Origin of the sequence: Streptomyces carminius (assembly GCF_002794255.1) — a bacterium.
GTDB classification, from domain to species: domain Bacteria; phylum Actinomycetota; class Actinomycetes; order Streptomycetales; family Streptomycetaceae; genus Streptomyces; species Streptomyces carminius.
In genome coordinates this window covers 224,490-280,262 of sequence record NZ_PGGW01000039.1, presented here as the reverse complement: position 1 = coordinate 280,262, position 55,773 = coordinate 224,490, and the positions used below count along the sequence as shown (strand labels likewise).

General features: G+C 74.0%; 52 protein-coding genes (2 of these 52 running past the window's edge). 23 read left to right on the top strand and 29 right to left on the bottom strand.

The features are described 5' to 3' along the window. Positions 1–2,090, bottom strand: partial view of a phosphoenolpyruvate carboxylase gene (ppc, locus tag CUT44_RS11755; protein WP_100201875.1) — the 5' portion only. It extends 766 nt beyond the left edge of the window; only the first 2,090 of its 2,856 coding nucleotides appear in the window; its start codon is at positions 2,088–2,090; the stop codon falls past the left edge of the window. A 213-nt stretch (positions 2,091–2,303) separates the two neighbouring features. Here ppc and CUT44_RS11750 point away from each other — a divergent pair, with 213 nt between their 5' ends. Together CUT44_RS11750 and CUT44_RS11745 are read left to right on the top strand one after the other, a co-directional pair. Further along, a complete protein-coding gene (locus CUT44_RS11750; protein ID WP_100201874.1) occupies positions 2,304–3,305 on the top strand; it encodes an acyl-CoA desaturase in 1,002 nt (333 codons plus the stop codon). Positions 3,306–3,312: 7 nt separating this feature from the next. Then, positions 3,313–3,987, top strand: coding sequence for a TetR/AcrR family transcriptional regulator (locus tag CUT44_RS11745; protein WP_100201873.1), 675 nt, complete (start codon positions 3,313–3,315; stop codon positions 3,985–3,987). Positions 3,988–4,139: 152 nt separating this feature from the next. Here the strand turns inward: CUT44_RS11745 and CUT44_RS11740 are convergent, their stop codons facing one another. Next, a complete protein-coding gene (locus CUT44_RS11740; protein WP_100201872.1) occupies positions 4,140–4,793 on the bottom strand; it encodes a TetR/AcrR family transcriptional regulator in 654 nt (217 codons plus the stop codon). 149 nt (positions 4,794–4,942) lie between these two features. Between CUT44_RS11740 and CUT44_RS11735 the strand changes: the two genes are divergently transcribed. Next, on the top strand, positions 4,943–5,701 hold the full coding sequence (locus tag CUT44_RS11735) for an SDR family NAD(P)-dependent oxidoreductase (protein WP_100201871.1): 759 nt from the start codon (positions 4,943–4,945) through the stop codon (positions 5,699–5,701). A 185-nt stretch (positions 5,702–5,886) separates the two neighbouring features. On the opposite strand, the gene CUT44_RS11730 is transcribed toward CUT44_RS11735, so the two are convergent. The 5 genes from CUT44_RS11730 to CUT44_RS11710 form a co-directional block, all read right to left on the bottom strand. Next, complete coding sequence (locus tag CUT44_RS11730) at positions 5,887–6,363, bottom strand: hypothetical protein (RefSeq protein WP_100201870.1); 477 nt, start codon at positions 6,361–6,363, stop codon at positions 5,887–5,889. Positions 6,364–6,395: 32 nt separating this feature from the next. Further along, positions 6,396–6,875, bottom strand: coding sequence for a MarR family winged helix-turn-helix transcriptional regulator (locus CUT44_RS11725; protein WP_233221349.1), 480 nt, complete (start codon positions 6,873–6,875; stop codon positions 6,396–6,398). Positions 6,876–7,483: 608 nt separating this feature from the next. Beyond that, positions 7,484–8,311: an SDR family NAD(P)-dependent oxidoreductase gene (locus CUT44_RS11720; protein WP_233221348.1), complete on the bottom strand. Its 828-nt coding sequence runs from the start codon at positions 8,309–8,311 to the stop codon at positions 7,484–7,486. After that, positions 8,308–9,276 (bottom strand): alpha/beta hydrolase, encoded by a 969-nt coding sequence (locus CUT44_RS11715; RefSeq protein WP_100201912.1) that lies wholly within the window; start codon positions 9,274–9,276, stop codon positions 8,308–8,310. The genes CUT44_RS11720 and CUT44_RS11715 overlap by 4 nt, the downstream gene beginning before the upstream one ends. 100 nt (positions 9,277–9,376) lie before the next feature. Then, positions 9,377–9,694 carry a putative quinol monooxygenase gene (locus CUT44_RS11710; protein WP_100201868.1) on the bottom strand — a complete coding sequence of 106 codons (318 nt, stop codon included), beginning with the start codon at positions 9,692–9,694 and terminating at the stop codon, positions 9,377–9,379. A 144-nt stretch (positions 9,695–9,838) separates the two neighbouring features. Here CUT44_RS11710 and CUT44_RS11705 point away from each other — a divergent pair, with 144 nt between their 5' ends. Continuing rightward, positions 9,839–10,744 (top strand): AraC family transcriptional regulator, encoded by a 906-nt coding sequence (locus CUT44_RS11705; protein ID WP_100201867.1) that lies wholly within the window; start codon positions 9,839–9,841, stop codon positions 10,742–10,744. Positions 10,745–10,760: 16 nt separating this feature from the next. Here CUT44_RS11705 and CUT44_RS11700 read toward each other — a convergent pair whose 3' ends face one another. Further along, entirely contained in the window at positions 10,761–11,669 is a 909-nt protein-coding gene (locus tag CUT44_RS11700) for a methyltransferase domain-containing protein (RefSeq protein ID WP_100201866.1), read from the bottom strand. A gap of 72 nt (positions 11,670–11,741) precedes the next feature. On the opposite strand from CUT44_RS11700, the gene CUT44_RS11695 reads away from it, so the two are divergent. After that, complete coding sequence (locus tag CUT44_RS11695) at positions 11,742–12,239, top strand: MarR family winged helix-turn-helix transcriptional regulator (protein ID WP_100201865.1); 498 nt, start codon at positions 11,742–11,744, stop codon at positions 12,237–12,239. Between the two features lie 49 nt (positions 12,240–12,288). Here CUT44_RS11695 and CUT44_RS11690 read toward each other — a convergent pair whose 3' ends face one another. From CUT44_RS11690 to galT, 4 genes are all read right to left on the bottom strand, one after another. Further along, positions 12,289–13,029: a response regulator transcription factor gene (locus tag CUT44_RS11690; protein ID WP_199185677.1), complete on the bottom strand. Its 741-nt coding sequence runs from the start codon at positions 13,027–13,029 to the stop codon at positions 12,289–12,291. A gap of 388 nt (positions 13,030–13,417) precedes the next feature. After that, a complete protein-coding gene (gene galK, locus CUT44_RS11685) occupies positions 13,418–14,647 on the bottom strand; it encodes a galactokinase (protein ID WP_100201863.1) in 1,230 nt (409 codons plus the stop codon). Then, positions 14,644–15,681, bottom strand: coding sequence for a UDP-glucose 4-epimerase GalE (gene galE / locus CUT44_RS11680; RefSeq protein WP_100201862.1), 1,038 nt, complete (start codon positions 15,679–15,681; stop codon positions 14,644–14,646). The genes galK and galE overlap by 4 nt, the downstream gene beginning before the upstream one ends. Next, positions 15,678–16,847, bottom strand: coding sequence for a galactose-1-phosphate uridylyltransferase (galT, locus tag CUT44_RS11675; RefSeq protein WP_100201861.1), 1,170 nt, complete (start codon positions 16,845–16,847; stop codon positions 15,678–15,680). The genes galE and galT overlap by 4 nt, the downstream gene beginning before the upstream one ends. A 115-nt stretch (positions 16,848–16,962) precedes the next feature. On the opposite strand from galT, the gene CUT44_RS11670 reads away from it, so the two are divergent. Continuing rightward, positions 16,963–18,630 (top strand): sodium:solute symporter family protein, encoded by a 1,668-nt coding sequence (locus CUT44_RS11670; RefSeq protein WP_100201860.1) that lies wholly within the window; start codon positions 16,963–16,965, stop codon positions 18,628–18,630. Positions 18,631–18,764: 134 nt separating this feature from the next. After that, positions 18,765–19,085, top strand: coding sequence for a hypothetical protein (locus CUT44_RS11665; protein ID WP_233221361.1), 321 nt, complete (start codon positions 18,765–18,767; stop codon positions 19,083–19,085). A gap of 42 nt (positions 19,086–19,127) precedes the next feature. Here the strand turns inward: CUT44_RS11665 and CUT44_RS11660 are convergent, their stop codons facing one another. From CUT44_RS11660 to CUT44_RS11640, 5 genes are all read right to left on the bottom strand, one after another. Then, positions 19,128–19,859: a response regulator transcription factor gene (locus CUT44_RS11660; RefSeq protein ID WP_233221347.1), complete on the bottom strand. Its 732-nt coding sequence runs from the start codon at positions 19,857–19,859 to the stop codon at positions 19,128–19,130. 199 nt (positions 19,860–20,058) lie between these two features. After that, positions 20,059–20,658, bottom strand: a complete 600-nt coding sequence (locus CUT44_RS11655) for a hypothetical protein (RefSeq protein WP_100201859.1) — start codon at positions 20,656–20,658, stop codon at positions 20,059–20,061. A gap of 458 nt (positions 20,659–21,116) precedes the next feature. Further along, on the bottom strand, positions 21,117–23,075 hold the full coding sequence (locus CUT44_RS11650) for an outer membrane protein assembly factor BamB family protein (protein WP_100201858.1): 1,959 nt from the start codon (positions 23,073–23,075) through the stop codon (positions 21,117–21,119). A gap of 314 nt (positions 23,076–23,389) precedes the next feature. Next, on the bottom strand, positions 23,390–25,255 hold the full coding sequence (locus tag CUT44_RS11645; RefSeq protein ID WP_100201857.1) for an ABC-F family ATP-binding cassette domain-containing protein: 1,866 nt from the start codon (positions 25,253–25,255) through the stop codon (positions 23,390–23,392). A gap of 220 nt (positions 25,256–25,475) precedes the next feature. Then, the gene (locus tag CUT44_RS11640) at positions 25,476–26,123 is read right to left on the bottom strand and encodes a hypothetical protein (protein WP_100201856.1); all 648 of its coding nucleotides are present in this window, start codon (positions 26,121–26,123) and stop codon (positions 25,476–25,478) included. Between the two features lie 295 nt (positions 26,124–26,418). Between CUT44_RS11640 and CUT44_RS11635 the strand changes: the two genes are divergently transcribed. Beyond that, a complete protein-coding gene (locus tag CUT44_RS11635; RefSeq protein ID WP_100201855.1) occupies positions 26,419–26,811 on the top strand; it encodes a thiol-disulfide oxidoreductase DCC family protein in 393 nt (130 codons plus the stop codon). 34 nt (positions 26,812–26,845) lie between these two features. Here CUT44_RS11635 and trxA read toward each other — a convergent pair whose 3' ends face one another. The 3 genes from trxA to CUT44_RS11620 all read right to left on the bottom strand — a co-directional run bounded on the left by trxA (position 26,846) and on the right by CUT44_RS11620 (position 29,613). Next, complete coding sequence (trxA, locus tag CUT44_RS11630) at positions 26,846–27,178, bottom strand: thioredoxin (protein WP_100201854.1); 333 nt, start codon at positions 27,176–27,178, stop codon at positions 26,846–26,848. Continuing rightward, complete coding sequence (locus tag CUT44_RS11625) at positions 27,169–27,681, bottom strand: MerR family transcriptional regulator (protein ID WP_100201853.1); 513 nt, start codon at positions 27,679–27,681, stop codon at positions 27,169–27,171. The genes trxA and CUT44_RS11625 overlap by 10 nt, the downstream gene beginning before the upstream one ends. 306 nt (positions 27,682–27,987) lie before the next feature. Next, on the bottom strand, positions 27,988–29,613 hold the full coding sequence (locus CUT44_RS11620; protein ID WP_100201852.1) for a penicillin-binding transpeptidase domain-containing protein: 1,626 nt from the start codon (positions 29,611–29,613) through the stop codon (positions 27,988–27,990). Between the two features lie 575 nt (positions 29,614–30,188). Here CUT44_RS11620 and CUT44_RS11615 point away from each other — a divergent pair. Both CUT44_RS11615 and CUT44_RS11610 read left to right on the top strand, forming a co-directional pair. Further along, positions 30,189–30,425 (top strand): hypothetical protein, encoded by a 237-nt coding sequence (locus CUT44_RS11615; protein WP_100201851.1) that lies wholly within the window; start codon positions 30,189–30,191, stop codon positions 30,423–30,425. Positions 30,426–30,802: 377 nt separating this feature from the next. Then, on the top strand, positions 30,803–31,162 hold the full coding sequence (locus CUT44_RS11610) for a hypothetical protein (RefSeq protein WP_199185676.1): 360 nt from the start codon (positions 30,803–30,805) through the stop codon (positions 31,160–31,162). A 198-nt stretch (positions 31,163–31,360) separates the two neighbouring features. Here CUT44_RS11610 and CUT44_RS11605 read toward each other — a convergent pair whose 3' ends face one another. Then, positions 31,361–33,106 (bottom strand): dolichyl-phosphate-mannose--protein mannosyltransferase, encoded by a 1,746-nt coding sequence (locus CUT44_RS11605; protein WP_100201850.1) that lies wholly within the window; start codon positions 33,104–33,106, stop codon positions 31,361–31,363. Between the two features lie 119 nt (positions 33,107–33,225). Here CUT44_RS11605 and rsmI point away from each other — a divergent pair, with 119 nt between their 5' ends. The 8 genes from rsmI (at position 33,226) to CUT44_RS11565 (ending at position 41,421) form a co-directional block, all read left to right on the top strand. Then, the gene (gene rsmI / locus CUT44_RS11600; RefSeq protein ID WP_100201849.1) at positions 33,226–34,083 is read left to right on the top strand and encodes a 16S rRNA (cytidine(1402)-2'-O)-methyltransferase; all 858 of its coding nucleotides are present in this window, start codon (positions 33,226–33,228) and stop codon (positions 34,081–34,083) included. 128 nt (positions 34,084–34,211) lie between these two features. Beyond that, a complete protein-coding gene (locus CUT44_RS11595) occupies positions 34,212–34,481 on the top strand; it encodes a hypothetical protein (RefSeq protein ID WP_100201848.1) in 270 nt (89 codons plus the stop codon). Positions 34,482–34,557: 76 nt separating this feature from the next. Further along, positions 34,558–35,433 carry a TatD family hydrolase gene (locus CUT44_RS11590; protein ID WP_100201847.1) on the top strand — a complete coding sequence of 292 codons (876 nt, stop codon included), beginning with the start codon at positions 34,558–34,560 and terminating at the stop codon, positions 35,431–35,433. Between the two features lie 99 nt (positions 35,434–35,532). Continuing rightward, positions 35,533–36,969: a resuscitation-promoting factor gene (locus CUT44_RS11585; protein WP_100201846.1), complete on the top strand. Its 1,437-nt coding sequence runs from the start codon at positions 35,533–35,535 to the stop codon at positions 36,967–36,969. Next, a complete protein-coding gene (gene rsmA / locus CUT44_RS11580) occupies positions 36,966–37,883 on the top strand; it encodes a 16S rRNA (adenine(1518)-N(6)/adenine(1519)-N(6))-dimethyltransferase RsmA (protein ID WP_100201845.1) in 918 nt (305 codons plus the stop codon). The genes CUT44_RS11585 and rsmA overlap by 4 nt, the downstream gene beginning before the upstream one ends. Beyond that, the gene (locus tag CUT44_RS11575; RefSeq protein ID WP_408646734.1) at positions 37,880–38,863 is read left to right on the top strand and encodes a 4-(cytidine 5'-diphospho)-2-C-methyl-D-erythritol kinase; all 984 of its coding nucleotides are present in this window, start codon (positions 37,880–37,882) and stop codon (positions 38,861–38,863) included. The genes rsmA and CUT44_RS11575 overlap by 4 nt, the downstream gene beginning before the upstream one ends. 118 nt (positions 38,864–38,981) lie before the next feature. After that, positions 38,982–40,463: an acyltransferase family protein gene (locus CUT44_RS11570; RefSeq protein ID WP_100201910.1), complete on the top strand. Its 1,482-nt coding sequence runs from the start codon at positions 38,982–38,984 to the stop codon at positions 40,461–40,463. Between the two features lie 124 nt (positions 40,464–40,587). After that, the gene (locus CUT44_RS11565) at positions 40,588–41,421 is read left to right on the top strand and encodes an SDR family NAD(P)-dependent oxidoreductase (protein ID WP_100201844.1); all 834 of its coding nucleotides are present in this window, start codon (positions 40,588–40,590) and stop codon (positions 41,419–41,421) included. Positions 41,422–41,727: 306 nt separating this feature from the next. On the opposite strand, the gene CUT44_RS11560 is transcribed toward CUT44_RS11565, so the two are convergent. The 5 genes from CUT44_RS11560 to CUT44_RS11540 all read right to left on the bottom strand — a co-directional run bounded on the left by CUT44_RS11560 (position 41,728) and on the right by CUT44_RS11540 (position 46,506). Beyond that, entirely contained in the window at positions 41,728–42,402 is a 675-nt protein-coding gene (locus CUT44_RS11560; protein ID WP_100201843.1) for a lytic polysaccharide monooxygenase auxiliary activity family 9 protein, read from the bottom strand. 171 nt (positions 42,403–42,573) lie between these two features. After that, the gene (locus tag CUT44_RS11555) at positions 42,574–43,761 is read right to left on the bottom strand and encodes a serine hydrolase domain-containing protein (protein ID WP_100201842.1); all 1,188 of its coding nucleotides are present in this window, start codon (positions 43,759–43,761) and stop codon (positions 42,574–42,576) included. 60 nt (positions 43,762–43,821) lie between these two features. Then, complete coding sequence (locus CUT44_RS11550) at positions 43,822–44,640, bottom strand: energy-coupling factor ABC transporter ATP-binding protein (RefSeq protein ID WP_100201841.1); 819 nt, start codon at positions 44,638–44,640, stop codon at positions 43,822–43,824. Beyond that, entirely contained in the window at positions 44,628–45,389 is a 762-nt protein-coding gene (gene cbiQ / locus CUT44_RS11545; protein ID WP_100201840.1) for a cobalt ECF transporter T component CbiQ, read from the bottom strand. Before cbiQ ends, CUT44_RS11550 begins: the two co-directional genes overlap by 13 nt. A 1-nt stretch (position 45,390) precedes the next feature. Then, positions 45,391–46,506: an energy-coupling factor ABC transporter permease gene (locus CUT44_RS11540; protein ID WP_100201839.1), complete on the bottom strand. Its 1,116-nt coding sequence runs from the start codon at positions 46,504–46,506 to the stop codon at positions 45,391–45,393. A gap of 318 nt (positions 46,507–46,824) precedes the next feature. Between CUT44_RS11540 and CUT44_RS11535 the strand changes: the two genes are divergently transcribed. From CUT44_RS11535 to CUT44_RS33075, 4 genes are all read left to right on the top strand, one after another. Next, positions 46,825–47,238 carry an SsgA family sporulation/cell division regulator gene (locus tag CUT44_RS11535; protein WP_100201838.1) on the top strand — a complete coding sequence of 138 codons (414 nt, stop codon included), beginning with the start codon at positions 46,825–46,827 and terminating at the stop codon, positions 47,236–47,238. A 678-nt stretch (positions 47,239–47,916) separates the two neighbouring features. Next, complete coding sequence (locus CUT44_RS11530; RefSeq protein ID WP_100201837.1) at positions 47,917–51,438, top strand: S41 family peptidase; 3,522 nt, start codon at positions 47,917–47,919, stop codon at positions 51,436–51,438. Between the two features lie 112 nt (positions 51,439–51,550). Continuing rightward, entirely contained in the window at positions 51,551–51,784 is a 234-nt protein-coding gene (locus tag CUT44_RS11525) for a hypothetical protein (protein ID WP_100201836.1), read from the top strand. Between the two features lie 74 nt (positions 51,785–51,858). Further along, positions 51,859–52,023: a hypothetical protein gene (locus CUT44_RS33075; RefSeq protein WP_158239598.1), complete on the top strand. Its 165-nt coding sequence runs from the start codon at positions 51,859–51,861 to the stop codon at positions 52,021–52,023. A gap of 30 nt (positions 52,024–52,053) precedes the next feature. Here the strand turns inward: CUT44_RS33075 and CUT44_RS11520 are convergent, their stop codons facing one another. Genes CUT44_RS11520 through CUT44_RS11510 form a run of 3 tightly spaced genes read right to left on the bottom strand, consistent with a single transcriptional unit; the run spans position 52,054 to position 55,511 of the window. Beyond that, positions 52,054–52,965 (bottom strand): SDR family oxidoreductase, encoded by a 912-nt coding sequence (locus CUT44_RS11520; RefSeq protein ID WP_100201835.1) that lies wholly within the window; start codon positions 52,963–52,965, stop codon positions 52,054–52,056. Beyond that, on the bottom strand, positions 52,966–53,964 hold the full coding sequence (locus CUT44_RS11515; protein ID WP_100201834.1) for an alpha/beta fold hydrolase: 999 nt from the start codon (positions 53,962–53,964) through the stop codon (positions 52,966–52,968). It abuts the gene before it with no gap. Beyond that, positions 53,961–55,511: a flavin-containing monooxygenase gene (locus CUT44_RS11510; protein ID WP_100201833.1), complete on the bottom strand. Its 1,551-nt coding sequence runs from the start codon at positions 55,509–55,511 to the stop codon at positions 53,961–53,963. Before CUT44_RS11510 ends, CUT44_RS11515 begins: the two co-directional genes overlap by 4 nt. A 201-nt stretch (positions 55,512–55,712) precedes the next feature. On the opposite strand from CUT44_RS11510, the gene CUT44_RS11505 reads away from it, so the two are divergent. After that, on the top strand, positions 55,713–55,773 hold the 5' end (the start) of the coding sequence (locus CUT44_RS11505) for a MerR family transcriptional regulator (RefSeq protein ID WP_100201832.1). 791 nt of this gene lie beyond the right edge of the window; the window shows 61 of its 852 coding nt (coding positions 1–61); its start codon is at positions 55,713–55,715; its stop codon lies off the right edge, out of view.

Genomic DNA, 55,773 nt, shown 5'->3' with positions numbered 1-55,773 from the left:
GTCTGCTCCAGGTTCTCCCGGGCCAGGGAGGGGACGAGGTACTTGTCGGAGATGACCTCGCCCTGCTCGGTGACCTTGATCTCGCCCTCCAGGGTGCCCCAGGGCTGGGCGAGGATCGCGTCGTGGGTGGGGCCGCCGCCGCGGCCGACGGTGCCGCCCCGGCCGTGGAACAGCCGCAGCCGCACCCCGTGCCGGTGGGCGACGTCGCGCAGCCGCCGCTGGGCCCGGTGGATCTCCCACTGGGAGGTGGTGATGCCGCCGAACTTGGAGGAGTCGGAGTAGCCGAGCATGACCTCCTGGACGTCGCCGCGCAGGGCGACCAGCTTCCGGTAGGAGGGGTCGGAAAGCATCTGGTCGAGCAGCTCGTCGGCGATGCGCAGCTCGTCGGTGGTCTCCAGCAGCGGCACGACGCCGATGCGCGCCCAGCCGGCGTGCAGGTCGACCAGTCCGGCCTCACGGGCCAGCACGGCGACGGCCAGGACGTCGTCGGCGCCCTGGCACATGGAGATGATGTAGGACTCGATGACCTCGGGCCCGAAGGTGTCCAGCGCCTTGCGGACGGTGGTGAAGACGCCGAAGGTCTTCTCCCCGGCCGCGTCCAGCGGGGCGGGCTGGGGGGCCAGCGGGCGGCGCGAGCGCAGCTCCTTGGCCAGCAGCCGCCGCCGGTAGTCGCGCGGCATGTCGGCGTACCGCCAGGACTCCTCGCCGAGCCGGTCGAAGAGCTGGCCGAGGGCGTGGTGGTGGGCGTCGGCGTGCTCGCGCACGTCCATGGTGGCGAGCTGGAGGCCGAAGGCGGCCAGGGTCCGCAGCACCCGCTCCAACTGGCCGTCGGCCACCAGTCCGGCGCGGTGCTCGCGCAGGGAGGTCTGGACGAGGGCGAGGTCCTCGATCAGCTCACCGGTGCCCAGGTAGTCGCGGCCGGGGACGTGCGGGGTGTCCTCGGCCAGCCGCCTGCGGGTGTTGAGCAGCTTCTGCCGGATGCAGGTGATCTTGAGCCGGTAGGGCTCCTCGGCGTTGAGGCGCTTGTAGCGGGGGCTGATCTCGGGGAGGAGGTCGAGGTCTCCGCGGAGGGAGGCCAGCAGTTCCCCGGTGGCGCCGCTGTTGCGGATGGAGTTGGACAGCGCGGCGCGCAGCTCGTCGATGTGCGCCAGGGCGTCGTTGATGCCGTGCTCGTGCTGGAGCAGCAGCACCTCCCAGGTCACGGCGGGGGTGACGTTGGGGTTGCCGTCGCGGTCGCCGCCGATCCAGGTGCCGAAGGTCAGCGGGCGGGTGCCGGGCGGGAGCGGGGCCCCGACCCTCTCCAGCTCGGCCTCCAGGTCCTCCAGGACGTCGCCGACGGCCCCGGTGTGCAGTTCGTCGAGGTAGTAGACGGCGTTGCGGGCCTCGTCGGCGGGCTCGGGACGGGCCACGCGCAGCTCGTCGGTCTGCCAGATGAGGTCGATGTTCTCGGCGAGCCGCAGGTCGGTGCGGCGCCGCTCGTCGGGGTCGGTGTTCTCCAGCAGCCCGGCGATCGTGCGGAGCTTGGTGAGCATCGACCGGCGGGCGGCCTCGGTGGGGTGGGCGGTGAAGACCGGCCGCACCCCCAGGTTGCGGACGGCCTCCCGCAAGTGGGCGGGGTCGGCCTCCTTGAGCATGTCGGCGGTGCGGGCGAAGTTCCCGCCCTCGGCCGCGCGCCGGGCGCGCAGTTCGCGGCCGCGGTGGACCTGCTCGGTGGTGTTGGCCAGGTGGAAGTAGGTGGAGAAGGCCCGTACCAGCTTGGTGGCCGTCTCCAGGTCGGTCCGGCTGAGCAGGGCCGCGGCGGCCTCGCCGTCGGTCCTGGTCAGGGCGCGTACGCGTTCGACGAGTTCCAGCAGTTCGGCGCTCTCCTGGCGGACCAGGGTCTCGCCGAGCAGGTCGCCCAGCCGGCGGATGTCGGCCCGCAGGGCACTGCTGGTGTCGGCACCGGCGCCGGTGCCGGTCTTGGGACTGTTATCGGGATTGCCGGATTCCGTCGGGTGCTCCGGGGTACCCGGAAGACCCGGTGTGGGTACCTCCCCGCCGGTTACAGGGTTCGTGCCACCGGGGGTCGAGGAGGTGTCGGCACTGCTCACAGGTGCGGCTCCTTGCGGCGATGCTTCTGGCAGGTCACGGACCGCGTTGTCCGACGACCACCAGGATAGGCCGCGCCGGTTTCCGTGGATCAGCCACGTCCACCATGCGGCCCCCTTGTCCCTGTGTTCAGGACTGCCATACTTACGATGCCGTAGGTTACGGCACCGTAAGTAAGAGACCCCCGTCCCCCGGATTCAATCGAGAGTTTCTTCATGAGCATTAGTCCGGACGTGCACAACGACACCACCGAAGTCCCCCCGTGGAACCGGCCGCAGGAGGAGTCCCCGCTCCCCTCCGCCACGCTCGGCGGCGACAGGCGCCGCTCCGTCGAGCAGATCACCCTGCTGCTCTTCATCGTCGTGCCCTTCCTCGCCCTGCTGGCCGCGATCCCCCTGGCCTGGGGCTGGGGGGTGAGCTGGCTGGACCTCGGGCTCCTGGTGGGCATGTACTTCCTGGGCTGCCACGGCATCACCATCGGCTTCCACCGCTACTTCACGCACGGCGCCTTCAAGGCGAAGAAGCCGCTGCGCGTCGCCCTGGCCGTCGCCGGCTCGCTGGCGGTGGAGGGCCCGCTGGTGCGGTGGGTCGCCGACCACCGCAAGCACCACAAGTACTCCGACGCCGAGGGCGACCCGCACTCCCCGTGGCGGTACGGCGAGACCGTCCCCGCCCTGCTCAAGGGCCTGTGGTGGGCCCACATGGGGTGGATGTTCGACGAGGAGCAGACACCTCAGCACAAGTACGCCCCGGATCTGATCAAGGACCCGGTGATCCGCCGCATCTCCCGCCAGTTCGTGCTGTGGACGGCCGTCTCGCTGCTCTTCCCCGCGGTGGTCGGCGGTCTGGTCACGATGTCCTGGCAGGGCGCGCTGACCGCGTTCTTCTGGGGCTCCCTGGTGCGGGTGGCGCTGCTGCACCACGTCACCTGGTCGATCAACTCCATCTGCCACGCGGTCGGCAGGCGCCCGTTCAAGTCACGGGACCGCTCCGGCAACGTGTGGTGGCTGGCCGTGCTGTCCTGCGGCGAGTCCTGGCACAACCTGCACCACGCCGACCCCACCTGCGCCCGGCACGGGGTGCTCAAGGGGCAGGTCGACTCCAGCGCGCGGCTGATCCGCTGGTTCGAGAAGGCGGGCTGGGCGTACGACGTGCGCTGGCCGTCGCAGAAGCGGATCGACGCCCGCCGGAGGCCGGAGGCCGCCGAGGCGGCATGATGGGGGTGTGGCGACCGACGACGGCAGTACCAAGGACAGGGCCAGGGCCCCGGACCCGACCCGGCGCAGGCGCCGCCGGATGACGGGGAAGGAGCGCCGCGAGCAACTGCTGGACATCGGTCGCGCGCTCTTCGCCGAACGCGGCTTCGAGGGCACCTCGGTGGAGGAGATCGCGGCCAAGGCCGGGGTCTCCAAGCCGGTGGTGTACGAGCACTTCGGCGGCAAGGAGGGGCTGTACGCGGTGGTGGTCGACCGGGAGATGAGCCGGCTGCTGGACATGGTGACCGGCGCGCTGACCGGCGGCCACCCGCGTGAGCTCCTGGAGCAGGCGGCGTTCGCGCTGCTGGACTACATCGAGCAGTACACCGACGGCTTCCGCATCCTGGTGCGGGACTCGCCCGTCGCCCAGTCCACGGGCACCTTCGCCTCCCTGATCAGCGACATCGCCACCCAGGTGGAGGACATCCTGGGCCTGGAGTTCAAGGCGCGCGGCTTCGACCCCAAGCTGGCGCCGCTGTACGCCCAGGCCCTGGTGGGCATGGTGGCGCTGACGGGCCAGTGGTGGCTGAACGCCCGCCGGCCGAACAAGTCCGAGGTGGCCGCCCACCTGGTGAACCTCGCCTGGCACGGCCTGGACGGGCTGGAACAGAAACCCCGGCTGATAGGGCACCGGCGGAGCTAGCCCGTCCCGTGCGGGCCTCCGGCCACCGGCCCGGACGCGCCGGTGGTCGGCGCACAGCGCGGCGTCCGCCCCAGGGCGGGCCGGGAACGATCGTTTACCGACAGGCGCCGCCGAGTGGGGGCGTCGCGGATGTTGAGCACTGCGCGCCGGTGTCAGCGTTCCGGCTTCGGGTCGGGCCGGCGGGCCGGGGTGTATCTGGCGAGCATGGTCTGGACGGCCTGTTCGACGGCGTCGTGGATGTCGGCGGCTGCGGGGTTCCAGTCGGTCAGCAGCATGCGGGGCCACAGGACGTAGTTGGCGATCATGCCGAGGAACTGGTTCGCGGCGCTCACGGCGTCCGGGACATCGGCGTTGCCCGCCTCGTGCTCGGCTTCCAGGTAGTGCTGGACGGAGGTGAAGTAGGGCAGTTTGCCGAGCTCGAACTGCATCCGTCCCAGTTCGGGGAAACGGGGCAGTTCGGCGATGACGATCCGGAACAGGGCCGCCATGCCGGGCCGGCCGACCAGGTCGGCATAGCGGTGGCCGATGGCCGTCAGTCCGGAGCGCAGGTCTCCGGTCCGCGGCCGCGCGGCGGCGTCGCCGGCGTCACGCTGCCAGGACTCGGTGACGATGGCCTCGAAGAGGGCCGCCTTGGTGGGGAATTGCTTGAACAGGGTGGACTTCGAGACCCCGGCCGCTTCGGCGATCCGCGCCAGTGAGGTGCCGTCGTAGCCGCGCTCCAGGAACAGTTCTGTGGCCGCGGTGGTGATCGCCTCGCGTTTCTGCTGAGCGAGTCTGCGGTGGTGTGCGGAGAGCTCTGCTGCCATGCGGACAGTATGCCGCAGACCCGAGGCGAGTCACTTGACTCGCCTTGATGGCCCCGCTTACGGTACGCGAGTAAGGCGAGTCGAGTGACTCGCATCCTATCTGTGGCGCCCGGGCGAGTTCCGGTAGCCGCGCGGTGGAGGAACAGCTCATGACGATCGACAAGACCGCTTTGGTGACCGGTGCGAACCGCGGCCTCGGACGCAGCGCGGCCATCGCTCTGGCCACACGCGGGGTGCGGGTCCTCGTCACCCACCGCGGTGACGCGGCCGGGGCCGAGGAGACGGTGGAACAGGTGCGGGCGGTGGGTGGGACCGCCGCTGTTCTCCGGCTCGACATCAGCGACGTCTCCTCTTTCGCGTCCTTCACCTCCGAACTGGGCGAGCAGCTGGAGCGCTGGGGTGCCTCGCGGCTCGACATCCTGGTCAACAACGCGGGAGTGGGGATCTTCGGACCGCTGGAGGACGTCACGATCGACGACTTCGACACGGTGCTGGGCACCAACGTCCGGGGCACGTTCTTCCTCATCCAGTCACTTGTGCCGCTGCTGGCCCAGGGCGGCCGCGTCATCAACGTCTCGACGTCGCTGACCCGCCACACCAGCCCCGCCACCTCGGTCTACTCCGCCTCGAAGGCCGCCGTCGAAGCCCTGAGCCGCACCCTCGCCGCAGAACTCGGCCCGCGCGGCATCCGGGTCAACTCCGTCGCCCCGGGGCCGACCGCCACCGATTTCAACGGTGGAGCGATGCGGGACGACGCCGAGATGCGCCGGGTTCTGGCCGGACAGACCGCGCTCGGCCGCGTCGGCGAACCCGAGGAGATCGGCGACGCCATCGCCACGCTGGCCTCCGAGGGCCTGCGCTGGGTCACCGCCCAGCGAGTCGAGGTCTCCGGCGGCGCCCTCCTCTGAGCGACCGGGCGACGGCCTGCGGAGACGCAGGCGGCGACGGCCCCGACCACTCCCGACCGGTCTCGTCCGGCTCCGGCACATCAGGGTCCCGAAGCGGGCACAGGACGCCGGCGGCTGGGGCGAGGCGGTGAAGCTGTAGCGGCCGAGCAGTTGACGTTGCCCCGGATCCGGTACGGCTGTGTGGACTACGGCTGCACTGCGACGGTCGCGGCCTGCCGTTTGCGTCGCCGGGCGGCCGCGGTGAGAAGCCTGCCGTCGCGTGCGCTGAGCCCCAGGAGCGTGATGTTGACGGCGCCGCCGAGGAATTCGACGGCCTGGACGACCGCGAACGTCGTGTCGAAGCGGCCGTCGTCGGCGAAGATCCGCAGGGTTATGGCGCACGGGACGAGGACCAGCAGCCCGATCGCCGCGGCGGCCGCCATACGCCGCTGTTTGCGGCGGATCAGGGGAGCACGGCGGCGCGGCGCGCCCAGGCTCCGACCGGTGGCGCCGGTGATCGCCATGCACGGCACCAGGACGAACAGCGCGAAGACCACCGCGGTCTTGACGGCCCGTACAGCGGCATCGTCGCCGAAGATCTCGACCACGGCCGACGCCGTGAAGAAGAGACTGATCAGCGCCAGGGCCAGAACCCCGGCAACAGCGTGCACTCGGGTCTTCATGGACTTTCCCTTCCCGGGTTCAGGTCTTGGGTTCAGGAGCGCCCGGCGGATGCCAGATTCTCGATGGACCGCGCGATCAAGCTCAGCAGTTGCGCGACCTCCGCCGCGTCCAGACCGCGGGTCGCAAGGCTGTTGACGTCGCGGGCGGCGGCGATCAGGGGCTCACGGAGTTCGCGGGCCCGGTCGCTCAGCAGCACCTTCGCCTGGCGTCTGTCGTGCGGATCGGGAACGCGGTGGATCAGTCCGTCGCGCTCCATCCTCTGCAGGGTGTTGGCCATGGTCGGCTGCTCGATCTGGACGCGCTCGCACAGCTCCCGCTGGGTGAACCCCTCCTGCTCGTACAGCGCGAGCAGCGGGGCGAACTGCCCGGGAACGACTCCGTACTCCTCGATGCGCAGCCGCAGGGCCCGCTCCAGAAGCCGCGCGAGGTGGTTGACCTGGTATCCCAGTGACTCCTCCCGTGGCAGCCGCCGGACCGGCGGGCCGGCGGGGTCTTCGGGCTTCATCGTCATGATCGACCTCCGGGTGGCTTCTGTGCCGTCGATTAATACATAGCTTGCTATGCATGTCAAACGGAACCGGGCCGGCGCACGGTGTGCGGATGTCATCGGAAGGGGGAGAATGGCTGTTCAGCGGGCTTCCGTCCCTGTCCGTCCGCATGCGGGTGGCGCATCAGGACGCCAGTCGGCATGGGCCGATCAACTTCAACGGAGCTGTCATCGCGCCCGGGCTCTTCCGGCCCCGGCGGACTCTCCGAACGCCGACGGCGAAGGATGCCGGAGAGCCCTGTACGGGAGAACCGCATACACAGTTCGATGCGACGGGGCTGGAAACGGGCAGCTCAACGGCATCGCACCAGCCCTCGACCCAACTGCAACCGGCCGGGGCGGTCGCCTCCGCTGAAGTGGCGTACGGGGGCTGAGACCGGCAGAGCCGCGTGTTCGAGTGTCGCGAGTTCCCCGCTCCAAGGGATGCGGCAGTCACGGAAAGTCACAGGAAGCCGAGCCGAGGCGGGGAGTACGCGACGGTTTGATACGCGACTCTGCCAGCACCGGGGCCGACGTCGGCCCGGCCCGGAGTCCGGGCCGGGCCGACGGGCCGCGGTCGGCGGGCGGCCACGTCAGAGGCCGTAGCCGCCCGACACCACGATGTTCTGGGCGGTGACCCAGCGGCTCTCGTCCGAGACGAGTACGGCGATCATCTCGCCGATGTCGCCGGGCTCGCCGACCCGGCCGAGCGCGGTCTTCGCGGCGAGGGCCGGAACGACCTCGGGGAACCGGGTGAAGGCGTCGTCGCCGATCCTGGTGCGGGTCGAACCCGGCGAGACGGCGTTGACGCGGATGCCCCGCGGGCTGAACTCCTTCGCCATGTAGCGGGTCAGCACGTCCAGACCGCCCTTCGCCGACGCGTAGGCGGAGTAGCCGGGCTCCACGCCCGTCGTCACCGCCGCCGAGCTGCTGCTGGTGTTGACGACGGCCCCGCCGTCCGCCATCAGCGGCAGCAGCCGCTGCGTCAGGAAGTACGGCCCCTTGAGCAGGACCCGCATGAGCCCGTCGAACGTCTCCTCGGTCGTGTCCTCGATCAGTGACGTCCGCGCGAAACCGGCGTTGTTGACCAGGTAGTCGAAGGTGTCGCGCTGCCAGGTGTCGCGCAGCGCGGCGGCCACCGCGTCCCGGAAGGCCGGGAAGGTGCCGGTCTCACCGAGGTCCAGGGGCAGCGCGACGGCCGTGCCGCCCGCCTTCCGGATGGCGGCGGCCGTCTCCCGCCCTCCTCGCGGGTTGCCTCCGTAGGTCAGGATGACGCCGGTGCCGCGCCTGGCGATCTCGATGGCGGCACTCTGTCCGATGCCGGAGCTGGCGCCCGTGACGACGGCGACCTTCATGGGGTTCCTCCTGGGAGTGGTCGGGTGGTCGGGTGTGCGGGTGTGCGGGTAGGTGGACGGCGTCATGCGGCGGAGTGCGGGCGCAGGATTCGGGCGAGCCAGTCGGTGCGGGTGCGGCGGGCCGTGGCCGAGATCCGCGCCTGCGGGTACAGCGCGTCGAACCCGTGGCAGCCGCCCGCCCAGACGTGCAGCTCGGCCTGGCCGCCGGCCGCCCAGAGGCGGGTGGCGTAGTCGGTGCCCTCGTCGCGGAAGACCTCGGCGGAGCCGGTGTCGAGGTAGGTCGTCGGCAGGCCCGAGAGGTCGTCCGCCAGCGCGGGTGAGACGTACGCGGGTATCTCGTCGCCGGCGAGGCCGCCGAGGACGGCCTGCCAGCCGAAGGCGTTCATCTCACCGGTCCACACGCCGGGTTCGCCGGAGTGCTGGCGGCTGGAGGTGCTGGTGTTGCGGTGGTCGAGCATGGGGCAGATCAGCAGCTGCGCGGCGATCTCCGGAGTGCCCAGGTCACGGGCCAGCAGGGTGAGACCGGCGGCGAGGCCGCCGCCCGCGCTGATGCCCGCGACGACGATCCGGGCGGGGTCGATGCCCAGTTCGGCGGCGTGCTCGACGGTCCAGAGCAGTCCCTGGTGACAGTCGTCGACGAGGGTGGTGCCGGTGGCCTCCGGTGCGAGCCGGTAGTCCACGGAGACCACGACCGCGCCGAACTCGTCGAGCCACTCCAGCGGGATGTCGAGCTGCGAGAAGCGGTCGCCCATGACCATCCCGCCGCCGTGCATCCAGTAGACGCAGGGGGCGGCCGTGGTGCGGCCGGGGTTCGCGGGGGCGAGGACCGACAGGGGGATCGGGGTGCCGTCCCCGGCGGGCACGGTGACCTCGCGCCGGTCGACCCGCCGGTGTGCGAGGAGGGTCTCGACGGGTGTCGAGGGGATCTGGCGCAGTTGCGCGAGCGTTTCCGGATCGAGCCGGGACATCAGGGGCATGTCGGCCAGCAGTGTGCGCAGTTCGGGGTCCAGGCCGGGGCTTTTCGTGGGCATGGTCACTGCCTTTCGCGGGGTGGTTCCGGACGGTGCCGGGAGGCCGGGGGAAGAGGGGCCGCCCGGCGGACGCCGGTGCGGCGGGGCCCGGGCCGGCGGGTCAGAAGGCGGCCTTGCCGCGGACCGGCACGTAGTCGGTGTACTCGGGCTCCCCGGCCAGCAGTTCCCCGGCCCGCGTCACGACGGCCCGGGCGGCCTCGCCCGCGAAGACCCGCCGGTGGTCCTCCTCGCTGGTCCAGCCCTCGGTGACGTGGACGGTGTCGGGGTCGGACGCGGAGCGGGAGACGAGGTAGACGACGCAGTGCTCGCTCGCGGCGGGGCCGCCCTCGGCCAGGGCGGTCAGCAGCAGGTCGACCAGCCGGCCGCCCGCTCCGGGCCGGGCGGTCAGGGTGACGTTGAATCCGTGGTGGGCGATCATCGGCGCCTGCTTTCGCGGTGATGGACTGGAGTGATTCCATCCAACCGCCCTGACCTGCGGAAACGTTAGACAGATACTCGCTTGCGCCTGCACGATCCTCCCGAATCCGGGAGCCGCGGCGCACAGCGGTGCTGCAATGGGCGCATGTGCCTCGAAGAGCTCCGCACCCTGCTGGCCCGGCATGCGCGGCCCGACTGGACCACCGCCGTCGACGGCGTCCTCATCTCGAAGGTCGACCGGTCGGATCCGCCGGCGTTCTCGATGTCCGGCACGGTGCTGGCAGTGATCGCCCAGGGCGCCAAACGGCTCGCCCTGGGCGACCGGGTGTACGAGTACGGGCCCGGGCAGTACCTGGTCGCGTCCGTGGACCTACCGGTCACCGGGGAGTTCACCCGGGCCGATCCCGAAAGGCCGGCACTGGGTTTCGGTCTCGTCCTGGAGCCGTCGGCCGTCGCCGAGCTGCTGCTGCGGGCCGGCCCCGGGGACACCCCCCGGGCCGGTGGGAACGCCCCGTCGGGGATCGCCGTCAGCGACGCCCCGGCCGCGCTGCTCGACGCGGTGGTCCGGCTGCTGCGGCTGCTCGACGAGCCCCGGGACCGGGCCGTGCTGGCCCCGCTGGTCAAGCGCGAGATCCTGTGGCGGCTGATCACCGGTGAGCAGGGTGCGGCGGTCCGTCAGTTCGGCCTCGCCGACAGCAGCCTCAGCCATGTCTCCCGGGCCGTGCGCTGGATCCGCGAGCACTACGCGCAGGCCTTCCGGGTCGAGGACGTGGCCCGCATGTCCGGTATGAGCGTCTCGGCCTTCTACCGCAACTTCCAGGCCGTCACCGCGATGAGTCCCGTCCAGTTCCAGAAGCAGATCCGGCTGCAGGAGGCCCGGCTGCTGCTCGCCACCCGCCCGGGCGATGTCACCGGGGTCGGTCGGCGCGTCGGCTACGACAACCCGTCGCAGTTCAGCCGGGAGTACCGCCGCCAGTTCGGGGTGCCGCCCAGCCGGGACGCCGCCCGGCTGCGGCACACCGTGCGCGCCTCCGCGGACGCCCTTCCCTGAGCCCTCCCGCGCGTGGTCAGCCGGGCCGGCGGGCGACGGCGAAGATCCGGCGGAACGGGAAGAGGGTGCCGTGCGGGCCCGGCGGGTACGCCTCGCGCAGCAGGTCGCGGTACTCGGTCAGGAAGGCGTCCCGGGCGGCGGGGTCGCCGTCGAGGGCGGTGAGCACCGGGCGCAGGGCCGTGCCCCTGGTCCACTCCAGTACCGGGTCCTCGCCGGTGAGGACGTGCACGTAGGTCGTCTCCCACACGTCCGTCTCGCAGCCGAGGCCGGCCAGCAGGGCGGCGTACTCGGCCGGCTCGGCCACGGGGACGCGGGTGCCGTCCTCCCCCAGCCGGTCGCGCCAGCGCGGGGAGGTGCGCAGTCCGGCGAGGAGGGTGTGGCTGGGGGCGGTGAAGTTGCCGGGGATCTGGAAGGCGAGGAAGCCGCCGGGGTTCAGGGCGGCGACCCAGCGGTGGAGGAGTTCGGCGTGCCGCTCGGCGACGGCCTTGCCTTCGGCACCTTCGGCAGGGAGAACCCGTCCCTTGCCTTCGGCAGGGAGAACCCAGTGCAGGGCGGCGTTGGAGATGATCAGGTCGTGCGGGTGCCCGGGGCGCCAGTCGGCGAGGTCGGCGTGGACGAAGTCCAGGTGCCCGCCGCCGGGGAGGGGACCGGCGTAGGCACGGGCCTCGGAGAGCATGGCCTCGGAGAGGTCGTAGCCGGTGATCGACGCGGCCGGCCAGCGCTCCGCGAGCAGCACCGTCGGGCCGCCGGGCCCGCAGCCCAGATCGGCGATGCGGGGCCGCGGCGAGGGCAGCTCGGGGACGCGGGCCAGCAGGTCGTACAGCGGGCGGAGCCGGGGGCCGGCGTGGTAGCGGTACTGTTCCGGGTCCCAGTCGTGAGCGCCGGTTCCGGGGGCGTGGTCGGCGGAGGCGTCCTTGCGGTCCATGGGGGAAGTCTCCCCCGAGCTTTATCTTGACGCCAAGAGACTTCATATCGACAGAACTACTACACTGGGCACATGCAGGACGAGGTCGACCGACTGGTGGCAGCATGGCGCCGCGAGCGCCCCGATCTCGACGTGGAACCCCTGGAGGTGCTCAGCCGGGTCAGCAGGCTGGCGCGCCATCTCGACCGGGCGCGCCGCGTCGCGTTCGCCGAGCACGGGCTGGAGCCCTGGGAGTTCGACGTGCTGACCGCACTGCGCCGCGCCGGCGCCCCGTACCAGCTCTCCCCCGGCCAGTTGCTGACCCAGACCCTGGTCACCTCCGGGACCATGACCAACCGCATCGACCGGCTGGCGAAGAAGGGCCTGGTGGAGCGGCTGCCCGACCCCAGCGACCGGCGCGGCGTCCTGGTCCGGCTGACGGACGCCGGACGCGACCGGGCGGACCGGGCACTGGCCGGGCTGCTGGCGCACGAGCGGGCCATCCTGGCCGAGCTGACGGCGGCCCAGCGCGGGGAGCTCGCCGGGCTGCTGCGCTGCCTGACCGCCCCGTTCGACAACGTCCCCGGCTGACGGCGCCCGAAGCCCGGATCACGCGCGGGCCGGGCCCCGGGTGCCGGGCTCAGGTCGGGGCGTGCTCCAGATCCACCGGGCCGACCCCCGCCCGCCGGGCCAGCGCGACCGCGGCCAGGGTGGAGTGCACCCCCAGCTTGCCCAGGACGTTCTGCATATGGGTGCGGACCGTGTGCGGGGACAGGTAGAGCCGTTCGGCGACGGCCTTGCGGCCCAGCCCGGCCACCATGCAGCGCAGCACCTCGTGCTCGCGCGGGGTCAGCGACTCGACCAGCCGCTCGCTCTCGGTGCGGTTGCGGCGGGCCGCGGTCAGCTCGCGCAGCACTCCGGTCAGCAGCGCGGGCGGCAGGTGCGTCTCGCCGCGCAGTACGCCCCGAACCACCTGGAGCAGCCGGGAGAGCGAGCTGTCCTTGGCGACCCAGCCCGACGCCCCCGCCTGGAGGGCGGCCGCCGCGCGGCACGGGTCGTCGCGCTCGGCGAGCACGACGGTGCGGGTCCCGGGGTGCGCGGTGCGGAGCCGGGAGACCAGGGGGATCCCGCCGATCGCGGCCGGCGCGTCCGGCTCCGCGGGGAGTGCCTCCGCCGGCGGGGAGGCCCCGCCCAGATCGGCGTCTATCAGCAGGACGTCGAAGCGACGGCCGTCGGCGGCCGCCCGCTCCACGGCGCGCAGCGCCGCCGGGCTGCTGCCCGCCGCGGCCACCTCCACGTCCTGCTCCACCGCGAGCGCGGCGGCGAGTGACTCGGCGAATATGCGGTGGTCGTCCACCACGAGCACCCGGATACGTTGCACGCACACACCCCCTGTCGCCCATACGTCCTCAAGGACTCGCCCGTGTCCGGGCAGGGCGCCCGGTGCGGAACCAACACCTCCGCACGGCCGCCGCCATGCTCTGCTGGTACCCCGCGCCGGACGCCGCATCCGGTCCGCCTCGCCCCCTGAAGCGGCATCGGCCCCCACCGACGCCGTCCCTCAGCGTACGGCCGGGGCGCGACGGGAGAAGGGGGTTGTGGAAAACCGGCCGCCGCCGCGGCTCCGGCCGGTCCCACGGGCGCCACTGGTGTTCATCCGGACATCCGATGCGATCGTTTCCGCCCCGCCGTGATCACCGCACCGTCCGCCGCCCCGTCCGCCGCACCGTCCGGGACGGGCCCCGCGGGGCCGGCGGACCGCGGGGTCATCACCCGTCCAGCCGGCGGGCCCCCGCCGAGGGCACCGCCCCGAACAGCCGCGGGGCCCGGTGACCGGCCGCGGCGAAGGCGTCGGTGACGGCCCGTCCGATCTCCTCCGCCCCGGCCGCCTCCACCAGGACGACCGCCGAGCCGCCGAAGCCGCCGCCGGTCATCCGGGCGCCCAGCGCGCCCGCCGCGTTCGCCGTCTCCACCACCAGGTCCAGTTCCGGACAGGAGACGGCGTAGTCGTCGCGCAGCGAGGCGTGTCCGGCCGTCAGCACCGGGCCGACGGCCCGGATCGCGCCCGTGTCCAGCAGGGCGGCGGCCTCCCGCACCCGTTCGTCCTCGGTGACCACATGGCGCACCAGGGGCCGCAGGGCCGGATCGGGCAGGGCGGCCAGCGCCGCCGCCAGCTCGCCGGGCGGCACGTCGCGCAGCGCCCGCACCCCCAGGGCCCGCGCGGCCGTCTCGCAGCCCGCCCGGCGGCGGGCGTACTCGCCGTCGGCCAGCGCGTGCTTGACCCGGGTGTCCACCACCAGCAGCCGCAGCCCCGCCGCCGGGAGGTCGAACGGGACCTGCCGGTGCGACAGGTCCCGGGTGTCCAGGTGGAGGACGTGGCCGGCGGTGCAGCAGGCCGACGCCATCTGGTCCATGATCCCGCAGGGGACGCCGACGTAGTCGTTCTCGGCCCGCCGGCACAGCGCGGCGATCCGCTCGGCGGGCAGGCCCAGGCCGTACAGGTCGTTCAGCGCCAGGGCCGTGGCGACCTCCAGGGCGGCCGAGGAGGACAGGCCCGCGCCGGTGGGCACGTCGCTGGTGACGTACAGGTCCGCACCGGCACCGCCGTCCCCGCCGGCCCCGCCGCCCTCTCCGGTGCCGGGCAGCAGGCCCGCCTCGCGCAGCGCCCACACCACACCGGCCGGGTACGCGGCCCAGCCGCCGGTGCCGGGGGCGAGCTCGCCCGGCGCCAGCCGCACCGTCCCGCCGGAGGTGTCGGCCGAGTGCAGGCGCAGCACGCCGTCGTCACGGCGGGCCGCCGCGACGACGGTGGTGTGCGGCAGGGCGAACGGCATCACGGAGCCGTCGTTGTAGTCGGTGTGCTCACCGATCAGGTTGGCCCGGCCCGGTGCGGCCCACACCCCCTCCGGGTCGCCGCCGTGGACCGCGCGGAAGCCGTCGGCCGCGCGCCGCACGGCCGCCGGGTACCGGTCCGGGTCCGTCTCCGGTCCGCCGCTCATCCGGCGCTCCCCCCGTCCGCCGTGTCCCGCGCCGTGTGCCCCGCCGTGTCCCCCGCCGGATCCAGGACCCTGCCCCGGGCGAAGGCCCAGGCGTCGGCGACGATGTCCCGCAGTTCGGTGCGGGACGGCCGCCAGCCCAGCAGTTCCCGGGCCCGGTCCGCCGCGGCCACCAGGACCGCCGGGTCGCCGGCGCGGCGCGGCGCCGGCGTCTCGGGGACGGGGTGGCCGGTGACCTCGCGGACGGTGCGGATCACCTCGCGGACGGAGAAGCCGCTGCCGTTGCCGAGGTTGCACACCAGATGCTCGCCGGGCCGGGCCGCGTCCAGGGCCAGCAGGTGGGCCTCGGCCAGATCGGCGACGTGGATGTAGTCGCGCACGCAGGTGCCGTCGGGCGTGGGGTAGTCGTCGCCGTAGACCGAGACGCTCCCCCGCTCGCCCAGGGCCACCTGGAGCACCAGCGGGATGAGGTGCGACTCGGGGTCGTGCCGCTCGCCCAGCACGCCGCGCCCGCCGCGGTGCGCGCCCGCCACGTTGAAGTAGCGCAGCGAGACGGCGGCCAGGCCGTGGGCCGCGCACTCGCCCGCGATCATGTGGTCGACGGCCAGCTTGGCGGCACCGTAGGGGTTCGTCGGGGCGGTGGGGGAGTCCTCGCGGATCGGCACCTGTGCGGGCTCGCCGTAGACGGCGGCCGTGGAGGAGAACACCAGGGTGCGCACGTGTGCGGCGCGCATCGCGTCCAGCAGCGCCAGGGTGCCGCCGACGTTGTTGTGCCAGTACTTCTCGGGGTGGACGACGGACTCGCCGACCTGGGAGCTGGCCGCGAAGTGCAGCACCGCGTCGTAGGAGCGGTCGAGCCACCTGTCCGCGTCCTGGATCCGGCCCTCGACGAACTCCGCGCCCTCGGGCACCCCTTCCCGGAAGCCGGTGGACAGGTCGTCCAGGACGGTCACCCGGTGTCCCGCCTCCAGCAGGTGCGCCGCCACGACGCTCCCGACGTATCCCGCGCCGCCCGTCACCAGGTATGTGCCGCTCACCGGCTCGCCACCTCTCGCAGTCGTTCGGCCGCCCGCTCCGGCGGCACGTCGTTGACGAAAACCCCCATGCCGGACTCCGAGCCCGCCAGGTACTTCAGCTTTCCGGACGTGCGGCGGATGGTGAAAAGCTCCAGGTGCAGCGCGAAGTCCGCCCGGTCGGCCCAGTCCGAAGGCCCCTCCGGGGCGGTGTCCGAAGGTCCCTGCGGGACGGTGTCCGAAGGCCCCTGCCCGTCGGGGGCGGTGGGTGCCTGGTGCCAGCCGGAGATGTACGGGGTGGGCGGCTCGTCCGGCCCGAAGACCCGGTCGAAGCGCCGCAGCAGCTCCAGGTAGACGCCGGGGAACTCGGCGCGGGCGGCGTCGTCCAGCTCCGTCAGGTCCGGCACCCGCCGCACGGGGTACAGGTGCACCTCGTACGGCCAGCGCGCGGCGTGCGGCACGAAGGCCGTCCAGTGCGCGGTCTCCAGCACCGTGCGCCGCCCGTCGGAGCGCTCGGCGGCGACGACGTCGTCGAAGAGGTTGCCGCCGGTGCGCTCCCGGTGGGCGGCGGCCGAGCGCAGCGTCCGCCCGGTGTGCGGGGTGGTGAAGGGATAGGCGTAGATCTGGCCGTGCGGATGGCCGAGGGTGACGCCGATCTCCCGGCCGCGGTTCTCGAAGCAGTACACCTGCCGGACGCCGGGCAGCGCGGACAGTTCGGCGGTGCGGTCCGTCCAGGCGGCCAGGACCAGGGCGGCGCGCTCCTCGTCCAGGTCGGCGAAGGAGGCGTCGTGGTCGGCGGTGAAGCACACCACCTCGCACCGCCCGGCGCCCGGGGCGCGCACCAGGAGGCCGCCGGGGTCGGCCGCCCGCCCGGGGCCCGGCGGGCCCGCCAGGGAGGGGAAGCGGTTCTCGAAGACGGCCACCTCGTAGTCGTCCGCCGGAATCTCCGTCAGACGGCCGTTCCTGGACGGGCAGAGTGGGCACTCATCCTGTGGCGGGTGGTACGTACGTGACTGGCGGTGCGCGGTGACGGCCACCCACTCGTCGAGCAGCGGGTCGTGGCGGATCTCCGAGGAGGTGGCGACGGCCTCGATGGGACGCCGGTCCACCGCCTCGCGCCCGGTGGCTCCGTGGGAGTCGTAGTACACGAGCTCACGGCCGTCGGCGAGGCGGATCGAGGTCTTCTTCACACCGGGACTCCTATACTGCGACCCGAACACAATCAAACACAAAGAACCATGACTGAACATCAACGTCAAGGGGCCGTCCCTCACCGGCCCCGTCACGCCATGGAGGCGAGCGCCCATGCCACAGTTGGCTCAGGATCTCCGGCTCCCGACGAACGCCCTGGACTACGCGATCCTCGGCGTTTACTTCCTCGTCGTCCTGGGAGTCGGGTTCGCGGCCCGGCGCAGTATCAAGACAAGTCTTGACTTCTTCCTCTCCGGCCGCTCGCTGCCCGCCTGGGTCACCGGTCTGGCCTTCATCGCGGCCAACCTCGGTGCCCTGGAGATCCTGGGCATGGCCGCCAACGGCGCCCAGTACGGCATGTACACCGTGCACTGGTACTGGGTGGGCGCCATTCCGGCGATGGTCTTCCTCGGCCTGGTGATGATGCCCTTCTACTACGGGTCACGGGTGCGTTCGGTCCCGGAGTTCCTGCTGCACCGCTTCGGGCCGTCCTCGCACCTGCTGAGCGGCATCCTCTTCTCGGCCGCCTCCGTGCTGATCGCGGGCGTCAACCTCTACGCGCTGGCCATCGTGCTGGAGGCGCTGCTGGGCTGGCCGCAGTGGGTGTCGATCGTCGTCGCGGGCGTGTTCGTGCTGCTCTACATCACCCTGGGCGGCCTGTCCTCGGCCATCTACAACGAGGTCGTGCAGTTCTTCGTGATCCTGGCCGGCCTGATCCCGCTGACCGTCCTCGCCCTGACCCGGGTGGGCGGCTGGAGCGGACTGCGCGACTCCCTCACCGCCTCCCAGGGCGACAACTTCGTCTCCGCCTGGGGCGGCACCGGCATCGGCTCGGACAACCCGCTCGGCGCCAACTGGCTCACCATCGTCCTCGGTCTCGGCTTCGCCCTCAGCTTCGGCTACTGGACGACCAACTTCGCCGAGGTGCAGCGCGCCCTGTCGGCCAAGAACCTCTCCGCCGCCCAGCGGACCCCGCTGATCGCCGCCTTCCCCAAGATCTTCATCCCCGCGCTCGTCGTCATCCCCGGCCTGGTCGCGCTGGTGGTGGCCCCCGACATCGGCCAGGGCAACGGCCTGGAGTACAACGACGCGATCCCGATGCTCATGCGGGACCTGCTGCCCAACGGCGTGCTGGGCATCGCGGTGACCGGTCTGCTCGCCGCCTTCATGGCCGGTATGGCCGCCAACGTCTCGGCCTTCAACACGGTGTTCACCAACGACATCTGGCGGGCCTACCTGAAGAAGGACCGCCCGGACGAGCACTACGTGCTCGTCGCCCGGATCGTCACCGCGATCGGGGTGGTCCTCGGCATGGGGACGGCGTTCATCGCGGCGACGTTCAGCAACATCATGAACTACCTCCAGACGCTGTTCTCCTTCTTCAACGTGCCGCTGTTCACCGTCTTCATCATCGGCATGTTCTGGAAGCGCATGACGGCCGCCGCCGGTTTCTGGGGCCTGCTGTCGGGCACGGTCGCGGCGATGATCAACTACTTCTGGTTCTACCAGGGCGGGCTCGTCGACATCCCCACCGACCAGGGCGCCAACTTCGTCTCCGCCATCATCGCCTTCGTGGTGGGCGCCGTCGTCTCCGTCACGGTCAGCCTGTTCACCGCGCCCAAACCCGTGGAACGACTGGCCGGCCTGGTGTACGGCACCCGGGCCCCCGGCCTGGCCGAGCCCCCGGCCGCCGGCGACGAGGCCTGGTACCGCAGGCCCGCGCTGCTGGGCTGGGGTGCGATCATCCTGGCCGCCCTGTGCTACGTCCCCTTCTCTTTCTGAGTCTCCTTCTGAGCGCCCCGAGTGCTCCGCGCACCGCACAGCGAAGGATGTGATCTTCCGTGACGAACGGCAGGAACGACCCGACCCCGAACGGCCCCGGCGGCGCCGCCGACTGGCAGCAGGAGGACCTGCGGATGGAGGAACGCTCGGCCAGCGCGGCCCGGCTCTTCGACATCCGCCGGGTCATCGGCGTCCTCTTCTTGATCTACGGGGTCATGGTCACCCTCGCCGGGGTCTTCGTCTCCGACGCGGATCTGGCTAAGGCCCAGAACATCAACATCAACCTGTGGACCGGACTGGCCATGCTCGCGCTGGGACTGTTCTTCCTGCTGTGGCTGCGGCTGAGCCCCGCCGTTCCGCCGCCCACCGCGCGGGAGGCCGGCGGGGGCGGCGGGGCCGGCGGGGACACAGCGGGACCGGCCGCCGAGGGGAACCGGCCGCCCGCCGGGGAGTGACCGGACGGACGGTACGGACGGGGGCGGGCCGGGCGGCGACGCTCAGCCCGCCCCCGTTCCCGTGTCCGCTCCCGGCTCCCGCCCGGCACCCGGGACGGTGCCGGAGCCGGGTACGGTCACCCGGTCCAGCAGTCCGGTCCGGGCCGCGAGCGCCGCCGCCTCCAGCCGTGAGCCGACCCCGAGTTTCATCAGCACCCGCTGCACATGGGTACGGGCCGTGCTGGGCGCGATGCCCATGCCCCGGGCGATCAGCCGGGTGTCCTCGCCCTCGGCCACCCGCACCAGCACCTCGATCTCCCGCGGGGTGAGCATCTGGAGCAGCCGGACCCCTTCGTCGTCCGGCTCTGCCCTGGGGTTGAGCAGTTCCGCGAAGGCGTCCTGCAGCAGTTGCGGCGCCGCGGCCGTCTCCCCGGCACGGGCCCGGACCATGCCGCGCTCGACGCCCTCGATCCGCTCGTCGTGCCGTATGTAGCCGGACGCCCCCGCCGCGAACGCCGCCGCGATGCCCCGCGGGCTGGGCACCGGGCCCAGCACCACGACCGCGGTCTGCGGGCGCTCGCGCTTGATCCGCGCCACCGGGTCGAACGCCCCCGGCTCAGCGGGGGACGCCGTCCCCCACAGGCACACCTCCGGTGCCCTGCTGATCACCAGCTCGGCCGCCCCCGCGGCCGGCGCGGCGGCGGCGAGCACCCGGTGCCCGCGCAACTTCAGCGCCGAGGCGAGCGCCTCGGCGTGCAGACGGTGGTCGTCGACCACCATGAGCCGCACGGTCATCCACACCCCTGTCGTCCTGTGCCTGTGCCCCGGTCCAGCCCGTTCCGCCCGGCCGCGCCATGCCCACGGAAGCTACACGCTCGCCCCGCGCCGCGCGCCCCTTCCGGCGAGAACCGCGTGAGCGGGACCGCGCGCCCGTACGGGGCGTGCGGGTCCGCTCACGTCGCGGGGCCGGGCCGGGTCCCGGCCGCCGGCCGGGTCAGCCGTAGGCCAGCAGACCGCCCCGGCCGGGGTGCTCGCCGGTGAAGAAGTCACCCGCCACCAGGAAGAGCCTGCCGTCGTGCCAGTAGGGGCGGCTCTGGCTCGACTGCATCGCGAACTCCGCCTTCCAGTCACCGTCCGGCAGTTCCGCGTACCGGGTGGCCCTGCCGGTCCCCGGGTCGATGGAGGTGAGGCGTCCCGCCTCGTCGGGGGTCGGCAGCTCGTAGCCCAGCAGCCTGCCGTCCCACAGGGCCAGCGGGGTGGTCTGGCCCGTGCGGGTGGGCTCGGAGAGCCACTTCGTCCGGCCGGTGGCGAGGTCGTACGCGACGACCGAGTCGAACAGCGCGCGGACGAGCCTCCCGTCGGCGAACCAGGTGCCGTAGGCGTAACCGCCCTGGTCGGCGAGGTCCGAGGTGTCCGGCGCGGCCTTCTTCCAGAGCGTCTCGAACCGGCCGTCGTGCTCCTTCTCCGGGTTCTCCGGGTTCTCCGGGTTCGCCGCGTTCGCCGCGTTCCGGCCGTCCGCTCCGGCCGCCGTGCCGCCGTCGTCCCCGCCCAGGAACCACGCCCCGGCGCCGACGGCGAGCAGGAGCGCGACCACCGAGGCGACGACGGCCGGCGTCCTCTTCCGTCCGCCCCCGCCCCTGCTCCCGCTCCCGTCCGGTGGCGGCGTGCCGCCGGGCGCGGGGTGCGCGGGGTGCGCGGGGTGCTGGTCGGCATTCCCGTACGCGGGCGGCGGCCCGTACGGGCCGGGCCACCGCGGGGGGCCGTACGCCGGCGGCCGCGGCGGTTCCTGCGGCGGCCCGAATCCTCCCGCCGGCGGCCGGCCGGGCGGTGGAGGCGGCTGTGACATGGGTTCCCTCTTCGGCCGCGGACCGGGATGGCCGACCCGGCCCACGGCGTCCCGGTGTCTTGATGTCTGCAACAACGGTGTCGGGGCGTCGCTCTTTCTACCACCGCGCTCCCCCGGCGCCGCCGCCGGTGCCGCCCGGCACCCGGACAGCCGGGCGGGCCCCGTGCTCCCCCGGGGAGCGCGGGGCCCGCCCGCCGTACGAGGCGTCAGTTGTACGCCAGGATGCTCCCCTTGTTGAGGCTCGCGTCCTTGTAGAAGCGGTGCACCACCAGGAAGAAGCGGCCGTCGTGCCAGTACGGGCGGCCGTTGCCGATGCTGTTCATGCCGCGCTCCAGGTCCCGGGAGGCCGCCGGCATCCGCACGTACGGAGTCGCCTTCCCCGTCCCGGGGTCGATGGAGGTGATCAGTCCCGCCCTCTCGTACGACGGCTGCTCGTAGCCGAGCAGCTTGCCGTCCTCCATGGCCAGCGGGGCGACCTGGGTCTCCTCCGTCGGCTTGGAGAGCCACTTCGACTTGCCGGTGGCCAGGTCGAACGCGGCGATCTCGCTGACGCTGCCGGTCTCGCCCTGGTGCCGGTAGGTCTGCAGGTAGACCGAGTTGTTCGCCTTGTCCACGACGACGTTGTGGCAGTCGGCCAGCGCGATGCCCCCACAGGCGAACCAGTAGCGCTCCTTGGGGAGGCTGATCTTCGCCTGGAGCTTTCCGGAGCTGCTGAGGATCATGAGGTCGGTGAGGTCGTACTCACCACCGGCCTGGACGCCGATCACCACGGGGTCCACGGAGAAGATCCGCTTGATGTCGACCCCCGCGGGGGCCTTCCACTCCCAGCCCTTGGCCCCGTCGGGCTTGACGGACTGGAGCGCCTGGGTCTCACCGAACCCGCACTCGATCTGCGCGACGAGCTGGCTGCCGCCGACGTAGCCGCGGTCCTGGCACCTCTCGCCCTGCTTCGTCGACCACAGGTTCTTTCCGCTGGTCAGGTCGTAGCCGACCGCGTTGCCGATCCACGCCACGGCGACCGTGTTGCCGCTGATCGCCATCTCGGTGTAGCTGTACTCGCTCGCGCCGCGGTCCTTGGTGGGGAAGTCCTCGCGCCACAGCTCCTTGCCCGCGGCGAGGTCGATCGCCATGATCTTCTCGCACTTGCGGCCCCACTGCACCGCGGTCCTGTTGTCCGACACCTGCTGGGCGGCCGTGCACCTGGACCCGCGGGCCATGTCGATGGACCAGGCCTCCTCACCGCTGTCCATGTTGTAGGCGGTGACGGAGTCGGTCGACGCCTTGACGATGTTGTCGCCGACGAACCAGGTGCCGGGGACGTCGTGGATGGTGTCCTCGGCCTTCGACATGTCCGGCGCGTCGATCTGCCAGGCCATCCCGACCTGGTCCTTGTGCTCGCGCTTCGTCCCGCCCTTCTTCCCGGGCTCGCCCGTGCCGCCCTCGCTGGTGCCCTCACTGGCGCCCCTGGTGTCACCGCCCTTGGCCTGGGGCTCGTCGTCGCCCTTGGCGGCGAGGAACCAGATCCCGGCACCGGCTATCAGCAGGACCGCGACCACCGAGGCGACGACGGCCAGGATCTTGCCGCTGCCGCCGCCCGCGCCGGGCGGCGGCGTCCCGCCCGCGGGCATGGGGTACGTCGGCTGCTGGGAGGGGTGCTGCGGCGGGTACTGCCCGTACGGCGCCCCGTACGCGGGCGGCTGGCCGTAGGGCTGGGCGGGCTGCTGGGGGTAGCCGTAGGACGGCGGCTGGCCGTACGGCGGCTGCGGCGTCCCGCCGTACGGCGGGACGGGCGGCGGCTGCTGGGGGTAGCCGTACGACGGCGGGGGCTGCGGCGCCTGCGGCGTCTGCGGTTCCTGCGGCGCGCCGAAGCCGCCCGACGGCGGCTGGAACTGCGGCGGGCCGGGCGGCGGGGGCGGGGCGGGCCGGCCGGGCTGGCCGGGCTGTGCCGGGGACTTGGCCAGCCGGTCCCCGGACGCGTCCGGGGCCGGGGCCGGAGCGTCCGGCGACTGCTGTCCGGACGGCTCCGGCCGTTCCGGCGACTGTGCCTGCTGCTCCGGCGGGTTCTGGGACGGACTCCCGGGCTCCCGCGGCGGCCCGTCCGGCTGCCGGGGCGCGTCGGAGCCGTCGGACGGCGGCTGGCTGGGTGGCGGAGGCGGCTGCGACATGGTTTTCCTCTTCACGCGCGGACCGGCTGCCCAGCCCCTCAGCCCCCCGTTGGGCAGAGCGAATCGGACACTGGCCCGCCACTTCTCGACGTTTTTCCGACGTTTTCCGAAGCTTTCCGACGTCTCTTGACGTATGGGCACCGACAGTGGAGCGAAGCTCTTTCTACCACCGGACACATCCGGAAAGGTCGTCGGTTCCCTTCCGGTCCATCAGGTGAGACCCGCCCGCGATCCCGCCGTTACCCGGGACTCCGGCGGCCCCGGTCCTCCGCCGGCGCCGCCCTGGACGCCGAGCCGCGGAATCCGCGCCGCCGTCAGTCCTCCTCGGCCAGTTCCAGCCAGCGCGTCTCCAACTCGTCCCGCTCCCCGGTCAGTTCCCGCAGCTCGGTGTCCAGGGCGGCGACCTTCTCGAAGTCGGTGGCGTGCGCGGCCATTTCGGCGTGGAGCGCGGTCTGCCGCTCCTCGATCCGCTCCAGCCTGCGCTCGATGCGCTGCAGTTCCTTCCGGGCGGCCCGGGAGAGCGCCGCGGGCTTGGCGGCGGCAGGGGCGGCGGAATCGGCGGAGCCGGTGGAAGGGGAAACGGCGGGAGCGGCCCGGCCCGGTGCCGGGGCGGCCGGGGCGGTGCGTGCGGGAGGGCCCGTCTGCCGCTGCCGTTCACGGCGCTCCAGGTACTCGTCGATGCCGCGCGGCAGCATCCGCAGCGTGCCGTCGCCGAGGAGCGCGTACACCCGGTCCGTGGTCCGCTCGACGAAGTAGCGGTCGTGGGAGATGACGACCAGTGAGCCGGGCCAGCCGTCGAGCAGGTCCTCGAGCTGGGTCAGGGTCTCGATGTCCAGGTCGTTGGTCGGCTCGTCCAGGAACAGCACGTTCGGCTCGTCCATCAGCAGCCGCAGGATCTGCAGCCGCCGCCGCTCGCCGCCGGAGAGGTCGCCGACCGGCGTCCACTGCTTCTCCTTGCCGAAGCCGAAGCGCTCGCACAGCTGCGAGGCGGTCATCTCCCGGCCCCCGCCCAGATCGACGCGGGCCCGGACCCGCTCCACGGCCTCCAGCACACGGCAGGCGGGATCGAGTTCGGCGACCTCCTGCGACAGGTACGCCAGCTTCACCGTCCGGCCCACCCGGATCCGGCCGCCGGCCGGCTGCTCCTCGCCGCCGCTGTACGCCGCGTCCGCCAGGGCGCGCAGCAGGGAGGTCTTGCCCGCGCCGTTGACACCGACCAGGGCCGTCCGGTCGCCCGGGCCGAGCTGCCAGGTGAGGTGCTTGAGCAGCACCTTGGGCCCGGCCTGGACGGTGACGTCCTCCAGGTCGAAGACGGTCTTCCCGAGCCGCGAGTTCGCGAACCGCATCAGCTCCGCGGCATCCCGCGGCGGCGGCACGTCGGCGATCAGCTCGTTGGCCGCCTCGACGCGGAAGCGGGGCTTGCTGGTGCGGGCCGGGGCGCCGCGCCGCAGCCAGGCCAGCTCCTTGCGGACCAGGTTCCGCCGCTTGGCCTCCTCGGTGGCGGCGATGCGCTCGCGCTCGGCGCGGGCGAAGACGTAGTCGCTGTAGCCGCCCTCGTACTCGTGCACGGCGGCGCGCTGCACGTCCCACATCCGGGTGCAGACCTGGTCCAGGAACCAGCGGTCGTGGGTGACGCACACCAGCGCCGAGCGGCGGGCGCGCAGATGTCCGGCCAGCCAGGAGATGCCCTCGACGTCGAGGTGGTTGGTGGGCTCGTCCAGGACGATCAGGTCCTGCTCGGCGATGAGCAGCTTCGCCAGCGCGATACGCCGCCGCTCGCCGCCGGAGAGCGGGCCGATGACGGTGTCCAGGCCCTGCGGGAAGCCGGGCAGGTCCAGCCCGCCGAACAGCCCGGTGAGGATGTCCCGGATGCGGGCGTGCCCGGCCCACTCGTGGTCGGCCAGGTCGCCGATGACCTCGTGCCGGACGGTGGCGGCCGGGTCGAGCGAGTCGTGCTGGGTGAGCACGCCCAGCCGCAGCCCGCCGACGTGGGTGACCCGTCCGGTGTCGGCCGGTTCCAGCCGGGACAGGATGCGGACGAGGGTGGTCTTGCCGTCGCCGTTGCGCCCGACGACGCCGATCCGGTCTCCCTCGCCGACTCCCAGGGAGATGCCGTCGAGCAGCGTACGGGTGCCGTACACCTTGCCGACGGCTTCCAGATTGACGAGGTTCGTGGCCATGGGGCTCCCGCTGCCCGGCCCGTGCCGGGCCGGTCTGTCTTGGTGGGCTGGTTCCTCCTCAGCCTAGTGCCGCGGCCGGCGGGGTCCGTCCGCCGGCCGGGCCCCGCCCGGCGGCGGGGCCGTGGCCGCGGGGCGGACGGAAGCGCTCACGGCGGGTCCGCTCGCGCCTCCGGCCGACGGCGGGGAGCCCTCCCGGCCCCTGCGGCTCAGTACGCCCGGCTCAGTACGCCTGCTGCGGGGCGGGCGCCGAGCGCGGAGTGGGCCGGTTGAGGCCGAACAGCGAGCCGGTGGCGCCGACGAGCTCGGCGGCGGAGTCCGTCGCGGTGTCGTCCGGAATGCCCATCCGGCGCAGCGCCCCGGAGAACAGGTCCTCCAGCAGCGCCAGGCGCCAGCTCAGCTCCGCGGGGCCCACCTGCTGACCGCCGCGCGGGCGGCCGGCCAGGACCGTCAGCACGTCCTGGGCGTTGCTCTGCAGGTCGGCGAGCGACTGCCAGCCGTTGGGGATGCGGGCGGGCGGTCCGGACGAGTCGGCACCAGGTACGCCGAGCGTCTGCGGCAGCTGGGTCGGGATCGCCGAGTACCAGTCGACCAGCGCACCGCTCAGGTCGGCACGCAGCCCGTCGAGGAAACTCAGCAGCACGGCCGCGCCGACGGGCGCCCCGACGGGCTCGACGGGCGGCGGGCCCTCCTCCCGGCGGGCGGAGGAGCGGCTGGTCTGCTGCGGTCCCATGAAGGACCGGATCACGACCGACACCTCCTCCTGCTGCGGCGGGCCGGAGCGCTGGGCGGGCACCAGGAGCGCCCTTATGGGCGCGATGCCGTGTGCGGCCTGCTCGGCCGCTGCCTGGCACGCGTAGTCAGTGGGCACGGGACGGTCCCCCCTCCTTCCGAACGCCGCCTTCTCTTGCGGCTTCGGTCTTACGTTTCGGGGCCGTACCGTATCGCTCTGCGACGGCTTCTGGGAGGTCCTGGTCACCGACAGTTCACGGACTGTGGCCTCAAGCGGTCGGCCCCTTTCCCGAATCGTCCCCTGGAGAGCGCTTTCTGGGAAGGGCCTGGACGGATAAGGATCGTTTCCGGCCATTCCGGGGCTCGCGGGCGCCGTAGCCTGGTTTGCCGGGACCGCTTCCGCGGCCCCGCCGTCCCGGTACCGGAGGTGCCCCGTGGGGACTCGTGAACTCCCGTCCACCGTGCTGGCGTTCGACGGGGACTGCGGCTTCTGCCAGAAATCCGTCGCCCTCCTCGTCGCCCGGGCCGCGCCCACCGTTCCCGCCGCGCCCTGGCAGTCGCTGCCCGAGCGGATCACCCGGCCCCATCTGGCGCGGCTGGAACGCGAGGTACTGCTCCTCGACGGCGGACGGGCGGCGGCGGGCGGCGCCGGGGCGGTCGCCGCGTACCTGCGGTCCTCGCCGAAGCGGCGGTACCGCGCGGCGGGGAGGTTCCTCGCCCTCCCCGGCATCCGCGGCTGCGCCCGGCTCGGCTACCGCTGGGTGGCCGCCAACCGGTACCGCATGCCCGGCTCGACGCCCGCCTGCGCGGTGCCGCCCCGCCCCTGACGGCCGCGGCGGCACCGCGTGCCGGGCGGTGCCGTCACAGCACCTCGGCGAGTTCCTGGCGCAGCCGCCGCTTCGTACGCGCCCCGACCAGGGACCGCACCGGCTCACCGGCGCGGAGGACCAGCAGGGTGGGTACGGACAGCACTCCGTACGCCACCGCGGTCTCCGGATTCGCGTCCACGTCCAGTTGGACCACCTTCAGCCGACCGGCCTCCTCACGGGCCACCTCGGCCAGCACCGGGGCGATCATCCGGCAGGATCCGCACCACCGGGCGGTGAACTGCACCAGCACCGGTCCCTCGGCCGCCAGCACCTCCCCGGCGAACGTCGCATCGGTGACCGCCGTCAGCTCCTGTGTCAGCGCCATGTTCCCGTTCTCCTCTCCCGGGCCGCGTCCGGCGGCCCGTCCGTCGCGGGTCCGTGCGGTCCGGGAGGCTCACACGGCGACAGCAAACACCGCGGCTCCGGTGCGGAAGCTCCCCCCACCGGTCCGTCCACCGGTCCGTCCGCCCTTCCCGCCACCGTCTCGGCGCGGGACAGCTGGGCGGCGATCTCCCGCCGTACGGTCCGCAGCCGGTCGATGCAGTCATCCAGCTCGGCCAGCTTGCGGCGGTACACCTCCAGGGACGCGGGGCACGCGTCCCCCGCCGGATGTCCGGCCCGCAGGCACTCCACGAACGGGCGGGTCTCCTCCAGTTCGAAGCCGAAGTCCTGCAGTGTGCGGATCTGCCGCAGCAGCCGCAGATCCTCCTCGCCGTAGTCGCGGTAGCCGTTGGCCGTACGGTGTGCCCGCAGCAGCCCCAGCGACTCGTAGTACCGCAGGGCGCGGGTGGTGGTACCCGCGCGTCTCGCCAGCTCCCCGATCCGCATGCCCCGACGCTAGACCCTGACGCCGACGTCAACGCCAGTCCCGGAACGCGGCGTCACGCTGCGGGGCAGGGCTCCTCGCGGCCGATCACCCCGGCCGTACGGGTGCCGGGGGCGGAAGGCCCGGGCCTCGGTGTCCACCGGGCCCGGAACCGCGGGGCGGCGGAGAAGCACGGACGCGCGGCGGAGACGGCAGCGGTGGCGGGCCGTTCCGCGCGGGTGACGCCCACCGGACGGGAACGGCCCGCGCGAGGCGGTTTCGCGCGGGCCGTTCGGGCGGGGCAGGCGGCCGGAACGGGACCGGGCCGGTCAGTTCAGGGAGTTGAGGACCTGGCGGACGACCGGGCCGGCGTTCGTGCCGCCGTGGCCGGCGGCCGGGATGACCGCCGCCGCGGCCATGTCGTTGCGGTAGGCGGTGAACCAGGCGTTGGGCTTCTCCTGGCCGTCCACCTCCGCCGAGCCCGTCTTGGCTCCGATGTCGCCGTTCGTGCCGGCCATCGCCTCGGCGGCCGTGCCGCTGGTGGCCGTCAGCCGCATCAGGGAGCGCAGCTCCTGGGAGACCGCCGGGGGAAGGGTGCGCGGGGCCTTGGTCAGGGTGCGGCCGTCCACCTCGGGGGAGACGATGTGGGGCTGCTTGAAGACGCCGTTCTTCACCGTCGCCGACACCGAGGCCATGATCAGCGGATTCGCCCGGACACCGCCCTGGCCGATCAGGGAGGCGGCCATCTGGGCGTCGGACTGGACGGGCACCGCGCCGTCGAAGGTGGTCGTGCCGACCTCCCAGGTCAGCCCGATGCCGAAGACCTCGCGGGCCTGCTTGGTGAGGTCGTCGTCGGCAAGCTTCCCCGCCTGGCTGATGAAGGCGGTGTTGCAGGAGGCGGAGAAGGACTGGGCGAAGGTGCCGCCCTTGATCTCGAACTTGTCGAGGTTGTGGAACGGCCAGCCGCCGTGGTTGAACTCCTTCGGGCAGGGGTGCTGCCTGTCGCTGGCCGCCAGGCCCTTCTCCAGGAGCATCGACGCGGTCACCACCTTCATCGTGGAACCGGGGGCGAGCGAGCCCTGGAAGGCGGTGTTGAAGCCGTCGGCCGGGGTGTTGGCGACCGCCAGGATCTCGCCGGTGCTGGCCTTCAGCGCGACGACCGACGCCTTGGGTCTGTCCGCGATGGCCTGGACGGCGGCCTTCTGCACCCGCACGTCCAGGGTGGTGCGCAGCTCGCCCGGGGTGCCCTCGCTCAGCTTCTTGAGGGTCTTGACGTCCTTGCCGTCGGCGCCGACGATCCGGGTCGCGATCCCGGGCTTCCCGTCGGTCTTGTCGCCGAACCGCTTGCGCAGGTCGGCCAGGGTCGCGGCCAGCTCGGGGTGGGCCTCGGCGGTCAGCTCGGTGCCGTTGCGGTCCACCGTCCTGACGGGCGGGGCGTCGGCCTCGCCCGTCTCGAGGGTCTGGCCCGCCTGGAGCTCGGGGTGCAGGACGTACGGCTCCCAGTCGACGACCGCCTCACCGGTCCCGGTGTCCCGCATGACGGCCAGATCCGACTCGTAGACCCACTCGGCGCGCTCCTTGCCGTGCTCCACCTCGGCGGTCACGGTGAAGGGGACGGTGGTGCCCGAGGCGGGCTCGGGGGCGAAGGTCACCCCGGTCACCCCGGCGTTCTCGCGGAAGCCGTCGAGCGCCTCGGCGGCGGAGGCCTCGTCGTCCGTGAGCGCGGCGGCCTCCTCGGTCTTCCCGGCCTGCCAGGCGTCGAGGAACTTCTGCGCCGTCTCCCGGATCTCCTCGGCGGACGGCGGGCCGGTCTCCTTCCCCCCGCCGGCCGGACCGTTGGCGATCACCGCGTCCAGGCCGCCGTCGCCGACCAGGGCGTACGCCCCGACTCCGGCGGCTCCGACCAGCGCGGTGACGACCGCGCCGATCACTACTGCCTTCCGACCGTCACGCATGAATGTCCGAAACCTCCGCCCCTGCCCCGGCCGGTCCCGCCGGGGGCCTGTGAGGAAACCCTAGAGCACTCGTGTGACACGGGTCCGGTCGAGGGGTGATCCCCGGCCGTCGCGACACAAGGGATTCGTTCGGGTGAAAAACAGCCGGTTCCGGCGCCCCCGCGTCCCGTCGGGCACCCCGGGCGGCATCCGGGGACCGGCCGTCCGGTGCCGTCCGGTGCCGTCCGGCGCCGGACGGCCGGCGGATCCCTCCCCCGGCGGCCCGCACGGAAGAATGCGCCCCGGTAATCCATTCCGCCGGTCGGCGGATATTTCCTTCACTCTTTCGAAGACGAAACCCGGACTCCCGTCCTGTCGTTGTCACGGGCGAGGCAGGAACCGATTCCCCGGTCCGGCCCATACGGCGCGGGCCCGCGCGACTGCCGGCCGCCCGGGTCCGTGACACGTACAGCGCAGCGGAACGGGATATCAGCACACGGCAGGCTCTACCGTGTACCGGGCGAACGAGTTCCGGTATTACGCGGAACAAGCCCGTGAAAAGGCTTCGAACATTCGTACATCGGAGGTATGCACCCATGAACCTGAAGCGGACCGCGGCCGTCTCGCTCTCCACCGCCGCACTGCTGGCCGCCGGCGCCGGCGTCTCCCACGCCGACGGACCCAAGTTCCAGAACAACTCCCAGGTCCTGTCCTGCCTGACCCTGGAGGTCCTGGACGTTCCGATCCTGTCCAGCGCCAACAACAACATCGACTGCTCGCGGAACTACGAGAAGGAGGTCAGGGTCGAGAGCGTCGAGTCGCAGCAGGACTGACGCCACCGCCGGCACACGTCGGCCCCCGGCTTCACGAAGGCCGTCTCCAGGTTCACCGGAGGCGGCCTTCCGCCGTTTCCCGCACGGCCGCCGAATACCGGAGCGACAGCACCACCTAATTGGAGTAGTAACAACCCGGGCCCCCGGCTCGTTCACTGGTTGGCGAAGTCGGCGACGAACTTTCCGCAAGACACGCAAGCGGCGAAAAACACGCTTCTGTGGATTCGGTCGGTTAATGTCGCCGATGTGGGGGTCACTCCCGCCTTCCGGTGAACCGGCCGCATGGTGACTGTACTCCGGAAACCGACTCCTCGGCCGCTCGGCGGTGGCCGGGGATCATCGGAAACTTCCTTCTCTCGTCAAGGAGACAAGACCGTATGAAGCTGCAGAAGTCGCTCGTCGTTTCGCTCACCGCCGCCATGGCCGTCGCGGGTGGAGCCGCCGTTGCCCAGGCCCAGAACGGCGCGAAGTTCGAGAACAACAGCCAGGTTCTGAGCTGCGACGTGATCGAGGTCATCGACCTCCCGATCCTCTCGGCCGCCAACAACAACATCGACTGCTCCGAGAACTACGAGGAGGAGACGCACATCAAGAAGGTGCACAAGGTCGAGAAGGAGGCGAAGATCATCGTCGCCCCCGAGCAGGAGCAGGCCCAGGGCCAGGGCCAGGGCCAGGAGACCGGAGCCGCGGCGGGTGCCGAGGCCGAGGCCGAGAACAAGAACAAGAACGTCGACTGACGCTTCACGTCGGTTTCCGTTCTGACCCTCTCATGACGCCGCCCGCCGGTTCTTCCGGCGGGCGGCGCCTGTGTGTGTCCCGCGTGCCCCTCGCGGGACACGGCGCGTCCGGGGAAGGGCCCGGGGAAGTCCGAGGGAGCCCGCGGGGAGCCCGAGGGAAGCCCCGGGGAGGGGGAAACGGGGAGCGCGGAAGGCCCGTCAGACCCAGGTGTCCAGCCACATCCGGCCCTGCCAGGCGTCCTTGGGGAGCTGCTGGCCGGTGTAGACCGGATAGAAGTAGACGAAGTTCCACACGATCGCCAGCACCAGCACCCCGGCGCCCGCCGCGCCGACCGCCCGCCGCCGTTCCGTGCTGCCGGGCGGCCCCAGCATCGCGCCGATCATCATGGTCAGCGCCAGGCACAGGAACGGCACGAAGACGACCGCGTAGAAGTAGAAGATCGTCCGCTCCTGGTACAGGAACCACGGCAGGTACCCGGCCGCCACCCCGCACAGGATCGCGCCCGCGCGCCAGTCGCGGCGCAGCGCCCAGCGGTACAGGCAGTACAGCAGCGCGAAGCAGGCCGCCCACCACAGCAGCGGGGTGCCCAGGGCGAGCACTTCGCGGGCGCAGCCGCCCTCCGCCGTGCAGCCGCTCTCCCCCCGTTCGGCGGACTCGTAGAAGTACGAGACCGGGCGCGCGTTCACCAGCCAGCTCCAGGGATGGGACTGGTAGGGGTGCTCCGAGGTCAGGTTGACGTGGAAGCGGTAGACCTCGGCCTCGTAGTGCCACAGGCTGCGCAGCCACTCCGGCACCCAGGTCATGTCGAACCGGGGCAGCGGCCCCAGCTCCGGCGACAGCCCCTCGCGGCCCTCCGCCCAGGTCCGGAAGTAGCCGTCCCGGCCGGCCAGCCAGCCGGCCCAGGACGCGACGTAGACGGCGACGGCCACCGGCACCAGGGCGAGGAAGGCGGGCCCGGCGTCCCGCCGCAGCACCGAGCGGTACGGGCGGCGCGCCCCGGCGGTGCGCCGGGAGCCGACGTCCCACAGGACGACCAGGAGCCCGAAGGCGACCAGCACGTACGCGCCGCTCCACTTGGTGGCGCAGGCCAGCCCCAGGCAGACCCCGGCCGCGAGCCGCCAGGGCCGCCACCCCAGGTTCAGCCGCCCGCCCACCCCCGCGTCGGGCCGCCCGTCCGGCGGGAGGGCCGCGGCGAGCCGGGCGCGGGCGGCGTCCCGGTCGATCAGCAGACAGCCGAAGGCCGCCAGCACGAAGAACATCAGCACCAGGTCGAGCAGCGCGGCACGGCTCATCACCAGGTGCAGCCCGTCCACCGCCAGCAGGACGCCGGCCAGGCAGCCCAGGGCGGTGGAGCGGAAGAGGCGGCGGCCGATGCGGCAGACCATCAGCACCGACAGGGTGCCGAGCACCGCGACCATGAACCGCCAGCCGAACGGGTTCAGGCCGAACATCATCTCGCCCAGGGCGATGACCCACTTGCCCGCCGGGGGGTGCACCACGTACGAGGCGGTCTCGCCGAGGGGGGCGGCGGCGGGGTTGTCCAGGATCGTGTCGTTGGCGCTGTCCGCCCAGGTGCCCTCGTAGCCGAGCCGGTACAGCGCCCAGGCGTCCTTGGCGTAGTAGGTCTCGTCGAACATCACCTCGTGCGGGGAGCCGAGGTTCCAGAACCTCAGCAGCCCGGCGAACAGCGCGACCAGCAGCGGCCCGCCCCAGCCCGCCAGGCGCCCCAGCCGCCGCGCGTCCCGGCCGTCCAGCCCGAACAGGCCCCACACCGGGCTCCGGCCGGGCTCCGGGTACGGCGGCACGAGGCGATCCCGGACGCCGGCCCGCGCGGGCGGCGCGTACCCGTAGCGCCGCAGCCGTTCGCGCCACGCGGGGGGCTGCTCCCGCGCGGGTTCCCCGTGCCGGGTCTGAGTCGCGGTGTCACTGCTCACGCGGGCCATCGTAGGGAACGGCCCGCGGTCGCCCCGCCCCGTCCCGGCGCCACCGGGCGGACGAGGCCGGGACGAGGCCGGGACGGCGCCGGGGCGGCGCCGGGGCGGACGCCTGGGAGGATGGCCGGGTGAGCGGAACACTCGTACTGGCAGGAACCCCCATCGGCGACATCGGCGACGCGCCGCCGCGGCTGGCCGCCGAACTGGCCGGGGCGGACATCGTGGCCGCCGAGGACACCCGGCGGCTGCGGCGGCTGACCCGGGCGCTGGAGGTCGAGGTCACCGGGCGGGTGGTGTCGTACTTCGAGGGCAACGAGGCGGCGCGCACACCGGAGCTGGCCGAGGCGCTCGCCGGCGGCGCCCGGGTGCTGCTGGTGACGGACGCGGGCATGCCCTCGGTCTCCGACCCCGGCTACCGGCTGGTGGCCGCCGCCGTCGAGCGCGGCGTACGGGTCACGGCCGTGCCCGGGCCGTCCGCCGTACCGACCGCGCTGGCGCTGTCGGGGCTGCCGGTGGACCGCTTCTGCTTCGAGGGCTTCCTGCCGCGCAAGGCCGGCGAGCGGCAGGCGCGGCTGCGCGAGACGGCCGGGGAGCGCCGCACCCTGGTGTACTTCGAGGCCCCGCACCGGCTGGCCGCCGCGCTGGAGGCCATGGCGGAGGCCTACGGCGCCGAACGCCGGGCCGCGGTGTGCCGGGAGCTGACCAAGACGTACGAGGAGGTGCGGCGCGGCCCGCTGGGCGAGCTGGCCGAGTGGGCGGGCCAGGGCGTGCGGGGGGAGATCACCGTCGTCGTCGAGGGCGCGCCCGCCGCGGTCCCGGGCGGGCTGGACGCCACGGAGCTGGTGCGACGGGTCGCGGTGCGCGAGAGCGCCGGGGAGCGCCGCAAGGAGGCCATCGCGGCGGTGGCGCGCGAGGCGGGGGTGCCCAAGCGGGAGGTGTTCGACGCGGTGGTCGCCGCGAAGAGCGCCGGACCGGGAACCGGCTGAGGCGCTCCGGAGGGGTCCCGGCGGGAGGCGGCCCGGCGGGTGCGGCCGGGAATCACATAAAGGATCGGTCACACACGTGCATTTCGGGCACCCGAGGAGTCCACTGGGAGAAAGCGGAGGAGGTTCCCATGGACCCCAGGCACACGACCGTTCACGAGGAGTACTCGTTCGCCTGCATGCACTGCGGGCACGGCTGGGAGCAGGCGTACGCGATCCGGCACCACACCGACCTCGACGGACGCCCCTTCGTCACCTACCACGATCCGGCGAGCGGCACGCGGGTGCCGTCACCCCTGACCCGCCCGGCCTGCCCGGCCTGCGAGACGCACGTGGTGCGGATCATGGGAGCGGGACGGGTGGCCGCGGTGGAGCAGGCGCTGCCGCGCGAGCGGCCCTGACCGACGGCCGGACGGGCCGGCGCGGGCCTGCGGGCGCGCGACGGGCGGGACGGCCGGGCCGCCTAGGATCGACCACATGGAGCAGTCCCCCAAGACGGCGGAGACGGCCGGGGCGCGGAAGAGCGCGAAGCCCGTCCGGCCCGCGCCGCCGCCCGCGCCCCTGGCCGTACCGGTCGCCGACTCGCACACCCACCTCGACATGCAGGACACCACCGTCGGGGAGGCGGTCGCGGCCGCCGCCGCGGTCGGCGTGACCACTCTGCTCCAGGTCGGCTGCGACCTGGAGCGCTCCCGCTGGTCCGCGCGTACCGCCGCCGAGCACGAGAACGTGTGGGCCGCGGTCGCCCTGCACCCGAACGAGGCGCCGCGCATCGAGGCCGCCGGGGGGCGCACGGCCCTGGACGAGGCGCTGGCGGAGATCGCCGCGCTGGCCGCCCGGCCGGAGGTGCTGGCCGTCGGCGAGACGGGCCTGGACCACTACCGCACCGGCGAGGAGGGGCGCGCGGCCCAGCGGTACTCCTTCCGCCGCCACATCGAACTGGCCAAGCGGCTGGACAAGGCGCTGGTGATCCACGACCGCGACGCCCACGAGGACGTGCTGCGCGTCCTGGCCGAGGAGGGCGCCCCCGAGCGGACCGTCTTCCACTGCTTCTCCGGCGACGCGGAGCTGGCCGGGGTGTGCGCCGAGCGGGGGTGGTTCATGTCGTTCGCCGGGAACGTCACCTTCAAGAACGCCCAGCCGCTGCGCGACGCGCTGGCCGTCGCGCCGCCCGAACTCCTGCTGGTGGAGACCGACGCGCCCTTCCTGACCCCGGCCCCGTACCGCGGACGCCCCAACGCCCCGTATCTGATCCCGTACACGCTGCGCGCCATGGCCGGGGTGAAGGGGCTGGACGAGGAGAAGCTGGCCGAGCACATCGCGGCCAACACCGCACGCGCCTTCGGGTACTGAGGGATCCGAGGAAGAAGTTACCCAGGGTATCCATACAACTTGGGAGAGTGACGGAGGCTCCGCTAGGGTCCGGCCACCCGGACCGCTTGGAGTCGCGTCGTGAGCCATCCGCAGGAGACCCGGCAGTACGCGTACGGGTACGAGCCCGCGTACCCCGCCGCCCCTCCGTACCAGCCGTGGGACCAGCCGTGGGACCAGCCGTGGGACCAGCAGTGGGAGACACGGGAGTGGGAAGCGGCCGATCCCCGTCCCCCCTCGTACGGGGAGTACGGACCCGGGTACGAGTACGTCCCGCCCCCGTACGTCCCCCCGCCCGCGGCGCCGTACGTCCCGCCCCCCTGTGTCCCCCCGCCCGCCGGGGGCCGGGCCGGGGGACGTACGGGGCGGCGGGCCGCGCACGCCCGGCGGCCGGCCGGCCGGCGCCCCGCGACGCTGCGCGCCCTGCTGCCCCGGGCGCTGGTCCTCGCCTTCCTGACCGGCGGCACCACCGCCTTCCTCGCCCACGACAAGGCCGTGGAGCTGACCGTGGAGGGCGAGCGGCGCACCCTGCACACCTTCGCCGGTGACGTCGCCGGGCTGCTGGCGGACGAGGGCGTGGAGCTCGGCGAGCACGACGCCGTCTCCCCCGCCCCCGGCGCGGCGCTCGCCCACGGCGACCGGGTCACCGTCCGCCGGGCCCGTCCCCTCGCGCTCACCGTGGACGGCCGCGAGCGGCGGGTGTGGACCACCGCCCCCACCGTGGCCCGGGCGCTGCGGCGGCTCGGGGTGCGTCCCGAGGGCGCGTACCTGTCGGTGCCCGGCGACCGGCCCATCGGCCGCGGCGGCCTGGCGCTGCGGGTGCGGACCGAGCGGACCGTGACCTTCCTGGCCGACGGGCGCGAGCACACCGTCCGCACCAACGCCGCGACCGTGCGCGAGGCGATGGCCGAGGCGGGCGTCGGCCTGCGCCGGGCCTGCGAGGACGGCGTGCGCTGCGCGGACCGGGTGTCCGCGCCACTGGACTCCTTCCCGCGCGAGGGCCAGACGGTCACCGTCCGGCGCGTCACCGACACCACGGAGGTCCACGAGGAACCGGTCCCGTACCGCACCGTGCGGCGCCCGGACGCGGCCCTGCCGCGGGGCACCGAGGTGGTGGCGCGGCCGGGCCGCGCGGGGCTGCGGCGGATCACCCACGAGGTGCGCACGGTGGACGGCGTACGGCAGCGGCCCCGGCGGACGGCCGCGGCGCTGGTGCGCGAGCCCCAGCCGCGGGTGATCCGGGTGGGCACCGCCGAGCCGCGTACGGAGCGCGGCGCCGACGGCCTGGACTGGGCGGCCCTGGCCCGCTGCGAGTCCGGCGGGCGGCCGGACGCGGTGGACCCCACCGGGACGTACGGCGGGCTGTACCAGTTCGACACCCGCACCTGGCGGCGGCTGGGCGGCACCGGCCGGCCGCAGGACGCCCCGCCGGCCGAGCAGACCCGCCGGGCGAAGAAGCTGTACGTGCACCGGGGCGCGGCACCCTGGCCGGTGTGCGGCCGTAAACTGCAGCGGTGAGCTCAGCGGCCCCCTCCCCCTCCGGCCCGTCCGGTCCGTCCGGTCCGTCCGGTCCTCCCGGCACCGACGCCCTTCTGGGCCCCGCCGACGTCCGCGAGCTGGCCGCCGCGCTGGGGGTGCGTCCCACCAAGCAGCGCGGCCAGAACTTCGTCATCGACGCCAACACCGTCCGCCGGATCGTGCGGACCGCGCGGGTGCGCCCCACGGACGTGGTGGTGGAGATCGGGCCCGGGCTGGGGTCGCTGACGCTGGCGCTGCTGGCGGAGGCGGCCTGGGTGACGGCGGTGGAGATCGACGACGTGCTGGCGGGCGCGCTGCCCGCGACCGTCGCCGCCCGGCTGCCGGCGCGCGCCGACCGCTTCGCGCTGGTCCACCGCGACGCGCTGCGCGTCACCGAGCTGCCCGGCCCGGCGCCCACCGCGCTGGTCGCCAACCTGCCCTACAACGTGGCGGTGCCCGTCCTGCTGCACATGCTGGCCGTCTTCCCGACGCTCGAGCACGGGCTGGTGATGGTGCAGTCGGAGGTCGCCGACCGGCTCGCGGCCGAGCCCGGTTCCCGGGTGTACGGGGTGCCGTCGGTGAAGGCCGCCTGGTACGCGGAGGTGCGGCGGGCCGGGGCGATCGGGCGGAACGTGTTCTGGCCGGCGCCCAACGTGGACTCCGGGCTGGTCTCGCTGGTCCGGCGCGAGCCGCCGCGCACCTCGGCCGGCCGGCGGGAGGTCTTCGCCGTGGTGGACGCCGCCTTCGCGCAGCGCCGCAAGACGCTGCGCGCCGCGCTGGCGGGCTGGGCCGGTTCGGCCGCGGCGGCCGAGGCGGCGCTGCGGGCCGCGGGGATCGACCCCCGGGCCCGGGGGGAGGCACTGACGATCGAGGACTTCGCGGCCGTAGCGGAGCGGAAGGGCAGCACCGCATGAGCACCCCCGACATGAGCACCCCCGACATGAGCGCCGCCGTCCCCGGGACCCCGGGCGCGCCGGTCACCGTGCGCGTACCCGCCAAGGTGAACGCGCAGCTCACGGTGGGCGGGCTGCGGCCGGACGGCTTCCACGACCTGGCGAACGTCTTTCTCGCCGTCGACCTGTACGACGAGATCACCGCCGCCCCGGCCCCGGAGGGCGAGGGCCCGCTCCTCACCTGCTCCGGGCCCGACGCCGGCCGGGTCCCGCTGGACCACACCAATCTGGCCGTCCGCGCCGCCTACGCGCTCGCCCTGCGCCACGGCCGCTCCCCCGACGTCCGCCTGCACATCGCCAAGGACATCCCCGTCGCGGGCGGCATGGCCGGCGGCAGCGCCGACGCGGCGGGCGCGCTGCTGGCCTGCGACACGCTGTGGGGCACCCGCACCCCGCGCGAGGAGCTGCTGGCGATCTGCGCCGGGCTGGGCTCGGACGTGCCGTTCTCGATGACCGGCGGCGCGGCCCTGGGGCGGGGCCGGGGCGAGGTGCTGACCCCGCTGGAGGTGGGCGGCACCTTCCACTGGGCGTTCGCCGTCGCCGAGGGCGGGCTGTCCACCCCGGCCGTCTACCGCGAGTGCGACCGGCTGCGCGAGCGGCACGGCGCGGGCGCGGGCGTCGCCGACGTCCCCGCGCCGGAGCCCTCCGCCGCGCTGCTGGACGCCCTGCGCGCCGGGGACGCGGACGCGCTGGCCGCCGCGCTGACCAACGACCTGCAGCCCGCGGCGCTGTCCCTGCTGCCCGGTCTGGCCGACACCCTCAAGGCGGGCACGGCGGCGGGCGCCCTGGCCGCCCTGGTCTCCGGTTCCGGCCCGACCTGTGCCTTCCTGGCGGCGGACGCCGCCTCGGCGACGGCCGTCGCCCGGGAGCTGCGGCTGTCGGGCACCTGCCGCACCGCCCGTACCGCCACCGGTCCGGCGCCGGGGGCGGCGGTGCGCTGAGCACCCCGCGGGCGGCCCCGGACGTCCCCGGGTACAGCGCCCCGGCCGAAGTACTCAGCCGGGTTCTGAGTACGGACACCGTGTCGAACAGGTGGCCGCAGCCGTCAGGCTGCCGGGCATGGACAACAGGGGGACGGCACACCGCACCGGAGACAGCACCGGCACCGGCTCCGGGACAGGCACCGGCACCGGCACCGGCACCGAAGGACGCGGGGCGTCCGGCGTCCGCGCGCTCGCCGCGGCGACGCCCGCCGGGCGCGACCGCTACGTCGACCTGCTGCGCGTCGCCTCGCTCGGCACGGTGGTGCTGGGCCACTGGCTGATGGCGGCGGTCACGGTCGGGTCCGGCGGACCGGACGACGGGCACGTGGTGGTGGGCAACCTGCTGGCCGTGGTGCCCGAACTGCAGCCCGCCACCTGGCTGTTGCAGATCATGCCGGTGTTCTTCCTGGTCGGCGGCTTCTCGCACGCGCTGTCCCACCGCTCGCTTGACCGCCGCCTGCCGCCCGGCGCGCCGCGCTACCCGGCGTTCCTGCGCGCCCGCCTCCAGCGGCTGCTCCGCCCGACCATGGTCTTCACCGCGGTGTGGTGCGCGGCCGCACTGGCCGTCCACGTCACGGGCCGCGACGGCCCGCTGTGGGAGACCGCCGCCCGGCTGGTGACCCAGCCGCTGTGGTTCATCGGCGTCTATCTGGCGCTGGTGGCCCTCACCCCGGCGCTGCTGCGGCTGAACGAGCGGTACGGCTGGGGGGTGTTCGCCGCGCTCGCCTGGGGGGCGGCGATGGTGGACCTGCTGCGCTTCGCCGCCGGGATGCCGTATGTGGAGTTCCTCAACCTCGCCCTGGTCTGGCTCGCGGTCCACCAGTTGGGCATCCTGCGCGCCGACGGGCGGCTGGGGCCGGACCGGCGTGTTCCGGCGGCCCTGGCCCTGGGCGGGCTGGCCTCGGCCGCCGCGCTGGTGGCGTGGGGGCCGTATCCGCTGTCGATGGTGGGCATGCCGGGCGAGCCGGTCAGCAACATGTCCCCGCCCACCCTGGCCCTGCTCTGCCACGCCGCCTGGCTGGTGGGCGCGGTGGAGCTGCTGCGCGCTCCCGCGGCACGGCTGCTGGCGCGGCCCCGGGTGTGGCGCGCGGTGGTCGCCGCCAACGGGGTGGCCATGACGGCCTTCCTGTGGCACCTCACCGCGCTGCTCGGCGTGTACGGGCTGCTGTTCGCCCTCGACATCCCCCTGCCCGCCCCGGCGAGCGCCGTCTGGTGGGCGTGGGTCCCGGCCCGGGTCGGGGCCGCGGCGCTCCTCACCGCACTGCTGGTGGCCGTCTTCCGGCGCTTCGAGCGTCCCGCCGCCACCGCCGTCCCCGGCCCGGCCCCCGCTTCCCCGCCTCGTTCCGGCCTTCTCCCGCGCGCCGCCGCGCCGGCCGCCGCGCTGGGCGCGGCCCTGTGCGTGCTGGGGGTGCTGGGTCTGTCCATGACCGGTCTCGGCGGCCTGCTGGAAGGCCAGGACGCACTGCTGGTGGCGGTACGGATCACCGCCCCGACGGCGGTGGCGATGACGGTGGCCGGCTGGCTGCTGGTGGAACGGGCGGGCCGCGCGGCGGGGTGACCCCTGTGCGGAGGTGGGCGTGGGCGGGGGCGCCGGGTCCGGTTTCTCGGTCCCGGATGCACCCGCGGCGCCCGCTTCGCGTCCTACCGCAGTGACGGCTCGGGACCTGGGAGGAACATCCGGCATGGCGGAACCACGCACGATCGTGATCACCGGTGCGAGCTCGGGCATCGGGCTCGCCGCCGCGGAACAGCTCGCCGCCGGGGGCGACCGGGTCGTCCTGGTCGGCCGTGACGAGCGCCGTCTGGCGATCGCCGTCGACCGGGTCCGGGCAGCCGGGCGCGGGGCCGAGCCGGGACGCTTCCAGGCCGACTTCGAACGACTGGCCGACGTACGGGCACTCGCGGATCACCTGCTGGCCACGTACCCGAGGATCGACGTGCTGGCGAACAACGCCGGCATGACCACGATGTCCCACCGGCGCACCGTGGACGGCCACGAGGCCACCATCCAGGCCAACCACCTGGGACCTTTCCTGCTCAGCAAGCTGCTGCGGGAAAGGCTGCGCGGGAGCCGGATCGTGAACACCTCGGTGCGCCCCGGTCCCAACGTGCGGCTCGACCCGGACCGGCTGGACCGCGACGGGCGGCGTTACAACGGCATCGCCGCCTACCAGACCTCCAAAGCCGCAAACGTGCTCTTCGCGATGGAGGCGGCGCGGCGCTGGCCCGACATCCTGAGCCTCAGCCTGCACCCCGGCCTGGCCCGGACCGACATCGGCCGCGACACGGCGCTGCGCTTCTTCTTCCGTTACGCGCCGTTCCTGGCCGGCCCCGAGAAGTCGGCCCGACGCCTGGTGCGACTCGCCACAGCACCGGCCGACGAGCTGACCAGCGGTGCCCTCCACGGCCCCGGCGACCCCATCCGTCCGAACCCGCGCGTCTTCAACGCGGACAACGCGGCGCGGCTCTGGGCAACCTCCGAGGCCGCCGTCGCAGGCCCGGCGACGCAGCCGTAGCGCTCGCCGAGGAGACGGACGCGTCAACTCCCGCTCACGTCGACCGACGTCGACCGCCGTCGACCGAGGCCGGGAACATCCCGCTTGCCCGCGGCGCCGTCGACGCCCACGGCCAGCCGGCCGAACACGCATGGCCGGACGGATCGCCCGGACCGTGACACCGCCGCACGGCCCGGTGGACGGACCGGTCCGGCGCGCGGCGGGGCCGCGGGATCCCCCGGGCCGCGCACACAGCGCGGCCCCGCCGGACGCCTGGGCGTCCGGCGGGGCCTACCACTACCGATTCACCACCGAGGGTTCAGCGGATCACCGGAAGTTCACGTCGCTGCACAGGAAGTAGACCTGGTCCATGTGCGAGGCCTGCCAGATCGTGTACACGATGTGGCGGCCGCTGCGACCGGGGGCGCTCACGTCGAAGGAGATGTTCTGGGCGGGCGCGTAGCGGCCGGTGGTCTTCACCAGCTCCAGGTTGCCCCAGGTCAGCGGCTGGCGGGTGGCGTCGAAGCCCTGCTTGGTGACGTAGACCTGGAAGAAGTCGGCACCGTGGCTGGCCTGGTCGTACAGCTCCATCCGGAAGTTGGTGTTGACGTCGGTCGTCTTCCAGGCGCCCACGGCGTCCAGGGACCGGTAGCGGCCGCTCTCGGCGTTGCCGCCGCTGCAGAGCTGCCCGTCGGGGGCGGCGGCGCGGAAGTTGCCGCCCACGTTGTTCTTGTACAGGCCGTTCCAGTTCCACATGGTGTTGGGGTTGGCCTGCCAGGCCTGGGCGCACATCGGGTCTTCCTGCGCCATGTTGGGGTTCAGGTGGTCGCCGCCCCAGCGCTCGTGGCACATGTACGCGCGGAAGCCGGGGTTGACGATGGCGCCGTGCGCCGAGGCGGTGTTGTTGCTCCAGGGGATCAGCGCGAGCAGCCCGGCGAAGAGGAGTACTAACGCCGCGCGGAAGGAGCCGCGGGGGGACTCGGCCCGGTCATGACAATGCATTCTCTGGTCTCCGTTTTCCGGCTGTGGGGGGTCCGGACCATGGGAGCGCTCCCATGTCATCCGGGCTTTACCCGGCGTCACGGAACCGAAACCTCGCCCTTCGATGTGGCCGGTTTCCTCACGGCTCCGCCCCACGGCCGCCGTGCGCCGCCGGGCGGGCGTCGGCAGACGTCAGCGGGCGTCCCGGCCGGCCGGCACCCGGCGCACGGCGCGTACCAGGGCCTGCGCCCGCGGGTCGGAGGTGACCGATTTCTGCAGGGAGTTGGTGACGTAGGCGAAGGCCGTCCCCGTCTCCGGATCGGCGAACGCCAGGGAGCCGCCGCGGCCGGAGTGCCCGAAGGAGCCGGGCCCGAGCATCGGGCAGGACGGCCCGTGGAGCATGTACCCCCGCCCGAAGCGGGTGGGGACGACCAGCACGCGGTCCGGCCCGGCCGACTCCTCGGCGCGGGCCCGGGCGAGGGTGGCGGGTTCGAACAGCCGTCGGGTGCCGTCGCCGAGGTCGCCGATGAACGCCGCGTAGCAGCGGGCCAGGGCACGGGCGGTGGCCACGCCCCCGGAGGAGGGGAGTCCGGCGGCCAGGTAGGCGGGGTCGTTCTCGTCCGGGGACGGGTCGATCGCGGCGAAGGCCCGGCGGGTGAGGGAGTCCGGGTCGCGCCAGGCCTCGGCGACCTCGCGCCGGGGACGGACCCGCAGCCCCCGGGAGGGCGGCGCGGGCGGCGCCGCCACCTCGGCGATCCGGCCCACCCGGTGCGCCTGTCCGGCCGGCAGTCCGAGCCAGACGTCCAGGCCGTACGGCCCGGCCACCTCCTCGGCGAACCAGCGGCCCAGGGTGCGCCCGGTGACCCGGCGCACCAGCTCGTCCAGCAGCCAGCCGTACGTCTGGGCGTGGTAGCCGTGTGCGGTGCCGGGCTCCCAGGCGGGTGCCTGGGCGGCGACGGCACGCGGCCCGGAGACGCCGTCGAGGGCCTGCTCCGGGGTGAGCGGGGTGTCCAGGGCGGGCAGTCCGGCGCGGTGGCCGAGCAGGTGGCGCACCAGGACGCGCTCCTTGCCCGCCGCCGCGAACTCCGGCCAGTACGCGCTCACCGGGGCGTCCAGGTCCAGTTGTCCGCGCTGGTGCAGCAGATGCGGGACGGCCGAGGCGATCCCCTTGGTCACCGAGCGCACGAGCTGGGCGGTCTCCCCGGTCCAGGGCGCCTCGCCGCGGGGGTCGGCCAGACCGCCCCACAGGTCGGCGACCCGGTGCCCGTCCCGGTACACGGCCACGGCCGCGCCGCGGTCGCCGCGTTCGGCGAGGTTGGTGCGGAAGGCGTCGCGGACCGGCTCCCAGCCGTCCGCCACCGTCCCCTGGACGTCGGCCACTGTTCCCCCCGGCTGCCGGGCTCCCCCGGCCGGTGGTCGATGCTTGTACCGTCCATGCTCCTATGCCCGGGGAAGCGTCACCGAACCGGGGTCGAAGCCGAACGGCAGTTCCAGCCGGTGGGCGTGCATCAGCCCGGTGTCGGTCAGCAGGTCCCGGGTGGGTCCGTCGGCGGCGATGACGCCGTCGCCGAGGATCACCGAGCGCGGGCACAACTCCAGGGCGTACGGCAGGTCGTGGGTGACCATCAGCACGGTGACGTCCAGGGACCGCAGGATGTCGGCGAGTTCGCGGCGGGAGGCGGGGTCGAGGTTGGAGGACGGCTCGTCCAGGACGACGATCTCCGGCCGCATGGCCAGCACGGTCGCCACCGCCACCCGGCGCCGCTGCCCGAAGGACAGGTGGTGCGGCGGGCGGTCGGCGTGGTCCGCCATCCCCACCCGGTCGAGGGCCTCGCGCACCCGGGCGTCCAGTTCGGCGCCGCGCAGCCCGGCGTTGGCGGGGCCGAAGGCGACGTCCTCGCGGACGGTGGGCATGAAGAGCTGGTCGTCCGGGTCCTGGAAGACGATGCCGACCCGGCGGCGGATCTCGGCGACGTTGGCCCGGTTCACCGGCAGCCCGGCCACCGTGACGCTGCCCGCGCCGCCGGAGAGGATGCCGTTCAGGTGGAGGACGAGGGTGGTCTTGCCCGCGCCGTTGGGCCCGAGCAGCGCGACCCGCTCACCGCGCCGCACCGTGAGGTCGACGCCGAACAGGGCCTGGTGGCCGTCGGGGTAGGCGTAGGCGAGGCCGCGCACCTCCAGGGAGGGGGGCGCGGCGGTCCCGGGGGCGGGCCGGTGGGCGGGGCCGGGGTCGGCGTCGGCGGTGGTCACAGGCTCCATCCCAGCAGACAGACCGCGAGCGCGGCGAGCGGGAGGGCCGCGGCGTACGACCACTGCGCGCGGGTGGCGGCCGTCTCGTCGAGCACCGGCATCGTGCCGGTGTAGCCGCGGCTGACCATGGCCAGGTGCACGCGCTCGCCGCGTTCGTAGGAGCGGATGAACAGCGCGCCGGCGGACCTGGCCAGCACTCCCCACTGCCGCGGGCCCCGCGCGGTGAAGCCGCGCGAAGCGCGGGCGACGCCCATCCGGCGCATCTCGTCCGCGATCACGTCGCCGTAGCGGAGCATGAAGGAGGCGATCTGCACCAGCAGCGGCGGCATGCGCAGCCGCTGGAGGCCGAGCAGCAGCTCGCGCAGCTCGGTGGTGGCGGCCAGCAGCACGGAGGCGGCGACGCCGAGGGTGCCCTTGGCCAGGACGTTCCAGGCCCCCCACAGTCCGGGCTCGCTGAGCGCCAGGCCCAGCACGGACACCCGCGGTCCCTCCGCCACGAAGGGCAGCAGGACCGCGAACGCCACGAACGGCACCTCGACCAGCATCCGCTTCAGCAGGTGGCCGGGCGGTACGCGGGCCGCGGCGGCGACCGCGGCCAGCAGCAGCGCGTAGAGGCCGAAGGCCCACACCGCCTCGCGGGGCGTGGCGACCACGGTGAAGACGAAGGCGAGGACCGCGACGGTCTTGCAGTGCGCGGGGAGCCGGTGCACGGGCGAGTGCCCGTGGCGGTAGAGCCGGTGGGTGTGTCCGGCGCCCATCTCAGGCGGTTCCGGCCGGGGTGCCGGCCCCGGCCGTACGGCCGTCGGCCCCGGTCCCGGCCGCCTCCCCGGCCCGGCGGCGGCGGACGGCCAGCAGGGTGACCCCGGAGCCGACGGCCAGGGTCGCGCCCACCCCGACGACCCCGGCGACCCCGCCGGAGAGCCGCTCGTTCGCGATGTCGGCCACACCGTAGTCGGCGAGCGGCGAGCCGGCCAGGCCGTGCTCCTCCTCCCGCTCGGCGATGCCGTGCTCACCGGCGACCTTCTCCAGGCCGTCGGGCGAGGCGGAGGCGTAGAAGCTCACGACCCCGGCGCACAGCAGGGTGGCGGCCAGTCCGCCCGCCCAGACCCTCCGGGCGGAGGCGGCGGGCCGCGCGGCGGGCTCCGTACCGCCGGCGGGCGCGGGCAGCTCCGTGCCGTCGGCGGCGCGCAGGACGAGGGGGCGGGTCAGACCGCGGGCGCCGTACACCAGGTCCGGGCGGACGGCGAGGACCGCGCTCACGGTGGCGGCGGTGATGGCCGCCTCGCCGAAGCCGATCAGCGTGTGGACGCCGAGCATCGCCGCGAGGACCTTCCCCAGGGAGACCTCGGCGGTGCCGCCGATCGCGTACAGGCCGGTGAAGACGGCGGCGGCGGCCGGTACGGAGACCAGGGCGGCGGTGAAGGCGGCCGCGGTGACCGAGCTCCGCCTGCGGGGCAGGACCAGCACCAGGGCGCGGAAGACGGCGTAGGCGGTCACCACGGTGACCACGCCGATCAGGGTGATGTTGGTGCCCAGCGCGGTGAGGCCGCCGTCGGCGAAGAGGAGTGCCTGGAGCAGCAGGACCACGGCCAGGCAGAGCACGGCCGTGTACGGACCGACGAGCACGGCCGCGAGCGCCCCGCCCATCAGATGCCCGCTGGTGCCGGCCCCGACGGGGAAGTTGAGCATCTGGACGGCGAAGACGAAGGCCGCCACCAGCCCGGCCAGCGGCGCCGTGCGCTCCGCGCCGAGGCTGTCGGCGGCGCCCGCCAGCTCGCGGCGGGCGCCGCGCAGGCTCACCGCGACGGCGGCCGCGGCGACGGCGCCGGTGGCCACCGACACGGGGGCGTCGAGGAATCCGTCGGGGACATGCATGTCGGGCTCCGCTCTCTGCTTGCAGGGACACCGCGCGAGGGAGTCGGCTCCCCTTCCCGATAGTAAGGACTTGTTGCGAACCTTTTGCAAGAGCGCCTGTGCCGCCAGTGACCGCGTGTGGTCAGTCGGGTCGGGAAGCGTCGCCGAACCGGCCGCTTGGAGGGCAATTGACACGGACCGACCGGTAAGCCCGAGCAGTCGCGAATGCCGGATCCTCACAAAATTGTTGCAGAGCTCACAGAAATTACTCGCGGTATGTCGTCATGAAAACGCCCTGGCTGGGTCGTAGGAAAGCAGGCCCCCGGAAGGAGCAGCGCCATGCCCATCATCATCGACCACAACGTCCAGGCCCGTCTGGTCACCGTCCCCTCCCTCACCCGGGACATCCCCGTCGGGTTGCGCTACGACCGGCAGGACCCCTTCGCCGTGCGGATCGTCTTCCCCTCCGACGTCTCCCTCGACGGCCACGAGGTCGTCTGGGTGTTCTCCCGTGAACTGCTGGAGGAGGGCATGCGGTCCCCGGCCGGCCCGGGGGACGTGCACGTCCGGCCGGGCGAGACGGGACGGACCGTCGTCGAGCTGCGGGCGCCGGAGGGGGTGGCCGTGATCGAGTTCGCCACCGCCGACCTGCGGCGCTTCCTGCGCGGCACCTACGAGCTGGTGTCCGGCGGCGACGAGCGCCACGAGCTGGACATCGACAGGGTGCTGACCGCGCTGTTGCGGGGGGTGTGACGTCCCGGCGACGGCAGCGGACGGCACACGGCGGACAGCGCCGCCGGGGAGCCACGGAGGACCGGCGGGACCGGCGGGACCGGCGAGGCCGGACGGGCCGGAAGGTCCGGGCACCCCACCACCTCCCAGGAGCACCACCCCTCAGAAGCCCGCCGGGGCACAGGACCGGCGGAACCGATCCGCACCGGGCGCGGCGGACGCGCCCCGACACCCCCGGCGAGTGGCCCGCGCGGCCCCTCGCCCGCCATCGCGGCGGCCACCACGCCCGCTCACCGGGCGGCGCCGAACGGCCGGGCCGGAGCCCGGCAGCCCGACCACCGCACCTGGTCGGGCGCCCCGGCGGAGCCCGCGAGGACACCGGTCCTGACGATCGGCGCGGTGACGACCACCCGCGCCCCCGGCCCGGAACCGGGGAACCCCCTGCCCCAATCTGCCCTGTCCCGCACTGCCCTGTTGCGCACTGCCCTGTTGCGCGCCGCTCCGTCCCGCGCCGCTCCGTCCCGCGCTGTCCCGTCCCGCACCGCCCGGGCGGCTCGCCGTGGACCCCGATCTCACCCGTCCGGGTGAACGGAGGTCCCTCGTGGTCCACCGCCGGGCCGGGACCCCGTACCGAGCCGGGAGCAGGACCGGCGCCGGGGCCGGCGGCAGGAGTTGCCGTCACCCGTCCGGCGGCCGATCATGGGAGGGGTGAGCGCTTCCTCCGCCCCTCCGGCTCCGCCCGTCCCCCCGGCCCCGGCGGACGGGCAGCCGCCCGGCGTCTACCTCCGGTTTCCGCACCTCCACGGTGAGCTGCTGTGCTTCACCGCCGAGGACGACCTGTGGGTCGCCCCGCTCGTCCCCGAGGGCACACCGGCGGCACACCACCCCCCGCGCGCCTGGCGTCTGACGGTGGACCGCACCCGGATCGGGCACCCCCGCTTCTCCCCCGACGGCCGCCACCTCGCGTACACGACCTGGCGGAGCCTGGACCCCGAGGTCCACCTCACCCCCGTCGAGGGCGGCCCGTCGCGGCAGCTGACGTACTGGGGGGCCGTCGACACCCAGGTCCGCGGCTGGACCCCGGACGGCGACATCCTGGCCGTGGCCTCGCACGGCCAGCCGTTCTCGCACTTCGCCTGGGCCCACCGGCTGTCCACCGACGGCGGCCCCGGCGAGAAGCTGCCCTGGGGGCCGGTGTCGGACCTGGCCGTCGCCGACCTCGACGGCGAGGTCCGCACCCTGCTGCTGACCGGCACCCCGCCGCACGAACCCGCCGCCTGGAAGCGGTACCGCGGCGGGGCGACGGGACGGCTGTGGCTGGAGGGCGAACGCCTGGTGCCCGAGCTGTACGGGCACCTGGACTGCCCGATGATCGTCGGTGGCCGGATCGCCTTCCTCTCCGACCACGAGGGCGTCGGCAACCTCTACTCCTGCCGCCCCGACGGCACGGACCTGCGCCGCCACACCGACCACGCCGACTTCTACGCCCGCCACGCCGCCACCGACGGGCAGCGGGTGGTGTACCAGTGCGGCGGCGAGCTGTGGCTGGTGGACGACCTCTCCCCGCACGCGCGGCCGCGCCGGCTGGCCGTACGGCTGGGCGGGCCGCGCGCCGGACGGCGCGGCTACCAGGTGCCGGCCGCGGGCCATGTGAACTCCCTGGCCGTGGACACCACCGGGCGGGCCAGCGCGGTCGGGGTACGTGGCAGCCTGTACTGGCTCACCCACCGCGACGGCCCGGCCCGGGTGATCGCCGACACCCCGGGGGTGCGGGTGAGGCTGCCGGAGATGCTCGGCTCCACCGGGCAGATCGCCTACGTCACCGACGCCGAGGGCGAGGACGCCGTGGAGATCGCCGGCCTGCCGCGGGCCAGCGGCACCGGCGAGCCGCGGCGGACGGCGGCCGGCCGGCTGGGGCGGGTGCACGAACTGATCGCCGCGCCGGACGGCGAGACGCTCGCCGTCGCCTCGCACGACGGCCGGCTGCTGCTGGTCCGCACCGGCGCCGGGGACGCGGGGAGCGCCGACGGGAGCCCCGGGGACGGCGGCACCGGCGGGGAGCCCGCCGTGGAGACCGGCGGGGAGACGGCCGAGGACGCCCCGCCGCCGGACGCCCCGTCCGACACCGCGCCGGACACCGGCACCGGCGGGGACACCGGGGCCACCGGGGAGGCAGCGGACACCGGTGTCACCGAACTGGCCCGCTCCGAGGACGGCCCGGTGCGCCACCTCGCCTTCTCCCCGGACTCCCAGTGGCTGGCCTGGGCCCAGCCCGGGACCGGCGGCGCCCTCAGCCGCATCCGGATCGCCCGGCTGAGCGACCGGACGACACTGGACGTCACCGAGGGCCGCTTCGAGGACGAGCAGCCCGTCTTCACCCGGGACGGCCGCTATCTGGCCTTCCTCTCCTGGCGCGGCTTCGACCCGGTCTACGACGTGCACACCGGGGACCTGTCCTTCCCGCTGGGCTGCCGCCCGTACCTGGTGCCGCTGTCCTCGGCGACACCCTCGCCCTTCGCGCTCTCCCCCGAGGGCCGCCCGGCGGCCGGCGGACTGGACCCGGACGCGCTCGGCGAGGCCGCCGGCGAGGAGGGCACGGTGCTGGTGGAGGCCGAGGGGCTGGCCAGCCGGGTCACCCCGTTCCCGGTGCCGGCCTCGAAGTACTCCTCCCTCCACCCCGTCAGCGGCGGCGGGCTGGTCTGGCTGCGCTGGCCGATCTCCGGGGCGCTGGGCGAGACGTTCGCCAACCCCGCCGACACCTCCGGCCGCCCCACCCTGGAGCACTTCGACCTGGTCAAGGCCAAGCGGACCGAGCTGACCGGGGACATCGACTGGTTCGCGGTCAGCGGCGACGGCACCCGGCTGGTGGTCAACGACGAGGGCGACCTGCGGGCGGTCCCGGCCACCGAGTCCGCCGACGGCGACTCCACGACCCACCTCGACCTGCGCCGCATCCTGCACGACGTGGACCCCTGCGCGGAGTGGCGGCAGGCCTTCGAGGAGGCGGGCCGGATCATGCGGTCCTACTTCTGGGACCCGGGCATGTCCGGCGTCGACTGGGACGCGGTCCTGGCCCAGTACCGGCCGCTGGTGGAGCGGGTGGCCTCCCCGGACGAGTTCGCCGACCTGCTCCGCGAGACGGTGGGCGAGCTGGGCACCTCGCACGCGTACGTCTCGCCCGCCCGGCGCGACGAGGGGCCCGCCCACTACCAGCGGCCGATCGGGCTGCTGGGCGCCGACCTCGCCCCCACCGGGGACGGCCGGTGGCGGGTGGAACGCGTCCTGCCCGGCGAGTCCTCCGATTCCCGGGCCCGGTCGCCGCTGGCCGGCTCGGGCGTCCGGGACGGCTCGCTGCTCACCCATGTGGACGGCCGCCCGGTGGATCCGGTCGCCGGCCCCTACCCGCTGCTGGCCGCGGCCGGCGGCACCACCGTCGAACTGGCCTTCCTCACCCACGACGCGGGCGACCCGCCCGGCGCGGAGCCGAGCCGGCCCCGCCGGGTCGCCGTCGTCCCCCTCGTCGACGAGCGCCCGCTGCGCTACCAGGACTGGGTGAGCCGGCGGCGGGCGGTCGTACGGAGGCTGAGCGAGGGCAGGTGCGGCTACCTGCACATCCCGGACATGGGCGGTTCGGGCTGGGCGCAGTTCAACCGCGACCTGCGGGTGGAGGTCTCCCGGCCCGCGCTGATCGTGGACGTGCGCGGCAACGCGGGCGGCCACATCAGCGAGCTGGTGGTCGAGGCGCTGACCCGCAAGGTGCTGGGCTGGGACCTGATCCGCGACGCCCGGCCGGTCAGCTACGCCTCCAACGCGCCGCGCGGCCCGATCGTGGCGCTGGCCGACGAGGCCACCGCCTCCGACGGCGACATGATCACCGCGGCGTTCCGGCTGCTGGGCATCGGCCCCGTGGTCGGCACCCGCACCTGGGGCGGGGTCGTCGGGATGACCGGGCGCCACCGGCTCGGCGACGGCACGGTGATCACGGTGCCGATGAACGCGGCGTGGTTCGACGGGTACGGCTGGTCCGTGGAGAACCACGGCGTGGAGCCCGACATCGAGATACTGCGCACGCCCCGGGACTGGACCCAGGACCGCCATCCGATGCTGGAGACGGCCGTACGCACCGCCCTGGACCTGCTGGAGAGGCACCCGGCGGCGGCCCCGCCCGGCTACGGGGACGTGCCCGACCGCTCCCGGCCGCCGCTGCCGCCCCGGCCGTGAGCGCCGCCCTCCGGCGCGTACGCCCGGTGTGCGCGCCCGGCGGGCGGGTACTGGGAAGGGCCATGCCGGTTCCGCGGCGGACCGGACGTCCCGCACCACTTCGGGAGCGCACATGAACAGGCCGGACGAGCCGGACAGGCGCGGCGGGTACACGCGGCGTACCGCCGACCCCCGGAACGAGAGCGAGATCACCCGCGACCACGGCGAACGGGCCGGGAGGATGTCGGGCACCGCCCGCTCCCAGCGGTCCGGCCGCGACCGCGACCGCGAGCAGGACGCCCGGGGGGACCGCCCCCACGAGGACGGCTCCCCGGAGTGGGGCGAGGAGGACCGGCCGCAGGCCTGAGCACGCCCCGCCCGGGCCCCGCACCCCGTACCTCGCACCTCGCACCTCGCCGACCTTGAGACCCGGGAGTACGAATGAGCACCGTCAGTTGGGAGGATGCCAGGCGCAAGGCACGTGAGCGGTGTGAGGCCGCCGGCCTGCCGACGCGGTCGGCAGCGGAGAAGCAGGCGGCGACGGAGCGGCTCGTCGCGCAGGTGCGCGTGTATCGGCTCACCGGGATCGACACGCGCAGGCACTGACCCGGCGCCGGTTCGCCGCCTCGGCGGGGGTCAGCGCTCCGTGCCGGGCTCCGCGCCGGACGGCCGGCGGGCCCGCTCGTCCGCCGCGCCGCCCGCGCCCACCAGCCCGGTGCGGGTGCCGCCCGCGGCGGCCAGCCTGGGCGCGAAGCGCCGCATCTCGCGCTGCCCGACCCGGCCGACGATCCCGGGCAGGAGGCCGCGCACCGACTGCATGCCGCGCAGCCACCACTGCCCGTAGACGTGGAAGGAGCGGCGCTCGACGCCCGCCGCGATCCGTTCCACGGCCGGTTCCAGCGGGTACGTCCGGTTGGCCGGCCAGGGCAGCCGCCCGCGCAGTTCGCGCATCACCTCGTCCTCGTCGGCGCCCCGCACCATGTCGGTGTCGGTCCAGCTCAGATAGGCCACCCCGACCCGCACTCCCTGGTGGCCGACCTCCGCGCGCAGCGCGTGCGCGTACGCCTCCACCCCCGATTTGGAGGCGCAGTACGCGCTCATCATCGGGGCCGGGGTGAGCGCGGCGAGCGAGGCGATCTGCAGCAGGTAGCCGCGCGACTCGATCAGTGCGGGCAGGAAGGCGCGGGCGGTGGTGGCGCTGCCGAGCAGGTTGACCTCGATCACCCGGCGCCAGGCGGTCTCGTCGGAGTCGGCGAACGGGCCGCCGGCGGCCACTCCGGCGTTGGCCACGACGACGTCCACCGCCCCGAAGCGCTCACCGACCTCCCGGGCGACCCGGGCCATCGCGGTGTGGTCGGTGACGTCGGCGTGCCAGTGGGCGCTGTCGGTCGGCAGCGACGCGGAGACCCTCGCCAGCTCCTCCGGCTCCAGGCCGACCAGCGCGATCCGCGCGCCGCGTGCCGCGAGGCGGCGGGCGAGCAGTTCGCCCACGCCCCGGGCGGCGCCGGTGACCACCGCCACCCGGCCCGTGAGACTGTTGCGTGCCATCTACGACGACTCCTTCTCGGCGGGACGTGCGGGACGTGCGGAAGGCTCGGCGGACACGGAAGGCGTGCCCCCCGTCAGATGGTCGCGCACCAGGGCGGCCACGGCGTCGGCGACGGCCCGCGGCGCCTCGATCGGGGTCATGTGCCCGAGGCCGGGCAGTACGGTCAGGCCGGTGCAGTCCGGCAGGGCCGCGGCCAGCCGCCGGGCGTGCGCCGGCGGGGTGAGACGGTCCTTCTCCCCGGCCAGGACGGCGGTGGGCAGGTCCAGGGCGGCGAGGTTCGCGTCCAGGTCCAGCACCGCCAGGACCTCCCGGGCCCAGGAGGCGCGCACTCTGCGCGGGCAGGCGTGCACGATACGGGCGCACGCCGCGATCTGCTCCTTCGTCGCGCCGGGGCCCATGGTCGCGTACCGCAGGACGCGCATCCCCAGGGGTGTCACCGGGCCCAGCGGCAGACTGGAGCCGAGGACGGCCTTCTGGACGCGCAGACGCAGCCGGCCCGCCCGCAGCGGCACCACGGTGGACTCGGCCAGCAGTCCGGAGCTGCCGGTGTTGAGCAGCAGCGCGGCGGCGGCGCGCTCGCGCAGCTCCGGGCGGCCGGCGGCGGCCATGACCGTCATGCCGCCCATGGAGTGCCCGGCCACCACCGCCCGGGCCCCGGCGGCGGCCAGGACGGCGCACAGGTCGTCGGCGAGGGCCTCGGTGGTGTGGCCGCCGGGTCCGGCGGCCGGGGAGCGGCCGTGGCCGCGCTGGTCGTAGACGATCACCCGGTGCTCGCCGGCCAGCAGCCGGATCACCGGCGCCCAGAAGAGCGTCGAGCAGGTCCAGCCGTGCGCCAGGACGACGGTGGGGCCGTCCTCGCGGCCGTGCTCCTCGGCGTGCAGCCGGGAGCCGTCGGCGGAGACGACGGTCAGCTCGCGGCGCGGGGCGGGCGGTGCGTACGGCCCGGTGGCGGCCGGGCCGCCGTTCGTCGGGCCGTCGTTCGCCGGTTCGTCGTTCATCGGGTCCCCTCCGCGGTGCGCGCCGGCCGGCTGTCCTGGTCCGCGGTACGGGCGGGCGCGCGCAGCACCTCGTACTCGGCCGGGTCGATCTTTCTGGTGACCCTTCTGAACTCGGCGGTGGTGCCCGGCCAGACGGTCGTGTTGCGGCCGTTCGCGTCCAGGTACCAACTGTCGCAGCCGCCGGTGCTCCACACCGTGCGCCGCATGCGCTCCTGGACGCGGTCGTTCCAGGCGCGTACCGCCTCGGGGCGGGCGTCGAGCGCGACCCGGCCGGTCCGGCCGCCGGGAGCCTCGGCGGCCAGGGCGTCGAGCCGCCGCAGGTAGTCGACCAGGTAGTTGAGCTGGGCCTCGATGATGAGGATCATCGAGCTGTTGCCGAGCCCGGTGTTGGGCCCGATGACCGTCATGAAGTTGGGGAAGCCCGCGACCGTGGCGCCGCGCAGCGCCGCCATGCCGTCCTTCCACGCCTCGGCGAGCGTGACGCCGTCCGCGCCGGTGATCCGGTGGGCGATCGGCATGTCGGTGACGTGGAAGCCGGTGCCGAAGACCACCGCGTCCACCTCGGCCCCGGTGCCGTCGGCGGCCACCAGGGTGCTGCCGCGCACCTCCTTCAGACCGGAGGCGACGACGTCCACGTTGGGCCGCGCCAGGGCCGGGTAGTAGGTATTGGACAGCAGGATGCGCTTGCAGCCGATCCGGTAGCCGGGGGTGAGTCCGGCGCGCAGCGCCGGGTCCCGGACGGCCTTGTGCAGGTGGCGCCTGGCCAGCTTCTCCACCAGACCGAGCTGGGCCGGGTGCCGGGCGAAGGCGCCGATCTGGAACTCGCGGACCAGCCACAGCGCCCGGCGGCGCAGCGCGCCGGTGACGGGCACCCTCGCGTGCAGCCGGCGCTCGAAGCGGCTGGTCTCGCGGTCCAGGCGCGGCAGGACCCAGGCGGGGGTGCGCTGGAAGACGGTGAGCCGCTCCACCACCGGCTGGATCGCCGGGACGATCTGGATGGCGGAGGCGCCGGTGCCGATCATGGCGACGCGCTTGCCGCGCAGGTCGTAGCCGTGGTCCCACTGCGCGGAGTGGAAGACCTTGCCGGGGAAGCCGGCCAGGCCGGGGATGTCGGGAATCCTCGGGTCCGACAGCGGGCCGGTGGCCGAGACGAGCAGGTCCGCGGTGAGGCTCCCGGCCCGGGTCTCGATCTCCCAGCGCAGCGCCGCGGTGTCCCAGCGGGCCGCCAGCAGTTCGGCGCCGAAGCGGAGGTGGGGGCGGAGCCCGAAGGTGTCGGCGACCCGCTCCAGATAGGCGCGGATGTCCTCCTGCCCGGAGAAGCTCCGCGGCCAGTCGGGGTTGGGGGCGAAGGAGAAGGAGTACAGGTGCGAGGGCACGTCGCAGGCGCAGCCCGGGTAGGTGTTGTCCCGCCAGGCGCCGCCGAGGGCGTCGCGGCGCTCCAGGACGACGAAGTCGGTGACCCCGGCGCGGCGCAGCCGCACGGCGGCCCCCAGTCCGCCGAAGCCCGAGCCGATCACCGCCACCCGTACGTGTTCCCGTTCGGCCACGCCGCCCTCCCGACATAGGTGCCCCCGCGGGCAGAATATGCCAGCGATCACTGGCACTGTTGGAGAGTAGGACAGGAACGTACTCATGGGTAGGGGTGCGGAGCGGGAAGTTACCGCCGGTTGCACCTCCGCCTCACCGTCCCGCCCCACCGTCCCGCCCCGTCCGGCCGGGGGCGGCCCGCGCCGCATAGGCTTCCGGGTGTGGCGGACACGACGGGTCGGACGGCGGACGGAGCGGCGGAAGGGGCGGCGGACAGGACGG

Excerpts from the sequence above, each read along its gene's own strand:
- CUT44_RS11750 (WP_100201874.1), top strand. The coding sequence starts at position 2,304 with ATGAGCATTAGTCCGGACGTGCACAACGACACCACCGAAGTCCCCCCG.
- CUT44_RS11740 (WP_100201872.1), bottom strand. The coding sequence starts at position 4,793 with ATGGCAGCAGAGCTCTCCGCACACCACCGCAGACTCGCTCAGCAGAAA.
- CUT44_RS11735 (WP_100201871.1), top strand. The coding sequence starts at position 4,943 with ATGACGATCGACAAGACCGCTTTGGTGACCGGTGCGAACCGCGGCCTC.
- CUT44_RS11730 (WP_100201870.1), bottom strand. The coding sequence starts at position 6,363 with ATGAAGACCCGAGTGCACGCTGTTGCCGGGGTTCTGGCCCTGGCGCTG.
- CUT44_RS11725 (WP_233221349.1), bottom strand. The coding sequence starts at position 6,875 with ATGACGATGAAGCCCGAAGACCCCGCCGGCCCGCCGGTCCGGCGGCTG.
- CUT44_RS11720 (WP_233221348.1), bottom strand. The coding sequence starts at position 8,311 with ATGACGCCGTCCACCTACCCGCACACCCGCACACCCGACCACCCGACC.
- CUT44_RS11715 (WP_100201912.1), bottom strand. The coding sequence starts at position 9,276 with ATGCCCACGAAAAGCCCCGGCCTGGACCCCGAACTGCGCACACTGCTG.
- CUT44_RS11710 (WP_100201868.1), bottom strand. The coding sequence starts at position 9,694 with ATGATCGCCCACCACGGATTCAACGTCACCCTGACCGCCCGGCCCGGA.
- CUT44_RS11705 (WP_100201867.1), top strand. The coding sequence starts at position 9,839 with ATGTGCCTCGAAGAGCTCCGCACCCTGCTGGCCCGGCATGCGCGGCCC.
- CUT44_RS11700 (WP_100201866.1), bottom strand. The coding sequence starts at position 11,669 with ATGGACCGCAAGGACGCCTCCGCCGACCACGCCCCCGGAACCGGCGCT.
- CUT44_RS11695 (WP_100201865.1), top strand. The coding sequence starts at position 11,742 with ATGCAGGACGAGGTCGACCGACTGGTGGCAGCATGGCGCCGCGAGCGC.
- galK (WP_100201863.1), bottom strand. The coding sequence starts at position 14,647 with ATGAGCGGCGGACCGGAGACGGACCCGGACCGGTACCCGGCGGCCGTG.
- CUT44_RS11670 (WP_100201860.1), top strand. The coding sequence starts at position 16,963 with ATGCCACAGTTGGCTCAGGATCTCCGGCTCCCGACGAACGCCCTGGAC.
- CUT44_RS11665 (WP_233221361.1), top strand. The coding sequence starts at position 18,765 with ATGGAGGAACGCTCGGCCAGCGCGGCCCGGCTCTTCGACATCCGCCGG.
- CUT44_RS11660 (WP_233221347.1), bottom strand. The coding sequence starts at position 19,859 with ATGACCGTGCGGCTCATGGTGGTCGACGACCACCGTCTGCACGCCGAG.
- CUT44_RS11650 (WP_100201858.1), bottom strand. The coding sequence starts at position 23,075 with ATGTCGCAGCCGCCTCCGCCACCCAGCCAGCCGCCGTCCGACGGCTCC.
- CUT44_RS11645 (WP_100201857.1), bottom strand. The coding sequence starts at position 25,255 with ATGGCCACGAACCTCGTCAATCTGGAAGCCGTCGGCAAGGTGTACGGC.
- trxA (WP_100201854.1), bottom strand. The coding sequence starts at position 27,178 with ATGGCGCTGACACAGGAGCTGACGGCGGTCACCGATGCGACGTTCGCC.
- CUT44_RS11625 (WP_100201853.1), bottom strand. The coding sequence starts at position 27,681 with ATGCGGATCGGGGAGCTGGCGAGACGCGCGGGTACCACCACCCGCGCC.
- CUT44_RS11620 (WP_100201852.1), bottom strand. The coding sequence starts at position 29,613 with ATGCGTGACGGTCGGAAGGCAGTAGTGATCGGCGCGGTCGTCACCGCG.
- CUT44_RS11615 (WP_100201851.1), top strand. The coding sequence starts at position 30,189 with ATGAACCTGAAGCGGACCGCGGCCGTCTCGCTCTCCACCGCCGCACTG.
- CUT44_RS11610 (WP_199185676.1), top strand. The coding sequence starts at position 30,803 with ATGAAGCTGCAGAAGTCGCTCGTCGTTTCGCTCACCGCCGCCATGGCC.
- CUT44_RS11605 (WP_100201850.1), bottom strand. The coding sequence starts at position 33,106 with ATGGCCCGCGTGAGCAGTGACACCGCGACTCAGACCCGGCACGGGGAA.
- CUT44_RS11595 (WP_100201848.1), top strand. The coding sequence starts at position 34,212 with ATGGACCCCAGGCACACGACCGTTCACGAGGAGTACTCGTTCGCCTGC.
- CUT44_RS11590 (WP_100201847.1), top strand. The coding sequence starts at position 34,558 with ATGGAGCAGTCCCCCAAGACGGCGGAGACGGCCGGGGCGCGGAAGAGC.
- CUT44_RS11575 (WP_408646734.1), top strand. The coding sequence starts at position 37,880 with ATGAGCACCCCCGACATGAGCACCCCCGACATGAGCGCCGCCGTCCCC.
- CUT44_RS11570 (WP_100201910.1), top strand. The coding sequence starts at position 38,982 with ATGGACAACAGGGGGACGGCACACCGCACCGGAGACAGCACCGGCACC.
- CUT44_RS11565 (WP_100201844.1), top strand. The coding sequence starts at position 40,588 with ATGGCGGAACCACGCACGATCGTGATCACCGGTGCGAGCTCGGGCATC.
- CUT44_RS11560 (WP_100201843.1), bottom strand. The coding sequence starts at position 42,402 with ATGCATTGTCATGACCGGGCCGAGTCCCCCCGCGGCTCCTTCCGCGCG.
- CUT44_RS11550 (WP_100201841.1), bottom strand. The coding sequence starts at position 44,640 with ATGGAGCCTGTGACCACCGCCGACGCCGACCCCGGCCCCGCCCACCGG.
- cbiQ (WP_100201840.1), bottom strand. The coding sequence starts at position 45,389 with ATGGGCGCCGGACACACCCACCGGCTCTACCGCCACGGGCACTCGCCC.
- CUT44_RS11540 (WP_100201839.1), bottom strand. The coding sequence starts at position 46,506 with ATGCATGTCCCCGACGGATTCCTCGACGCCCCCGTGTCGGTGGCCACC.
- CUT44_RS11535 (WP_100201838.1), top strand. The coding sequence starts at position 46,825 with ATGCCCATCATCATCGACCACAACGTCCAGGCCCGTCTGGTCACCGTC.
- CUT44_RS11530 (WP_100201837.1), top strand. The coding sequence starts at position 47,917 with ATGGGAGGGGTGAGCGCTTCCTCCGCCCCTCCGGCTCCGCCCGTCCCC.
- CUT44_RS11525 (WP_100201836.1), top strand. The coding sequence starts at position 51,551 with ATGAACAGGCCGGACGAGCCGGACAGGCGCGGCGGGTACACGCGGCGT.
- CUT44_RS33075 (WP_158239598.1), top strand. The coding sequence starts at position 51,859 with ATGAGCACCGTCAGTTGGGAGGATGCCAGGCGCAAGGCACGTGAGCGG.
- CUT44_RS11520 (WP_100201835.1), bottom strand. The coding sequence starts at position 52,965 with ATGGCACGCAACAGTCTCACGGGCCGGGTGGCGGTGGTCACCGGCGCC.
- CUT44_RS11515 (WP_100201834.1), bottom strand. The coding sequence starts at position 53,964 with ATGAACGACGAACCGGCGAACGACGGCCCGACGAACGGCGGCCCGGCC.